Source organism: Frateuria sp., from assembly GCF_035944355.1.
Lineage (GTDB): Bacteria > Pseudomonadota > Gammaproteobacteria > Xanthomonadales > Rhodanobacteraceae > Frateuria_A.
This window is the reverse complement of the sequence record NZ_DASZBH010000008.1, coordinates 164,143-221,813: the sequence shown is the minus strand read 5'-3', so window position 1 is coordinate 221,813 and position 57,671 is coordinate 164,143. Positions and strand designations below refer to the sequence as shown.

Here is a 57,671-nt window from a genome sequence, read left to right as displayed (position 1 = left end):
CACGCGGTGATCTTCCCGCTGGACCGCGACGGCCAGCCGCTGGCGGAGCACCGCTGGCTGTGGCGGGCAGGGGCCATGACGGCCCCTGCCCGCCCGCCGTTGCGCCGCTCAGAAGCCGAGCTGGGCGCGCAGCGCGTAGATGGTGGGATCCAGCGGTAGGTTGCCGCGGTCGCTGAAGGCACGGATGACGTTGGCCTGCAGCCTGAAGTGCGTGCCGAGGTACCAGTTCAGGCCCAGCGTCCAGTCGTGCTCGCGGCCGCCCATCACCGCGCCGTCGTCCAGGTCCAGCGTGGCGTAGCGCAGCGCCAGTTCCAGCGCGCCCCAGCGGCTGCGCGGCGTGACGCCGGTGATGGCGCCGGCCCTGTAGCCGCGTGACTCGCCGGTCAGCAGCCAGGTGCCGAACGCGTAGTAGCCGCGGCTGTGGAAGTCGCTGGCCAGCGGACGGATCGCCTGCATCGCCAGGTACTCGCCTTGCAGCAGCAGCGGGCCGTGGATCCAGGCCGCTTCCAGGCCTTCGCGGTCGAGCCGGTCCACGCCCTTGAGCGTGCCGGTGTCGACCAGGCGCACCGGGGTCAGGTTCACTTCCGGGCGCGCACGGATGCGGCCGGCGCGGTCGTCGCGCAACTCGCGCGATACCGATAGTCCCAGGTGCACCACCTCGCCCTCGGATTGCACCGGGTTGTAGACCACGCGCCCGGCATAGGTCTGCCCGGCCGCGTCGTTATTGAGGTCGTGGCGGGTGAAGAAGCCTGCCTGCACCAGCCACTGCGGCGCGGCCTGGCAGAACCATTCCAGCCCGACGCGGCGGCCTTCGTACACCGCCTGCTCGGGCAGGGTGCGTTCCAGGAACGTGACGTCGCCGGTGGCGATGTTGCCGTCCTCCCAGCCCACCGGCGTCTTGAACTGGCCGGCGCGGAAACGGCCGGCGCGGGTTTCCAGGGCGATATAGTTGTCCACCCAGCTATTGGCCTGGAAATCGTACCCGGCATTGATTGTAAATACGCCTTTCTTGGCGACGTAGAGATTGACTTCCTGGCGCCGCCAGGTCTGCGCATCGTCGAAACGGTCGGCGCCATGGGGCAGCCGGTCGTCGCCGAACTGGTTGGAGTCGTACTGGAACAATCCCTTGATCCCCGCATTGACGCCGCCGCCCAGCGAAACGCTGCTCGGCCAGGCGCCTGCATCGGCCGCCACGCCGGCCTGGGCGAAGCCCCAGGCGAGCATCGCCGCCGCCCATGTCCTTGCACGCATGATCGCTCCCGTGGGGCCAGCCGCCCGCGGTGGTTTTTTTCGTGCAGCCCCAACCGGGCGCGAAAGCGTCCCAGCCACGCATTATCGGCAGCAACGCACGGCAATAAATCTAACCACGTATTATTTAAGGCAAAAAATCAATACATTCCTGGCAATGGGAAAGCAGTTTTTCTGATTATCAAGCCGTCCTCGCCATTTGCGAAATACCTTGTTCGCCGTTCGACAGTCCTAAACGCTATAAGCTTCCCGTGCCCCAACCTCAAGGACCCACGCATGCGCCTATCCCTGCTCGCCCTCGCCCTTGCCAGCCTGACGCTGCCCGCACTGGCCGCCGCCGACACGGCCACGCCCACGCCGAAGGAACTGCTGGCGCAGTCGCAGCCGCGGGAATGGCGCACGCCGGATCCGGCCAACCTGCTCGACATGAAGCTGCCCGGCGGCCACGTGCTGATCGAACTGGCGCCGCAGTTCACCCCACTGCACGCGGCCAACATCCGCACGCTGGTGCACGAGCATTACTTCGACGGCCTGGCGATCGTGCGCGTGCAGGACAACTTCGTCACGCAATGGGACGACCCGGCGGCGGACGACGAGGACAAGGCGCACATCAGGCCGCTGGGCAGCGCGAAGCAAAGCCTGCCGCCGGAGTACACCCGCGCGATCGATCCCAAGCTGGAATGGACGCCGCTGCCTGACGGCGACGTGTACGCGCCGCAGGTGGGTTTCTCCGGGGGATTTCCCGTCGCGCGCGATCCTTCCGCCGGGCGCGAGTGGCTGACGCATTGCTACGGCGCGGTCGGCGTGGCGCGCGACATCGATCCGCACAGCGGCAACGGCAGCGCGCTCTACGCGATCATCGGCCAGGCGCCGCGCGGCCTGGACCGCAACCTCGCCATCGCCGGCCGCGTGATCCAGGGCATGGAACTGCTCTCGGCCATGCCGCGCGGCCCTGCGCCGATGGGCTTCTACACCGACAAGGCGCAGCGCGTGTCGATCGAGTCGGTGCGCCTGGCCGCCGACCTGCCGCCCGCGCAGCGCCCGAAGATCGAAGTGCTGCGCACCGACAGCGCCACTTTCGCCAAGCTCATCGAGGCCAAGCGCAACCGACGCGATGCGTTCTATACGGTGCCGGCGGGCAAGATCGACCTGTGCAGCATCGCGATTCCCTCGCGCGAAGGGAAATAGAGCAGCCCCACCTCAGCACTCGCGCCCGAGTCCTTCCTCCCGAACCCGGAGGAAGGAGGCATGCGCCGGCACGCCCTTTCGCCGCCTGTCTGGGACATGAAGGGGTGGCGGCACCGACCACGCCATCTTCTCGTCGCAGCCGCTAAGCAGGAGGCGGGCGCCAGCTGGCGCCGCCACGCGGCGTGACGATGAGGCATCGCCTGAAACTCCTGCACTGGATCGCCGGCGTGCTGGCGGGCCTGATCGTGCTGCTGGTGATCGCGGTGGCGCTGTTCGACTGGAACCGGCTCAAACCCTTCATCAACGACAAGATGAGCCAGGCGATCGGCCGGCCGTTCGCGATCCGCGGCGACCTCAGCCTCGCGTGGCGGCGCGACCCGGCGTTGGGCGGCTGGCACGCCTGGCTGCCGTGGCCGGAATTCACCGCGCGCGACATCGCGGTCGGCAACCCGTCCTGGGCGAGTCGGCCTCAGTTCGCCACCCTGCAGGCGCTGCGCTTCCGGATCGCGCCGCTGCCGCTGCTCGCGCACCGCATCGACGTGCCCACGCTGCAGCTGGTGCAGCCGGCGCTGGACCTGGAACGCGACAGGCAGGGCCGCGCGAGCTGGACCTTCACCTTGCCGCAGGGCGGCGCGCCGTCGGCGTGGAAGCTGGAGCTGGGCACGATCGGTTTCGACCGCGGCAACGTCACGCTGGACGACGCGCAGACGGCAAGCCGGCTGACGGTGACGGTGACGCCGCTGCAAGGCGCGATCCCCTACGACCAGATCGTGGCGCAGCAGTCGCGGTCCGCGCGCGAGCACGTCGGCCAGGCGATGGGCGCGACCGCGAAGCGATCGCTGGCGCCGACCGACGAGAGCGATTCCGCGGTCGGCCAGCACGGCGCCGCCGACTACGTGTTCGGCTGGCGCGCCGAAGGGCGCTACAAGGGCGCACCGGTGAAGGGCGAAGGCCGCACCGGCGGCGTGCTCGCATTGCGCGGCGGCGGAAGTCCCTTCCCCGTGCAGGCCGACGTGCAATTGGGCGGCAGCCGCGTCGCGCTGGTCGGCACGCTCACCGATCCGCTCGAGCTGGGCGCGCTGGACCTGCGGCTGTGGCTCTCCGGGCCGAGCATGGCGACCTTGTACCCGTACACCGGCGTCACCCTGCCCGACACGCCGCCCTACGCCACCGAGGGCCATCTCCAGGCGACCCTGGACACCAAGCGCGGCAACCATTTCAGCTACCGGCACTTCCGCGGCCGTGTCGGCGACAGCGACATCGGCGGCGACGTGGCCTTCGACACCGGCGGCGCGCGTCCGAAACTGAGCGGCACCCTGCGTTCGAGGCTGCTGCGCTTCGCCGACCTGGGGCCGCTGGTCGGCGCCGATTCCAATGCGCGCAAGCAGCAGCGCGGCGACGCCACGCCGCAGCCGGCGGACAAGCTGCTGCCGGTCGAGCCGTTCCGCACCGACCGCTGGCGCGCGATGGACGCGGACGTCAGCTTCAGCGGCGAGCGCATCGTGCGCGACAAGGCGGTGCCGCTGGACGCGCTGCAGACCCACGTGGTGATGGACGCGGGCAAGCTCACGCTCGACCCGCTGCGCTTCGGCCTCGCTGGCGGCCAGGTGCAGGGCGCGTTGCGGCTCGACGGCGGCAAGGCGCCAATGCAGGGCCGGCTGGATCTTTCCGCGCGGCACCTCAAGCTCAAGCAGCTTTTCCCCGACGTGCAGACCATGCGCAGCAGCCTGGGCGAGATCAACGGCGAGGTGCAGCTCGGCGCGCAGGGCAACTCCGTCGCCGCGCTGCTCGGCAGCGCCGACGGCCAGGTGCGGCTGGTGATGAACGACGGCGCGATCAGCAAGACGCTGCTGGAAACCGCCGGCCTCAACGTGGGCAACATCGTCATCGGCAAGCTGTTCGGCGACCAGACCGTACAGATCAACTGCGCCGCCGCGGACCTGGGCGCCAGGAACGGTCTGTTCGACGTGCGCCTGTTCGTGTTCGACACGCCCGACGCGCTGGTAAACATGGATGGCACCGCGGACATGGGCAGCGAGAAGCTCGATCTGACCGTGAGGCCGCACACCAAGGGCCTGCGCGTCTTCTCGCTGCGCTCGCCGCTCTACGTGCGCGGCACGCTCAAGCACCCGGACGTGGGCGTGCAGAAGGGGCCGCTGCTGGCGCGCGGCGCCGGCGCGGTGGCGCTGGGCGTGGTCGCCGCCCCCGCTGCGGCGCTGCTCGCGCTGGTCGTACCCAGCCAGGACAAGAACCAGGGCGACAACGCCTGCCGCGCCACCTTGCAGGCGCTGGGCGGCAAGAACGCCGGCAGCCATTGAGGCGTACATCCATCAGGTCCGCCTGATCGGCGGAGCGCACCGGCTAGAATGCGCCGATCTCCCGCGCGCACCTTCCCATGCAAGCCACTGCCAAGGCCCGTCTGCAGATCCATTTCTGCGTGTTGTTGTGGGGTTTCACCGCGATCCTGGGCAAGGCGATCACGCTGCCGGCCTCGTCGCTGGTGTGGTGGCGCATGCTGCTGGTGACGGCGGCGCTGCTGGCGATGCCGCGCGTATGGCGCGGGCTGCGCGCGATGCCGAACCGGCTGAAGCTGGCCTACGCCGGCATCGGCGTGCTGGTGTCGCTGCACTGGCTCACCTTCTACGCGGCGATCAAGCTTTCCAATGCCTCGGTGGGCGCCACCTGCATCGCGCTGGGACCGGTGTTCCTGGCCTTCGTGGAGCCATGGATCGCGCGCCGCCGCTTCGATCCGCGCGAGCTGCTGCTCGGCGTGGCGGTGGTGCCGGGGGTGGCGCTGGTGGTCGGCGGCGTGCCGGGCACGATGCGGCTCGGGCTGGTGGTGGGCACCGCCTCGGCGCTGCTGGTGGCGCTGTTCAGCGCCTGCAACAAGCGGCTGGTCGAGCACGGCGATCCGCTCACCGTCACCTGCCTGGAACTGGGCACCGGCACGCTGTTCCTCAGCCTGCTGGTGCCGTGGCTGCCGCATGCCGGATCGGCGTTCGCGCTGCCGGGCACGCATGACGCGATGCTGCTGTTGCTGCTGTCCTTCGGCTGCACGCTGCTGCCGTTCGCGCTGGCGCTGGTCGCCCTGCGCCACCTGAGCGCCTTCGGCACCCAGATGGTGACCAACCTCGAACCGGTCTACGCGATCGTGCTGGCCGTAATCCTTCTGGGCGAACAACGCGAACTGGGCTGGACCTTCTACGGCGGTGTGGCGGTGATCCTGGCCGCCGTGTTCGCCCATCCGTGGCTGGGCCGCCGCGGCGAGCCGGCCCGCGCCGAGCAGTTGGCCGTCAGCGAGGGGCACGGCACCGCCGAGTGAGCCGGTGCCGCCCCCGGACAGCTCAGTGCCCGTAGGAGCTGTCGGTCGTGCTGTTGCTGTTCTTGTGTCCCTTGTGCGTGCGGTGCTTGCTCTGGGTATCGCCCTGGCCGGTGGTGGAGCTGGTGTTGTTCCAACTGCCCGAATTGCTGCCGTTGCCGCTCATGTTGCCGCTGCCGCCCATGCGGCCGCTGGAGTTCATGCTCCCGCTGGAATTCATGCTGCCGTTGGAATTCATGCTGCCGTTGGCGTTGGTGCTGCCGTGCTGCATGCCGTTCTGGTCCTGGCTCTGCGGCTGGCTGCTCTGGGGCTGGCTGCTCTGCGCCGCGCCGGCCGTGCCGGCGCTCTGCGCGAAGGCGCTGCCCGCCAGCGCCAGGGCCACTGCGCCGGCCAGGGTGATGCTTGCCTTGGAAACGTTCATCGCTGATCTCCTGTTCGTGGTGGCACTCCGGCCGGAAACGCGCAGCCGTCGGCCCGGGGCAGGCAACGGGAGAGGCGTCGCATCCTTGCCCCATGCACGCTGCGGTAGCCGCCGTTGCCCGCCCGTGACCGGCACCGCGCCTTGCCGTGAAGCCGGGCACGGCCTGTCAGCGCGCGTACGGCTCGGGACTGGCCGGACTCGACGCGCCTCTATACTCATGCGATGAACTATCGCCATGCCTACCACGCCGGCAACTTCGCCGACGTCCTCAAGCACGTCGTGCTGGCCGCGCTGATCGAGGCGCTCAAGGCCAAGCCCACGCCGTTCGCCGTCGTCGACACGCACGCGGGCAGCGGCTGCTATGCGCTGGAAGGCAAGGAGGCGCAGAAGACCGGCGAGTGGCGCGAAGGCGTGGGTCGGCTGCTGTTTCCCGACGTCGGCCCGCACGCCGAAACAGGTGGCGCGCTGCCGGCGCTGCTGCGGCGCTGGCTGGACGGCCTGCTCGCGTTGCCCGGCAACGAGCACGGTTTGAAGCTCTACCCGGGCTCTCCCATGCAGGCGGCGCTCGCCATGCGCGACACCGACAGCGCGCAACTGTGCGAACTGCACCCGGAGGAAGCCGCGCGATTGCGCGAGCTGTTCGGCCACGACAGGCGCATGCACGTACACCAGCGCGACGGCTACGAGGCGCTCGGCGCGCTGCTGCCGCCGAAGGAAAAGCGCGGCCTGGTGCTGATCGATCCGCCCTACGAGGCGCAGGAGGCGGAATACCGGCTGATCGAGCAGGCGTTGAAGGCCGCGCTCGCGCGCTGGCCGACCGGCGTCTACGCCGTGTGGTATCCGATCAAGCTGCGCAGCCAGGTGCAGCCGTTCCTGCGCTGGCTCGGCCACTGCGGCGCTCGGCGCGTGCTGCGCGCCGAGCTGCTGGTACATCCGGACGATTCGCCCTTGCGCCTCAACGGCTCGGGCATGGCCATCCTCAACGCGCCATGGAAGCTCGATGAGGCCCTGCGCGAGCCCTTGCGCGCGCTGGCCCGGCTGCTCCGGCAGGAACGCCCGGCCGAATGGCGGCTGGACTGGCTCGCCGAAGAAACCGCCGAACCTTCCCCGCCGCCGCTATCGCGTTCACGCGGCCGCCGCTAAGCTCGCTGCGCATCCGCGGCCGCTGCCGCGGCCGCCTTTTCGCCAAGGTCAGGAGCCCGCCATGCGCATCCGCCTCGCTCATATCGTTTTCCGTTCGGCCCTGCCGGCAGCGTTGCTCGCGCTCGCCGCCTGCGCGCCCGCGCCGATCTACAAGGCCTCGCCCGATGCGGTGAGCGCCCAGCCCTTCCAGGTCGCGCAATCGCCCGAGCAGTTCGCCAACCGCCCGGTGATCTGGGGCGGCCGCATCGTCGGCGTCAACAACCTGGCCGACCACAGCGAGGTGGAGATCCTGGCCTATCCGCTGGACAGCTCGCAGCGCCCGCGCGCCAACGACAGCGGAAGCGGCCGCTTCATCGCGGTGATGCCAGGCTACGTCGAATCGCTGGACTATCCGGCCGGCGGCCTGATCACCGTCAGCGGCCAGCTCAACGGCAGCCGTGCGGGCAAGGTGGGCCAGGCCGACTACGTGTTCCCGCTGGTGCAGGTGGGGCAGTCGCATGTGTGGACCGCCGACGAGATGAACAAGGGCAAGAACAACGTGCACTTCGGGGTAGGCGTGGGCGTGGGCATCCGCTGAGGGCGGAGCCTCCGCCGGGTCGCCTCGTCCGACCTTAGACTGACCGGCCGCCCGCAGGAACCCACGCATGTCCGGCCACGCCAATTCGCTCAAGGCGATCTTCCTCGCGCTCGGCGCCAATTTCTCGATCTTCCTCGCCAAGCTGGTGGCCGCGCTCCTGACCGGCTCGGGCGCGATGCTGGCCGAGGCGGTGCATTCGCTGGCCGATTGCGGCAACCAGGGGCTGTTGCTGCTGGGCATGCGCCAGTCCAGGCGGCCGCCGTCGGACGAATACCCGCTGGGCTGGGGCCGCGCGCTGTACTTCTGGTCGTTCCTGGTGGCGATCCTGCTGTTCAGCGTGGGCGGCATGTTTTCGGTCTACGAGGGCGTGCACAAGCTCAGCCATCCCGAACCGCTGAAGTGGCCATGGCTGGCGCTGGGCGTGCTGGTGTTCGGCATCGTCGCCGAGAGCATCTCGATGCGCGGCTGCATGCAGGAGGTCGACAAGGCGCGCGGCGAGCAGAACCTGTGGACGTGGTTCCGCCAGACCCGCTCCAGCGAGCTCTTGGTGATCTTCGGCGAGGACCTGGCCGCGCTGATCGGCCTGTGCCTGGCCGCGCTGGCGGTGGGCGCGACCATGCTCACCGGCAACCCGGTGTTCGACGCGATGGGCACCGTCGCGATCGGCGCGCTGCTGGTGGTGGTGGCGGTGGCGCTGGCGATCGAAGTGAAGGCGCTGCTGATCGGCCAGGGCGTCGAGCCGCGGCGCCGCGCCGAGCTGCAGGCCTTCCTGCACGACCGCCCGGAAGTGGCGCAGGTGCTCAACCTGATCACCTTGCAGATGGGTGCCGACGTGATGGTGTCGGTCAAGGCCAGGATGGAGCCCTGCGCCAGCGACCGCGCGCTGATTGATGCGATCAATGCCGTCGAGCGGGCGATGAAGGCGCAGTTCCCGGACATCCGCTGGAGCTTCTTCGAGCCGGATGTGGCGGATTAGCTCGACTCTCTTAAGGAGTGGCCTTTTGCGTTCGCCTCCTCTCCCCTCCGGGGAGAGGATTGAGGTGAGGGGCCGGGGCTCGCGGGAAACTGCATCAAATCCACGCTTCGATCTACACCCGCCGCAAGAGCCTCCCCTCACCCCAGCCCTCTCCCCGGAGGGGAGAGGGAGCAAAGTGCCGGCTCCGCCTGGATTCGCGCCAGCGTAGAATGAATCGCCCCAGCCGCGACCCGGTCCCATGATCCTCACCCCCCGCCTGATCATCCTGCTGCTGCTCCTGCTGTTCGCGTTCTGCGTGCTGCTGGTGCACCTGCGCGGGCAGGCGCGGCTGCGGTTCGACCGCCAGCTGGTCGACCACTCGGCGATCTTCGCGCCCTACAACCTGATGATGTACGCATTCTCTGCGGTGCCGGCACGTCCGATCCTGGACCGCCGCGGCTTCCCGCAGCTGGACCTATTGCAGGCCAACTGGCAGACCATCCGAGAGGAAGCGCTGCACCTGTTCGACGAGGGCTACATCCGCGCCGCCGAGAAGCACAACGACGCCAGCTTCAACAGCTTCTTCAAGCAGGGCTGGAAGCGCTTCTACCTGAAGTGGTACGGCGAGCCGCTCGCCTCGGCCGAAGCGCTGTGCCCCAGGACGGTGGAGCTGCTCCAGGCCGTCCCCAGCATCAAGGCGGCGATGTTCGCCACGCTGGCGCCGCACAGCAAGCTCAATCCGCACCGCGACCCGTTCGCCGGCTCCCTGCGCTACCACCTGGGCCTGATCACGCCCAACTCGCGCGACTGCCGCATCTTCGTCGACGGCCAGGAGCACGCCTGGGGCGACGGCAAGGACGTGGTGTTCGACGAGACCTACGTGCACTGGGTGGAAAACAACACCGACCAGACCCGCGTGATCCTGTTCGCCGACGTCGAGCGCCCGCTGCGCACGCGCTGGATGAGCGCGCTCAACCGGCGCGTCGGCGCGTTCATGGGCCGCATCACCGCCTCGCCCAACGCCGACAGCGAGAAGGTCGGTTTCGTCAACCGCATGTTCGCGCTCAACCAGCGCGGGCGCGAGCGCAGCAAGGCTTTCAAGCGGCGCCATCCGAAGCTGTTCCGGGGCCTGAAGTACACCGGCATCGTGCTGCTGATCTGGCTGGTGTTCCTGGCGCCCTGGCCGCTGGTGCACTAGGAGCCTGGACGGTAGAAACGTCCGACTTTGCAGCCCGGATGGCTTCTACTGCCCAGGCTCCCAGGTCACGTTCCGCGCCGGTCGCGCGTCCTGGCCGTATCCCACCGGAGAACGTCCATGGATGCCCAGACCACCCTCTTCCAGCAACACCGCCCGCGCCTGTTCGGGCTGGCCTATCGCATGCTCGGTACGCCGGCCGACGCCGAGGACGTGTTGCACGACGCCTGGCTGCGCTGGCACGCGCAGGACACCACCGCGCTGGACGACCCCGAAGCCTGGCTGGTCACCGTGACCACGCGCCTGGCGCTGGACCGCCTGCGCCGCGCCAAGTCCGAGCGCACGCACTACACCGGCCCCTGGCTGCCCGAACCGCTGGTGCCGGACGCGGAACGCCCCGAGGAGGAGCTCGAGCGCGGCGAGACGATCACCCTGTCCTTCCTGCTGCTGCTCGAACGGCTGAGCCCGGACGAACGCGCGGCCTTCCTGCTCAACGAGGTGTTCGACTACAGCCACGCCGAGGCCGCCGCGATCCTCGGCATCGGCGAGGACGCCTGCCGCCAGCGCGTGCACCGCGCGCGGACCCGCCTGCGCGAAGGGCGGCCACGCTTCAGCGTGGATGGGCCGACCCGGCGGCGCATGCTGCAGCGCTTCATCGAGGCGATGAAGCAGCCCGACCTCGAATCGCTGCGCGCACTGTTTGCCGAAGACGCGATCGCCATTTCCGATGGCGGCGGCGTGGTGCGGGCCGTGCTGCGCCCCTTGCAGGGGGCCGACCGGCTGGCCCGCCTCTACACGCAGATCGCCACCCGCTTCTATTCGCGACCCGACGTGCGTTTCACCATCGTCGACCTCAATGGCGAGCCCGTGCTGCTGGCCTGGGTCGACGACACGCTGGCCAGCGCGACCTGGATCGAATGCGAAGGCGACCACATCACCGCCACGCTCGCCTTGCGCCACCCCGGCAAGCTGGCCCGCCTGGCGGCAGTCACGAAAAGCAGGGTTTCGGCGTCCTTGCATTGAACGGCCCACTGCGGGCCGCCTTCCCATCCAAGGAGCCCACCATGTCCCGTTTCGCCATCCAACGCCACTACCGCTCGATGATGCCGCTGGTCCAGCTGGGCAAGCAGGTCCACGACGCCGGCCGCCTGGAGCCGCGCCTGATCGACCTGGTGCTCATGCGCGTCTCGCAGATCAACGGCTGCGCCTACTGTCTGGACATGCACAGCAAGGACGCCCGCGCCGCCGGCGAAACCGAGCAGCGCCTGTACGTGCTGCCGGCCTGGCGCGAGACCACCCTGTTCAGCGAGCGCGAGCGCATCGCCCTGGCCTGGGCCGAGGAGCTGACCGAGCTGAACTCGCAGGTAGCCGTATCGGACGCGCTCTACGAACGGGCGCGGCAGCAGTTCGACGAGGAATCGCTGGTCGACCTGACCCTGCTGGTCGTAACCATCAATAGCTGGAACCGCATCAACATCGCCGCCCGCACCATCGGCGGGAGCTACCAGCCCGGCCAGCACGGCTGAGCCTGCCGGCGAGCGCCGTAGCGTGGACCGGCCCGGCCGGATCGCACGTCCGACGCGTCCGATCCGGCCGGATCGGACGCCTTTCACCAAGCCGCACGGCCATCCTGCCCTCCTCGCCACATGCCCCGGGAGGGCGCCATGCATCACTCCAAGTCCATACGCTGGAAGCGGCCGGTCGCCGTGCTGCTCGCCTCGCTGTCCGTCGCGGCCGCCGCGGTGGTGCTGCTGAACCGCGAGGCCCTGCACATTGCCACCGGCTCGGTCAGCCGCTCGCTGTGCGCGGCCGCGTTCGTTTCCGGGGTCGACCCCGACCGCATCTACGCCGAGGAACAGCGGCCGCTGATGGCCGGCATCGGCTGGGCCGTGCGCTACACGGTGGACCGTCCGCGCCGGGAAGTGCGCAGCAGCGTGCTCGGCCTGTTTCCCGCGCGGGCGGTATACCGCCCGGGGCTGGGCTGCCTGGTCGCCCACGGTGACGGCGCGGTCCCCGAAGCGGCGGGCCTGGCCGCCGCCGACCAGCCGGACGGCTTCGGGCCGGCCCTCGTGGCGCCGGCCGATCCGGCCTTGCGCCATGCGCTCGATCTCGCCTTCGCCGAACCGGACCCGGCCCACCCGCGGCTGACCAAGGCCGTGGCGGTGCTGCACGACGGCCGGCTCATCGCCGAGCGCTACGCCCCCGGCTACGGCCCGCAGACCCCGATCTGGGTCCACTCGGTGACCAAGTCGATGACCCAGGCGCTGATCGGCGTCCTGGTCCGCCAGGGCCGGCTGCGGCTGGACCAGCCGGCGCCGATCGCCGCCTGGCAGGCTCCGGGCGACCCGCGTCGTGCGATCACCGTCGACCAGTTGCTGCGCATGGATTCGGGCCTGCCCTTCGACGAGACCGAGGGACCGGTCAACCCCGCCACCCACATGTGGTTCCGCGAGCCGGACACGGCCGCCTACGCGGCACGCACACCGCTGGACCACGCGCCCGGCACCACCTGGGGCTACAGCAACTTGGGCTACGCGCTGCTCTCGAAGCTGGTGGGCGATGCGACCGGCGGCACGGCCGTGGGCGCCGAGCGCTTCGCCCGCGACCAACTGTTCGCGCCGCTGGGCATACTCCACACCACGATCGAAACCGATGCCGCCGGCACCCTGCTCGGCTCGGGCTTCGGCTACGCCACGGCGCGCGATCTGGCCCGCTTCGGCCAGCTCTACCTGGACGACGGCGTCGCCGGCGGCCGGCGCATCCTGCCCGCTGGCTGGGCGGACTACAGCCGCTCGCGCACGCTCGACACCGGCTACGGCGCGGGCTTCTGGACCAACCTGCGCAACCAGGGCAGCGTGCCGGTATGGGATGCGCCCTGGGGCATGCCGCAGCTGCCCAAGGACATGTTCTACGCGCGCGGCGCCTTCGGCCAGTACGTCATCATCGTGCCGTCCGAGCGCCTCGTGGTGGTGCGGCTGGGGCTCACCGTGCAGGGCGGCGGCACCGGCATCGGCGATGCGGCGGCGGCGATCGTCGCCGCGCTGCACGGTCCTGCGCCGCTGCGCTAAGCCACGGACGCCGCTCCTCCGGCGAGGCGCCGGCGGTAGCCGCTCGGCGTCTCGCCGACCTGGCGCCTGAACGCCGCGTTGAAGGTCGACTTGGAAGTGAAGCCGCAGGCGTAGGCGAGGTCTAGGATCGTGCGTGCCTCGGCCGGGTCGGCCAGCCGCACGCGCACCGCCTCCACGCGCAGGCGATTGACGTAGTCCCAGAAGCTGCCGCCCAGCCGGCGGTTGATCACCGCGGACACCAGGTATTCGGGGTAGCCGCTGCGCTTGGCGACCTGGCCGATGGTCAGCGCCGGCTCCAGGTACAGCGGCGCCTCGCCCTCCATCAGCTGCGCCAGGCGCGCCTCGACGGCGGCGTAGCGCGCGTCGTCGCTGGCCGGCACGTCCGCCGCCTCTTGCGGCGGCCCCAGCGCGAGCGCCGGCTCGGCCGGTACCGGCGGCTGGCCCAGGCCGAACCAGCCCATCACGCAGACCCACGCGGCCACCAGGCCGAACAGCAGGCCGTAATTGAGCACCGGCAGGTAGACCAGCGCCTGCACGATCGCCACGCACCAGATGACGACTTGGAATCCGGCCATGACGTCGATCCAGCGCACCGACATCCGGTCGGCGTCCGACCGCCGTTCGCGCAGCCGCCGCCGGTAGCCACGCACCAGCGCCAGCGCCGCCAGCACGTAGGACAGGCTGTACAGGAACAACGGCACATCGAACCACGCGCCGACCGAGCGCTCGCCGGCGATCCAGCGCGACGACAGCGCCTGCAGCTGCGCGTGGTCCATCACCAGGACGTGCCCATTGAACACCAGCATCACGCCGAAACCGGCCAGGTGCACCAGATCGCGTGCCCGGAACCCGCGCTCCTGGGTCAGCGCGCGCACGTACAGGTAGAACAGGCTGCCGTAGAGGAACGGGAACAGCGCCACGAAGCGGTAGGCACGAAACCATTCGGGCGTGAGCAGGTGCCAGTACAGCGCCTTCACCGCCAGGTCGATGCCGGTCAGCGCCACCCATGCCGAAAGCAGGCGGTTGGCCTCGCGGTTCGCCGGCCGCCGCCACAACGCGGTCGCGAGCAGTGCGGCCTGCACCGCACCGGCGAAGTAGACGAAGGTCCAGGGAGTCAGGGGCATGACCAGCGGATCGGCATCGGGACCGCCGCGGAGCGCGGCCGCACCATGCTAGCGGCCGGGCTGCCGCCCAGAAAGCCGAAGGCCGCGGGCGATGCCGCGGCCTTCGACGGAGCCTCTGGGGTGGGATCGTGGCCTCAGCCCTTCACGCGCTTGGCGATCGCCTCGCCGAAGCTCTGCGTGTTGCCCCTGCCGCCCAGGTCCGGAGTGACGTGGTCATGGTCGTTGGCCATGGTGTCGCGGATGGCGTCGCGCAGTCGCGTGCCCTTCTCGACCATCCCTAGGTGATCGAGCATGTCGGCCGCCGCCAGCAGCAGCGCGCAGGGGTTGGCGATGCCCTTGCCGGCGATGTCCGGCGCCGAACCATGGACCGCTTCGAAAATGGCCGCGTGCTCGCCGATGTTGTCGCCCGGGGCCAGGCCCAGGCCGCCGACCAGGCCGGCGCACAGGTCCGACAAAATGTCGCCGAACAGGTTGGTGGTCACGATGACGTCGAACTGCTCGGGCTTCATCACCAGCTGCATGCAGGTGTTGTCCACGATCATCTCGTTGAACTCGATCTGCGGATATTCCTTGGCGATCTCGCGCGCCACGTTCAGGAACATGCCCGAGGCAGTCTTGATGATGTTCGCCTTGTGCACCGCCGTGACCTTCTTGCGGCCCTTCTTGACCGCCATCTCGAAGGCGTAGCGCACGATGCGCGCGCTGCCCTTGCGGGTCACGCGCACCATCGAGGTGGCGATTTCGCCGTCCTCGGACACGCTCTGGCCTTCGGCGAGGTAGGCGCCCTCGGTGTTCTCGCGCACCGTGATGATGTCGATGTTCTCGTAGCGCGCCTTGGTGCCGGGGAAGCTGGTCGCCGGACGCACGTTGGCGTACAGGTCGAAGTGGCGGCGCAGGGTCACGTTGATCGAGGTGAAGCCGCCGCCGATCGGCGTGGTGAGCGGGCCCTTCAGCGCGACCTTGTGCTCGGCGATCTTGTCCAGCGTCGCCCTGGGCAGCAGGTCGCCGTGCTTCTCCAGCGCCACCATGCCGGCGTCGACGTAGTCGTAGCTGAGGCCGCAGTCCAGCGCGTCGAGCACGCGCAGGGTGGCGGTCATGATTTCCGGGCCGATGCCGTCACCCGGAATCACGGCGATGGTGTTGCTCATGGGAGGCTCCTCGAGGACAGGTCGCGGGCACGCGGCGGGGAATGCGCGCGCCAAAGAGTCCCATTATCGCCGATGCGGGCCCGCGCCGGCAGCACGCGACACCCGCCCGCGCGTTGCAAATCCTCGCACGCAGCGTTGCGTTTCTTCGCAGCGCCGGCGCCCGGCCGCGCCCAGTTGACGGCGCCGGCGCGCGCCGGCGCCGTGGATTCAGGCATGGTCCGCGCAGGCGCTGCCGGCGGCGGCGCCGCCTTCGAGCTGGTCCAGGAAATCGACCGCGCGGCGCAGGTGCGGGATCACGATCGATCCGCCGACCACCAGCCCCACGCTGAAGGTCTCGAAGAATTCCTCGCGGGTGACGCCCGCCTCCTTGCACTGCGCCACGTGGTAGGCGATGCAGTCGTCACAGCGCAGCACCATCGAGGCGACCAGGCCCAGCAGTTCCTTGGTCTTCACGTCGAGCGCGCCGGGCTTGTAGGTCTGCGTGTCCAGCGCGAAGAAGCGACGCACCACCTGGTTGTCCTCGGCCAGGATGCGCTCGTTCATGCGCTGGCGGAACGCGGTGAACTCCGCCACGCGGCCCTTGCCCTCGTCGGCGCCGCTCATGCGGCTTCGCCCAGCAGTTGCTTGAGCTTGCCGCTGCGGTCGGCGGCGACCAGGTCGTCGTAGCCGCCCACGTGCCGGTCGTTGATGAAGATCTGCGGCACGGTGCGGCGCCCGCCGCTGCGCTGGAGCATCAGCTCGCGCTGCGCCGGGTCGGCATCCACGCGCACCTCGCTCCACTCGAGCCCCTTGGACTTGAGCAGGTTCTTGGCGGCCACGCAGTACGGGCACACGGCCGTGGAATAGACCTCGATCTTGGGCATTGCGGATGCTCCGGCAACTGGAAAACTGACCACACCAGATGGGGCGCGCGGCGCCGATTGCAAGCCAACGGACAATGAACCGACGCCGCCGCGGGTGGTCTTTGAGTTGATGTATTGTCGCCCACCTATGGCCATGGCACCACGACGCTTCGCCCCCCGCCTGCTGACCGCGCTGATCACCGCCTGCCTCGCCTTTGGCGCCGGTGCGCAGGAGGACATCCGCCTGCCCGACCTGGGCAGCTCGGCCGACTCGCTGATCTCGCCGCAGGACGCCAGGGACTACGGCGCCGCCATGCTGCGCCAGATGCGCTCGCTGGACATGGTGGTGGACGACCCGCTGCTGGACGACTACCTCAATGACCTGGGCTATCGGCTGGTGGCCGGCAGCGACAAGCCCAAGGACCGTTTCACCTTCGTCATCGTGAAGGACCCGGAGATCAACGCTTTCGCCGCGCCGGGCGGCTACATCGCGGTGAACTCCGGCCTGATCGCGATCACCCGCAGCGAAAGCGAACTGGCCGGCGTGATCGCCCACGAGATCGGCCACATCACGCAGAACCATCTGCAGCGCGCCTTCGAGGATTCAAAAAAGGACGCCCCGCTGATGGCGCTGGTGCTGCTGGGCGCGATCGCCGCGGGCGCCGGCTCGCACAGCGGCGATTCGCCGATGGCGGTGCTGGCGGCCGGCCAGGGCCTGATCGCGCAGAAGTCGATCAACTTCACCCGCAAGGACGAGATCGAGGCCGACCGCGTGGGTATCCAGACGCTGGCCAACGCCGGCTTCGACCCCACCGCCATGGCCAGCTTCTTCGAGCGCATGCAGGACACGCTGCGCGCCGGCGCCGGCGGCACCGACCTGCCCGAACTGCTGCAGACCCATCCGGTGACGCTCTCGCGCATCAGCGACGCCAAGTCGCGCGCCGGCGCCCTCGTCGCCCAGCAGAAGCTGCGCCCGAGCGGCTCTACCCTGGTGCGCAGCCAATGGGAAAAGACCACCGCGCCGATCGCCTACGTGAAGGACCCCACCGCGCTCTCCATCGCCGCGCCCAGGAGCGGCCTGGACACCTACGCGCTGATGCGCGAGCGCACCCGCGTACTGGCCGGCGACGCCCCGAAGCTGGTCCAGTACTACGGCGCCAGCTTCAAGATGCCCGGCTTCGACACGCCGGCCAATCGCTACGGTTACGCGCTGGCGCTCACCCGAGCCGGCTCCGGCACGCAGGCGATCGGGCAGCTCGAGCCGCTGCTGGCCGCGCATCCGGACAGCCTCGCGCTCGGACTGGCGATGGCGGATGCGCAGTTGCAGGCCGGCCAGCGCGCCGACGCGCTCGCCCGCTACGCGCGCCTCAACGCGCGCTCGCCGCGCAACCGCGCGGTAGCACTGGCCTACGCCAAGGCGCTGATCGCCGGCGGGGACACCGCCCAGGCCACCGCCGCCGCATCCCTGTTGCGCCCCCTGCTGGACGACGCCGACGAACCGGACGTCTATATGAGCTATGCCCGCGCCAGCGACAAGGCCGGCGACCACGCCCGCGCCGGCGAGGCCTATGCCGATGCCAGTTACCTGTCCGGCCGTCCGTTCGATGCCATGGAGCAGTTGAAGCGCCTGCTCAAGCGCGAAGACCTCGACTACTACGCCCGGGCCCGCATCCAGGCCCGCATCGCCGAGCTCACCCCGCTGGTGCTGGAGCTGCGCAAGCGCAAGATCCAGACCGTGGACAACCCGGACGGGCGAAGCCAGTAGGGCGGGAACGGGGAACGTGCAGCCGCGGACATCCTGACGCTGGCCGCCTTGGTGTAGGCCACCGCCCCCGACCTGTCGCAGCCGCAAGACTGACGTCCCCCGTTCCCCGTTCCCCAGTCCCCGTTCCCCGCTCCCCCCAGTGTCATCCCCGCGTAACATTGCCCCATTGCAATACGCCCGTCATAGGCCAGGCGCAAACCGCGTGCACAAGCGCATCCTCATCGTCGAAGACGAAGCCTCGATCCGCGACATGGTCGCCTTCGCCCTGCGCAAGGCCGACATGGAGGCGGTCGCGGCGGCCGACGCCCGCGCCGCCCAGATCGCCATCGCCGAGCAGGTGCCCGACCTGATCCTGCTGGACTGGATGCTGCCCGGCACGAGCGGGCTGGACCTGGCCCGGCGGCTGCGCAAGGAAGAGCTGAGCCGTGAAATTCCCATCATCATGCTCACCGCGCGCGGCGAGGAGATGGACCGGGTCAACGGCCTCGAGGCGGGCGTCGACGACTACGTGGTCAAACCCTTCTCCACCCGCGAGCTGATCGCACGGATCAAGGCGGTGCTGCGGCGCAGCCAGGGCGACGACGGCAGCGGCATGGTGGAGTTGGGCGGGCTGCGCATCGACGGGCCGGCGCACCGCGTGTTCGCCGGCGAGGAGCCGGTGCCGATCGGCCCCACCGAATACCGCCTGCTGTACTTCTTCATGACCCATGCCGAGCGCGTGTACACCCGCGCGCAGTTGCTCGATCACGTCTGGGGCGGCAGCGTGTACGTGGAGGAACGCACGGTCGACGTGCACATCCGCCGCCTGCGCAAGACGCTGGAGCCCTGGCAGCTCGATGCGATGGTGCAGACCGTGCGCGGATCGGGCTATCGCTTCTCGGCCAACGTCTGAAGGCCCGACTCGACGTTGTCATCCGGCTGCACCATCCTTCCCGCACCGCTGCCCCGGATCGAACGCATGACCCGCGCCCGCCGCCTCGCCATCACCCTGCGCGACCTGCGCGACGCCGCCGACAGCCTGCCCGACGCCGTGGTCCTGCTGGACGAGGCATGGCGCGTGCGCTGGTTCAACCAGGCCGCCGAAACCCTGCTGGGCCTGCGCCGCGGCCACGACCGCGGGGTGGTGCTGTCCGATCGCCTGCACGGCTCGGAACTGGCCGCCTGGCTGCGTTCGGGCGCGCGCGTGCCGCTGCACGACATACCGGCGCCCGGCCGGCCGGGGGACCACCTGGACGTATCCCTCCAGCCGTTCGGCCGCCGCCAGCGCATGCTGCTGGCACGCGACATCAGCCCGCTCACGCGGCTGGAGCAGATCCGCCGCGACTTCGTCGCCAACGTCTCGCACGAGCTGCGCACGCCGCTCACGGTGATCCACGGCTATCTGGAGCTGCTCGATCCGGAAGACGTGCCGACGCTGGCGCCGGTGCTCGCCGAGATGCGCGCGCAGTCCAAGCGCATGGGCCAGATCGTCGAGGACCTGCTCACGCTCTCGCGCCTGGAGACCCAGGAGCACGTGATCGACGAGCGCGTGCCGATGGCCGCTATGCTCGCCACCATGCGCAAGGAAGCCGAGGCGCTGAGCCAGGGCCGCCACCGCATCGCGCTCGAAACCGAAACCGACTGCGACCTGCTCGGCTCGCCCAGGGACCTGCACAGCGCCCTTTCCAACCTGGTCAGCAACGCCGTGCGCTACACGCCCAGCGGCGGCAGCATCGTCATCCGCTGGCGGCGCATGCCGGAAGGAGCCGTCTACTCGGTCAGCGACACCGGCTACGGCATCCCCGCGGGCCATCTGTCGCGATTGACCGAGCGCTTCTACCGCGTTTCCTCCAGCCGCTCGCGCGAGACCGGCGGCACCGGCCTGGGGCTGTCGATCGTCAAGCACGTGCTCAACCTGCACCAGGCGAGGCTGAGCGTCGAAAGTACCCCCGGCAAGGGGTCCACCTTCGCCTGCCACTTCGGCGCCGAACGGCTGCTGCCGCCCGAATCCGGCGCCACCGACCCGACCCCCGGCTGAAGCCCGCCCTACCCGTCCCGGTCGCAGCGGGTTTACTTGCGCGCCACATCGGCCAGAATGGGATCCATGGCCCGTAAACTGCCGCCTCCCGCCACCACGATCGCCGACCTGGCCGCGCCGGAGTTGTACCTGAGCCGCGAACTGGCCGCGCTGGAGTTCAACTTCCGTGTGCTCGCCATGGCGCGCGACGCGCAGGTCCCGCTGCTGGAGCGGCTGCGCTACCTGAGCATCGTGGCGAACAACCTCGACGAGTTCTTCGAGGTGCGCGTGGCGATGCTCAAGCACCACCACGCGTACGGCTCGGCCGCGCCGGGGCCCGACGGGCTGTCCTCCGGCGAGCTGCTGACCCGCATCCGCGCGCGCGCGCTGGACCTGGTCACCGAGCAGTACGCCACCTGGCAGGAGCAGCTCAAGCCGCAACTGGACGCCGAAGGCATCCGCTTCCTCACCCGCCAGCAATGGACTCCGCTACAGCGGCGGTGGCTGCAGGGTTATTTCGAGCACGAGGTGCTGCCGGTGCTTTCGCCGCTGGGGCTGGACCCGGCGCACCCGTTTCCGCGCATCCTCAACAAGACGCTCAACATCGCGGTCGTGCTGCAGGGCCGCGATGCGTTCGGCCACGAAGGCCACATGGCGCTGGTGCGCGCGCCGCGCTCGCTGCCGCGCATCGTCAAGCTGCCGGCCGAGGTGGGTGGCGGCGGCGACAACTTCGTGTTCCTGGCCGAGCTGCTGCAGGCCTTCGTCGATCTGATGTTCGCCGGCTTCAAGGTGGTCGGCTCCTACCAGTTCCGCGTCACCCGCAACAGCGAGCTGATCGTGGAGGAGGCCGAGGTCGAGAACCTGGCCCATGCGCTCAGCGAGGAACTGCTCGGGCGCGGCTACGCGCGGCCGGTGCGGCTGGAAATCGCCAACGACTGCCCCAAGGCGATCACCGCGATGCTGGTGGCCAATTTCGAGTTGGACGAAACCGACGTCTATCGCTGCGACGGCCCGGTCAACATCATCCGCGCCGGCGGCATCTACGACCAGGTCGACCGGCCCGAGCTCAAGTTTCCGCGTTTCGTGCCCAGCCTGCCCGCGGCGATCGGCCCCGGCGCCAACCTCTTCGAAGTGATCGGCCGGCACGACGTGCTGCTGCACCATCCCTACGAGAGCTTCGCCGCCGTGGTCGACCTGCTGCGCCAGGCCGCCTCGGACCCGGCCGTGCTGGCGATCAAGCAGACGCTCTACCGCGCCGGCGAGGACACCCCGCTGGTCGACCTGCTGGTGGAGGCCGCGCGCAACGGCAAGGACGTCACCGTGGTGATCGAGCTGCGCGCGCGCTTCGACGAGGAAGCCAACATCCGCCTGGCGACAAGGCTGCAGGAGGCCGGCGTGCAGGTGGTCTACGGCGTGGTGGGCTACAAGACCCACGCCAAGATGATGCTGATCGTGCGCCGCGAGGCCGACCTGCTGCGCCGCTACGTGCACCTTTCCAGCGGCAACTACCACCAGGCCAACAGCCGCCTCTACACCGACATCGGCCTGATGACCTCCAACCCCGAGATCGGCGAGGACCTGCACAAGGTCTTCCAGCAGCTCTCGGGCCTGGGCTCGGTGATCAGCCTCAAGCGCCTGCTGCATTCGCCCTTCACGCTGTACAAGAGCGTGGTCGCCAAGATCGAGCGCGAGACGGCGCACGCGCTGGCCGGCAGGCCGGCGCGCATCGTCGCCAAGCTGAACGCGCTCAACGAGGCGCACGTGATCGAGGCGCTCTATCGCGCTTCGCAGGCCGGCGTGGAGATCGACCTGATCGTGCGCGGCGCCTGCACGCTCAGGCCCGGCCTGCCCGGCATCTCCGAGCGCATCCGCGTGCGCTCGATCGTCGGGCGGTTCCTGGAGCACAGCCGCGTGTACTGGTTCGCCAACGACGGCAAGAGCGAGATCTACTGCGCCAGCGCCGACTGGATGGAGCGCAACCTGATGCGACGCATCGAGGTGGCCTTCCCTATCCTCGACCCGGCGCTGGCCCAGCGCGTGTTCGACGAGACCCTGGCCAACGGCCTGGCCGACAACACCCAGGCCTGGCTGCTGGACGCGGACGGCCGCTATACCCGCGCCACGCCCGGCGACCAGCCGCCGCACAGCGCGCAGCAGACGCTGCTCGAGAAGATCTGCGGATGAGGCGCCGGCCGCAGTCTCGCCGCGCCCCCGCCCTGGCGCCCGGGATCGAAATCCGCGCGCTCGGCCGTCGCCTGCGCTGCATGCGGCCGCGGTCGCCGGGCCTGGCAGAATCCCCGCCTTTCCCTGCCGGAATTCCCGCGTGATCACCGAGCCCGTACCCATCAAGGATGGCGAGCTGATCGCGGCCGTGGATCTGGGCTCGAACAGTTTCCACATGGTGGTCGCGCGCATGGAGCACGGCGAGCCGCGCGTGATCGACCGCCTGCGCGACACCGTGCGCCTCGCCGCCGGCCTGCGCTCGGACGGCACCCTCGACGCCGCCCATCGCGCCCGCGCGCTGGCCAGCCTGGCGCGTTTCGGCCAGCGCATCGAAAGCCTGCCGTCGGCCAACGTGCGCGCCGTGGCCACCAATACGGTGCGGCGGCTGTCCTCGCCACACACCTTTCTCGCCAGCGCGGAGGCGGCGCTGGGCCATCCCGTGGAGATCGTCTCCGGCCGCGAGGAGGGTCGGCTCATCTTCCTCGGAGTGGCGCACGATCTGCCCGCGTCGCGCGAACCGCGGCTGGTGATCGACGTGGGCGGCGGCAGCACCGAGTTCATCATCGGCCGCGGGCTGGCGCCGCTGCACACCGAGAGCGTGCAGGCCGGCTGCATCGCCTCGACCCTGCGGTTCTTTCCCGGCGGCCGGCTGACGCCCAAGCGCTGGAACCGCGCACGCAGCGAAGTGGGCGTGCTGCTGCAGCAGTTCGCCGAGGATTTCCGCGAATCGGGCTGGCAGGACGCCTACGGCTCCTCCGGCAGCGCCAAGGCGGTCGACGCGGTGGTCCAGGCGATGGGCCTGACCGACGACGGCGTCACCCTCGATGCGCTGGCCGAGCTGCGCGAGGCGATCCTCGAACAGGGCCAGATGGATCTGCTGCGGCTGCCCGGGCTTACCGAGGAGCGCGCGCCCGTGTTCGCCGGCGCCGTGGTGATCTTCGAGGCGGCTTTCGAAGCGCTGGGCATCGCTCACATGCGCGTATGCGAAAGCTCGATGCGCGAAGGCCTGCTGTGGGATCTGCTCGGCCGCGCCGGTGGCCGCGACCCGCGCACCGACAGCGTCGATGCGCTGGCCACCCGCTACGGCGTCGACCGCGCGCAGGCGCGCCGCGTCGAGTCCACCGCGCTGGCGCTGTTCGACCAGGTGGTGCGTCCCTGGAAGCTCGATGCGGAGGCGCGCGAGTGGCTTTCCTGGGCCGCCCGCGTGCACGAGATCGGCCTGGCCATCGCGCACAGCCAGCACCATCACCACGGCGCCTACATCCTGCGCCATGCCGATCTGGCCGGCTTCTCGCGTCAGGAGCAGCAACTGCTCGCCGCCGTGGTCGAGGCGCACCGGCGCAAGCCGGCCAAGGCGCTGATCTCGGTGCTGCCGCAGCGCTACCGAACCCTGGCCCGCCACATCACGGCGCTGCTGCGCCTGGCCGTGCTGTTCCGCCGCGGCCGCCGCGCCGAATCGCTGCCGCCGCTGAAACTCACCGCCACCAGCCAACGCCTGCGCCTGGCCATTCCCGCACACTGGCTCGACCAGCATCCGCTGACCGAAGCCGACCTGGAGCAGGAACAGGGGCCGATGGCCGAGCTCGGCCTGACGCTGGATATCCAGCGCACCTGAGCGAATCCTCCCCGCCGAAGGGAGGAACCACGGCCTTGCTTCAGCCCGCGCGACGGCACCGCGTATCATGCGGGCAGTCCACACAGGCTCCGCACGCATGCACCGACTCCTGCTGGCCCTCCTGTTTCTCGTGCCAATGGGCCTGTCCGCCCAGACGGCGGCGCCCGCACCGGCCGCCACCCAGGCGCCGCCCGCGCCGGGCCCGAAGGTGCTGCTGCACACCAGCGTAGGCGACATCACGCTGGAGCTGTACCCGGACAAGGCGCCCAAGAGCGTGGCCAACTTCCTGCAGTACGTGCACGAGGGCTTCTACGACGGCACCGTGTTCCATCGCGCCATTCCCGGCTACCTCGTGCAGGGCGGCCTGTACACGCGCGACCTGCAGCCGCGGCGCACGCACCCGGCCATCGCCAGCGAGGCCGACAACGGCCTCTCCAACCTGCGCGGCACCGTGGCGGTGGCGCGCGGCGCCGACCCCAATTCGGGCACCGCGCAGTTCTTCATCAACCTGGTCGACAACCGCCGGCTCGACTACGCCGGCAACCAGAGCGGCCTGACCTGGGGCTATGCGGTGTTCGGCAAGGTAGTGCAGGGCATGGACGTGGTCGACAAGATCGCCGCCCTGCCGACCCGCGGCCAGGGACCGTTCGCCGCCGACGTACCCAACCCGCTGCCGGTGATCGAGAGCGCCAGCGTGGTCGGCGAGGAGGCGCCCGCTCCCGCCGCCAGCGCCAAGGCGCCCGCCAAGGCCGCCAGCGTGGCCAAGCCCGCCAGGCCGGCCGGCAGGAAGGGCGGCTGATGGCCAGCCTGTTCATCGCCGACCTGCACCTGGACGACAGCCGCCCGCACATCACCGACCTGTTCGAGCGTTACCTCGCCGGCGACGAAGTGCGCCAGGCCGATGCGCTGTACATCCTGGGCGACCTGGTCGAGGCTTGGATCGGCGACGACGACGATGCGCCGCTGCCCGCGCGCATCGCCCGCGCCACGCGGGCCGTACGCGAGTCCGGCCTGCCGGTGTACTTCATGCCCGGCAATCGCGACTTCCTGCTCGGCCGGGATTACGCCGGGCGCGCCGGCCTGAGCTTGCTGGACGACGGCGCGGTCCATGACCTGTACGGCCGCCCCACCCTGCTGATGCATGGCGACACGCTGTGCACCGACGACGTCGCCTACCAGGCGGTACGCCGGCAGGTGCGCACGCCCGAATGGAAGGCCAACATCCTGGCCATGCCGCTGGAGGCGCGCCGCGCCTTCGCCGCCAAGGCCCGTGCCGACAGCCGCGCGCACACCGGCAATACCGTGGAATCGATCATGGACGTCAACGCTGATGCGGTGGCGCAGGTCATGCGCGGGGCGGGCGTCACGCGGCTGATCCACGGCCACACGCACCGGCCGGCGATCCACGACTTTTCGCTCGATGGGCATGACGCGCAGCGCATCGTCCTGGGCGACTGGTACGAGCAGGGGTCGGTGTTGCGCGTGGACGCCGACGGCGCCGCGTTGCGCGGCCTCTCGCCCTAGCCCGATTCGCCCACGAGCCGCGCGCGGCTCCCTCCCCCCGGCCCTCTACCCGACTGCGCCTGGGGAGCGGGAGTAAAAGGCCACGCCTGCGGTACGCATGGCGCCTCCGCTACCATTGCCGTTTTCCGCATACCAAGGACCTTTCCATGCAGCTCGATCAGGTCAAGGCCGTCATCACCGGCGGCGCCTCCGGTCTCGGCCACGCGGTGGCGCAGCACCTCGTCGCGCACGGCGCGAAGGTGGCGCTGTTCGACGTCAACGAAGAGAAGGGCCAGGCCGCCGCGCAGGCGCTGGGCCAGGCCGCCCGTTTCTACCGCACCGACGTGACCTCCGAGGACGGCGTCACCGCCAACGTCGCCGCCGCGCGCGAGGCGATGGGCGGGCTCAACGTGGTGATGAATTGCGCCGGCATCCTGGGCTCCGGCCGGGTGCTGGGCAAGGAAGGCCCGATGGCGCTGTCCAATTTCGCCGGCACGGTGATGGTGAACCTGGTCGGCAGCTTCAACGTGGCCAAGGCCGGCGCGGCGCTGATGCAGTCCAACGAGCCGGGCGAGGACGGCGAGCGCGGCGTGATCGTCAACACCGCCTCGGTCGCCGCCTATGAGGGCCAGATCGGCCAGGCCGCGTATTCGGCCTCCAAGGGCGGCGTGGTCGGCATGACGCTGCCGATGGCGCGCGAGCTGGCCCGCTTCGGCATCCGCGTGGCGACCATCGCCCCGGGCATCTTCTGGACGCCGATGGTCGACGGCATGCCCGAGGCCGTGCAGCAGTCGCTGTCCGCCTCGATCCCGTTCCCCTCGCGGCTTGGCCAGCCGGAGGAGTTCGCACGGACGGTCGCGTTCATCCTCGGCAACCGCTACATCAATGGCGAGACGATTCGCCTGGATGGGGCGGTGCGGCTGCAGCCGAAATAAGCGGGGAACGGGGAACAGGGAACGGGGAACGTGTGGTTCGCGGAGCGCCGGAGATGCCTGCCAGTAGAAACGCCCCCCACCAAACCGCAAACCTGACGTTCCCCGTTCCCCGTTCCCCGTTCCCCGTTCCCCGTTCCCCGCTCCGCCTCCTACAACCTCGAGCAACCCTCCACCCCATGAAAGCTTCCGACGTCAAGAAAGGCAACGTGGTCGAGCACGACGGCACCGTCTACCAGGTGCGCGACATCGAGCGCAGCGCGCCCACCGCGCGCGGCGGCAACGTGACCTTCCGCTTCACCATGTATTCGATCCCCGGCGGGCGCAAGTTCGACCTGAGCCTGCGCGCCGACGACGACCTGAAGGAAATGGATCTGGTCCGCCGCGCGGCTAACTTCTCCTACATGGACGGCGAGGCGTTCGTGTTCATGGACGCCGAGGACTACACCCAGTACCTGCTCGGCCCCGAGCTGGTCGGCGACAACGCCGGCTACATCGTGGAGGACACCGAGGGCTACTACGTACAGCTGATCGACGACGCGCCGGTCGGCCTGCAGGTTCCCACCAGCGTGGTGCTCACCGTCGTGGACACCGCGCCGGAGCTCAAGGGCGCCAGCGCCACCAAGCGCACCAAGCCGGCCAGGCTCAACACCGGCGTGGAAATCCAGGTGCCCGAATACATCACCAACGACGAGAAGGTGTGGGTCAACACGCTGACGGGCGAATTCGCCGGGCGCGCCTGACCGACGACAGGCCTTCCTCTCTTCCCGCCCGAGCTTTCCCCCGCGAACGCGGGGAGCAGCCGACGGGCGGATGGCTACGCGCTTGGCCGAGTCCGCCGCATGACCTTTTGCACGACTCGGCCACCGCGCCAGGCGAGCGGACGCTGCAGGCTTCCTAGGCGGCGGTTCAACTAGCCTCAGGCAGAATCCGGGCTTCCCACCCCCTGCGATTCGGCGATGTCCGCCAGCGTCTACTCGCTACGCGCCAACGTGCTGGAGAGCCTTACCCGGACCAAGCGTCCGGACGTTCCCCTGCGGGTGGTGGTGCGCAACACGCTCGCCGTGGTGGCGCCGCTGGGAATCGGCATGGCCTGCGGGCACACCGCGATGGGCCTGGGCGTGGCCGCCGGCGCGCTGGACACGATGTTCTCCGACCAGCCGGGGCCTTACCGCCAGCGCGTCGTGCAATTGCTGCTTGCCTCGCTTGCCGCGGGATTGGCCGCGCTCGCCGGTTTCCTGATCGGCGGGCACCTGCCGGCCATGCTGCTGGCGAGCGCGCTGGTCGGTTTCGGCGGCGGTTTGCTGGTGGTGTTCGGTACCGACCTGGCGCGCGTAGGCATGACCAGCATGATCCTGCTGGTGGTCACCGCCGCCTCGCCCACGTCGCTGGCGCCGGCCGCGGCGGGCGCGGCGCTGATCTTCGCCGGCGGCCTGCTGATGATGCTTTTTTCCGTCGCCGCCTGGCCGTTGCAGCGCTACCGGCCCGAACGACAGGCACTGGCCACGGTCTACCGTGGGCTGGCCTCGCTCGCACGCCAGCGTGCCCAGGACGACGCCGACGAGCCCGCCCTCAGCGGCGCGATGACCACCCTGCAGCAGACCCTGCTGGGCCGCTACCACGCGCACGGCCGAGCCATGGAGGCCTTCGGCGTGCTGCTCGAGCTGGCCGAACGCATCCGCCTGGAGCTCACCGCGCTGGCCGGCGGCATACCCACGAACGCACCGCCGCCGCGCTTGCGTGCCCGCGCCGCGCGGGTGCTCGAGCACATCGCCGACGCGCTGGAAGAGGGCAGCACGCCGCACGCGGCCGAACGCGCCCTGCACGCCCTGCAGGCGGTCGAGCGTCATGCCGTGGACAACGACGCGCAGCATGCGCTGCACGTCCATGCGCTGGCCGGTCAGCTCGCCGCGGCCGTACGCAACGCCAACTGGGCCGGCAGCCGCGGCGAGCAGCGCGCGGAAGCGGCCGATCTACGCCTGCCCGCCGCGCTGCGGCAGAATTCGACGCGGGCGGTGTTGCTGGCCAACTTCTCGCCGCATTCGGTGGCCTTCCGCCACGCCGTGCGCTCGGCCGTCGCGCTGAGCCTGGCCTTGGCGCTTTCGCGCCTGCTCAAGCTCCCGCACGGCTACTGGGTGCCGATGACCGTCGCCATCGTGCTGCGGCCGGACTTCGCCGCCACGTTCAATTTCGGCCTGCTGCGCGTGGTCGGCACCGTGCTCGGCCTGCTGCTGACCACCGCGCTGCTGCGCGTGATCCCCGACCAGCCGTGGGCGCACCTGGCCCTGATGGGCGTGCTGTGCATGGCGTTCCGCTACCTGGCCACCGCGCACTACGGCATTGCGGTGGCGGCGCTGACCGGCACGGTGGTGGTGCTGCTTTCCTTCGAGGGCGTGGATCCGGAAGTGGCCGTGCTCGATCGCGTCATCAACACCGCGCTGGGCAGCGGCCTGGCGCTGCTCGCCTACGTGCTGTGGCCCACCTGGGAACGTGGCCGCGCACGCGCTGCGCTGGCGGACATGATCGACGCCTACGCCGACTACCTGCGCGCGCTCGGGCGCCCGCAGCGGCGCTCGAACTATCGCGAGACCCGCTCCGCCGCGCGCACCGCCCGCACCAATGCGCTGGCGTCGATCGAGCGCATGCGCGCCGAACCGGCGACGCCCACCGCCCTGCTCGATCTGGCCCAGGCGCTGTTTTCCAACGGCAACCGCCTGGCGCGCACGGCCATGGCGATGGAAGCGCTGCTGCAGAACCGCTCGAGCCTGCCGGAACAGACCGAGGTGAGCGCCTTCGTCGATCACGCCGCCACGGCGCTGCACGGCATCGCCGGCGCGCTGCGCGAACAGCGCGCGGCCTCCGGGCTGCCCGACCTGCGCATGCTCCAGCGCAGCCTCGGCACCCTGCTGGCGATGTCCGAGGACGTGGCCGGCGCCGAGCAGGTCGCCCGCCTCACCGACCGCCTGGCCGACAACATCGACACGCTCGCCCACGTGGTCGGCCGCTGTCCGCAGGAGCCCGCTGCGCAATCGCCCGGACGGCACGTGCATCCTTGATGCCTTCTTCCGGCGCAGGTGTGGAGATCGCGCCGCGCGCGATTTTCCGAGTTCCGTATTGCGTAATCACAAGGGCGATTTATCCATCGATTTTCCGGCATGCCTGAGGCGCTGCCGGCGGTAATCGCTGTTGTATTATCCGCTGCGGTTACTCAGGGGATTTGGGCACTCCATGACACGCTACGACCCGACGGCTTTTCTCGAACCGCTGGACGGCGATTCACCGACCGGCAGCGACCTGGAATACGACCCCCAATTCCTGGCCCTGGAACGCGCGGCCGCGCCCCGCGCAGAACGCGCCATCGGCGACAGCGTCAAGGCCGCCGAGGAGCCGGACTGGGACGAGGTCATCTCGCTCGCCACCGGCCTGCTCGAGCGCTCGCGCGACCTGCGCGTGGCAACGCACCTGGCCACGGCGTGGATGCGCACCGGCGGAATGGCCGGCTGGGCCGCCGGGCTGGGATTGGTCCGCGGGCTGCTGGAAAACCACTGGGACGGCGTGCATCCGCAATTGGACGCCGAGGACGACGACGACCCGACCGCACGCGTCAATGCCGTGGCGACCATCGCCAATCCGCTCGGCCTGCTCGGTTATTTCCGCAGCACGCCGTTCGTGCAGTCGCCGCGGTTGGGGCGTTTCTCGCTGCGCGACCTGCGCATTGCCAATGGCAGCCTGAAAGTGGACGCGGGCGAGGAAGTCTCTCCGAGCATGACCGAAATCGAAGCGTGCTGCCTGGATTGTCCGGAAGAGCAGCTCATCGAGACGTTTGCCGCATTGACGCGGATCCTCGATGAAGCCAAGGCGATCGACCAGATATTCAACGACCGCATCGGCACCGCCGGCCCGGAACTCAAACCGCTGCTCAGCGACAGTTACGAGCTGAAGAAATTCGTCGAATCGCAGGTGGCCCGCCGCAATCCCGCGGCCGCCGGCGATGCCGAAGGCGAGGTCGACGGCACCGAACCGTCCGTTGCCGGCGCGCGCGCCGGCGTGCCCGGGCGTATCGAAACTCCGCAGGACGTGCTGCGTCGCCTCGACGAGGTGTGCGACTACTACGCCCGCTGCGAGCCGTCCAGCCCGGTGCCGTTGCTGCTGCGCCGCGCGCAGCGGCTGGTCGGCAAGAACTTCTTCGACCTGCTGAAGGATCTTGCTCCCGGCGGCGTCAGCGAGCTGGAAGTGATCTCTGGCCCGAGCGAGGAGTAGGCCGTTTGCCCTCTTCCCATCGTCGCTCATACGTGGGGAGCGGGCGTGCCGGGAGCGGCGCCGGCGGAAGCATTCGCCCCGCAGAACCGCGCCATACGCGAACCGTCCGCAGGATTCAGCTCAACGGATGCCCTTGCACATCGGCGCGCCCGAACGGACGAACAGCTGGCGCACGGCCGGGTCCCAGCTCAGCGTGAGTCCGCCCGGCAGGCCGACGGTGAGATTGGCGTCGGCGTTCTGCTCGAACGGCCCGGCGGTGGCGTTGGCGCCGTCGGCATAGCCGACCGAGGCGGAGATCCGGTAGGCCACCGGATCGGCGCAGGCGGACGTGTCGACCGCCCGGGCGACGGTCGCGCCGTAGCCATCCAGCGGCGGCAGCGTGCCCTTGCCCAGCGCCACGGTATGCGGTGCGCCGCCACCGCAGCTGCCCTCGAGCGTGTAGCTCACCGTGAACTTCGCCTGCGGCACCAGTCGCAGCGCCACGGCCGCCTCCGGCTGCGCGGAACAGCCGACCAGGAAGGCTTTGTGCTGCGGTCGCAGGTGCAACAGGTAGGCGCCGGGTTCGAGCCCGCCGGTGTTCCAGGCCAGCTCGACGCGGGCCGCCGTGACGCCGGTGATGCGCGGCTGCACGGGCAGTAAGGCGCCGTTGGCGTCGGTGGCGGTCAGCTGCGGGTCGGGGCACTGCGGATCGGACAGCTCGCTGCCGACCAGGGCGAGCGCGACCGGCTTGGCGCTGGCATGCAGCGCGAAGAGTGCCGGTTGATCCTTTGCTTCGATGCGCTCGATCGTCGCCTGCATCGGCTTGGCCTCGGCAGGCGCCTGCGCCAGCCGCTGCACGGACAGCGCCAGGGCCTGTGCCATCGCCGCGCTCTCGCCTTCGCGGCAACCGGCGGCGGCGTCGGCGAAGTCGTCCGCCAGCCGGGCCGCCGCGTGCGCACGCAGCACCAGGCCGCGGTCGCGGTCGCCCAGCGCGTTCAGGGGCAGTGCGAGGCGGTCGGCAAGCGTCGTGCGCAGCGCCTGGCCGAGCGACTGCAACTGCTGCGCGGTGGCGGCGGTGCCTGCCTGGCCGGCCAGGCGCTGGCGTGCGGCATCCAGCTGGTCGGCGGCGCTGGCCGCAGTCAGCCGTGGCGGCAGCTGCGCCAGCGCCGGAGCGGACAGGGCCAGCAAGCATCCGAGCGCGGCGAGCCGGCGGCGCAAGCGCGCCTCACTCATCGCATTCCTCCTGCTTTGGATCGCAGGCCTGCTGGTCCGGCGGCAACAGGATGCCGGAGGGCACGATGCCGAACGAGCGGTAGTTGGCCGAGATCACGCTCGGGTCGATGTAGACGTCGGTGTGGTTGTTGGCGTTCTGCGCGCGGCTGGTGAACAGCGAGGTGGGCACGTTGACGCTGGAGCCGCCGGTCAGCGGAAGCAGCGCGCCGCTGCGGTTGACCGCGTAGAAGTAGGCCGGCGGCAGGCCGACCATCGCCACCGCCTGCGGGCCCGTGCCGGTCACGTAGATCGGCGCGGCCGAGCTGCCGATGCGGCCGGTCGAGGCGAACGTGCCCTGCCCGTCGAACAGCGGCGTGGTGCCGGTCTGCAGCAGGTCGCCGCCGTTCACGCCCAGATAGACCGGCGCGGTGCCCGCGTCCACGGTGTAGCCGCTGCCGCCCACCGAGGCCAGGGTCAGCGTCTGCGCGTTGGTCAGGCTGAAGCCCGCCGGCGAGGAGAAGCCGCCGAGCGTGCCGATAGTGTTCGCCAGCGGGCTGGCGGCCGTACCCAGTTGCGTGCGTCCGCCCGCGCGGCCCGACAGCGTGGCCGCGGTGATGCTGCCGCCCTGCCCTTCGGTGATCGCGCCGGAGGACACCAGTGTCGTGGCCCTGCCGTTGACCTTGCCGTTGATCGCCAGGTCGCCGCGAGTGGTGGTCAGGCTCACGCTGTCGCCGCCGTCGAGCGGGCCGCTGACCGCAAGCGACGGTCCGTTGCTCAACGCGAAGCCCGCCGCCGTGAAGGCGCCCAGCGTATCGATGCGGTTGGCGCCGGTCAGCAAGGCCGATCCCGCGGCGTGGCCGCTCAGCGTATGGGCGTTGACGCCGCCGGCGCCCGTTTCGCTGATCGCGCCGCCGACCGCGAGCGTGGTGCTGTCGCCGTTGAGCGTGCCGGCGATGGCCAGATTGCCGCCGGTGGTCAGCATCGCGCTGCCGGCGCCATCGACCGTGCCGTTGATGGTCAGGGCGCCGCCCGTGGCGATGTTCAGGCCGTTGGCGCTGAAGTCCCCCAGCGTGGCGATCGCATTGGCCTGGCTCAGCGTGGTGCTGCCGGCCGAATGGCCGCTCAGGCTGTCGGCCGTGATCAGGCCGCCGGCGGCCTGGCTGATCGAGCCGCCCGATTGCAGGCTCACCGCGCCGCCGTGGATCGCGTGGGCGAGCGCCAGGTCGCCGGCCGAGGCCAGCGCGATGGAACTGCCGCCAAGGTCGGTGTTCACCGACAGCTGGCCCGCGGTGGTCGCCAGGGAGATCTGGCCGCCGCTGGCGGCCAGCGGACCGTTCACGGCCAGCGCCTGGCCGTTGCTCAGGGTGAAGGCGTGGGCGCTGAAGCCGCCCAACGTGCCGATGCGGTTGTCGCCATCGAGCGCCACATCGCCGCCGGCCTGGCCGCTGAGCGTGCCGGCGGTGATCCGGCCGTGCGTGGTCTGGTCGATCGCGCCGGCGATGTCGAGCGTGGTGCTGCCGCCCGCGAGCGAGCCGGCCACCGTGAGGCCGCCGGCGGTGGTGGTCAGCGTGGTGCTGGCGCCGCCATCGACCGCGCCATCGACCGTCAGCGCCTGGCCGTTGGTGAAGGCCAGGCCCGCCGCGTCGAAGTCGCCCAGGCGGGCGATCGCGTTGGCGCCGGTCAGGTTGGCCGCGCCGGCGACATGGCCGCTGAGCGTGTCGGCGACGATTGCGCCCGCGCCGGTCTCGCCCAGCGTGCCGGCCACGTCGACGCGGGTGGCGCTGCCCTTGACCACGCCATCGAGCACCAGGTTGCCGCTGGTGGCGAGGGCGGTGCTGGCGCCGCCGTCCAGCGTGCCGGTCACGTGCAGGTCCTGCGCGTCGTGCAGGCTGAAGCCGGCGGCCCGGAACTGGCCCAGCGTGTCGATGCGGTTGGCGCCGTCCAGCGCCACGGCGCCGCCGGCCTGTCCGCGCAAGGCGTGGGCGATGAGCACGCCGCTGGCGCCTTCGCCGATGCCGCCGCTGGCGCTCAGCGCCGTCGCGTCGCCGTGCACCGTGCCGTCGATGCGCAGATCGCCGCCGCTCGCGAGCGCCGTGCTGGCGCCGCCGTCGACGACGCCGGCCACGTCCAGCGCCCCGGTGCTGGCCAGGCTCAGGCCCTGCGCCGTGAAGTTGCCCAGGGTTCCGATGGCGTTGGCCTGGTCCAGCGTGGTGCTGCCGGCCGAATGGCCGCTCAGCGTGCCGGCGCTGATCAGGCCCGTGGCGGTCTGGCCGATCGAGCCGGCCGAGGCCAGGCTGACCGTGCCGGCCTGCACGCTCTTGCCGAGCACCAGGTCGGCCGCCGAGTCCAGCGCGATGCCGCCGCCGCTCAGCGCGGAGTTCAAGCTCAGCGCGCCGGCGGTGGTGGTCAGCGCGATGGCGCCCGTGCCTACGCCCAGGCTGCCGTTGACGGCCAGCGCCTGGCCGTTGGTCAGCGCGAAGTTGGCCGCATTGAAGTTGGCCAGCGTGCCGACGTGATTGTTGCCGGTGAGGACGACGTCGCCGCCGGCCTGGCCACCGAGCGTGCCGGTCACGAGGTTGCCCGCGGCGCCCTGGCTGACCGCACCGCTGACCGAGAGCGTGGTGTTCGCCGCGCCGAGGGTGCCGTCGAGAGCGAGGTTGCCGTCCACGCTTAGCGTGGCGTTGCCGGTGGCGCTGACCGGCCCGGCCAGCGCCAGGTCCTGCGCGTTGTGCAGCGACAAGCTGGCGGCGCTGAAGCCGCCCAGCGTGCCGAGGTGGTTGCTCCCGGCCAGGGTCACGCCGCCGGTCGCGTTGCCGGTCAGCGTGGCGGCGGTGATCGCGCCGCCGCTCTGCGCGATGCCGGCGCCCGACAGCAGGCTCACCTGCCCGCCGCCGGCGTCGATGCTGCCGCCGGTCTGGCCGATGCCGCCGTCGCCCTGCAGGGTGATGGCGCTGCCGTGGACGTTGCCGGCCACGCTCAACGCGCCGCTGCTGTGCAGACTCACGTTGCCGGTGCCGCCATCGACCGGCCCGTTCACCGCCAGTGCGCCGCCCGTGGCCAGGCTGAAGCCGTTGGCGTTGAAGCTGCCGAGCTGACCGATCGCGTTCGTCCCGCCCAGTGTGACGCTGCCGCCGGCGCTGCCGGTGAGCGTGCCCACGGTGAGCGAGCCGGCCGTCTGCGTGACGTTGCCGGCGGTGCTGGCCAGCGCCAGCATGCCGGCGGTGGTCACGTCGTGCCCCAGGGTTACGCCGTCGCGGCCGCTCAGCGTGACGTTGGCCCCGCTGAGCGCGGCCCGGGTCGCCAGCGTGCCGCCGTTGGCGGCGAGTTGCAGGTTGCCCGTGCCGGTGTCGATCGCCGTCGCCGGCAGGATCAGCGCGCCGCCGACGCTCAGGCTGACCGCGCTGTCGGGCGCATTGGCGAGCGTGCCGATGCTCAGGTCGTTGGCGTCGTTCACCGTGATGCCGTTGCCGGCCAGATTGACGCCGGCCTGGAAGTCGTTCGCCTGGGTCAGCGCGATCGAGCCGCTGCCGGCATCCAGCGTGGCGGTGCCGGCCACGACCAGGGCGCCGCTCTGGCCGATCGGGCCGTGGCTGGTGGCGGTGAGCGTGCCGCCGACGTTGCCGCTGCCCAGGTTCAGCGCACCGTTGCCGGTGACGGTCAGGTTGCCGGTGGCGAGCGTGCCGAGCGCAAGGTCGCTGCCGCTGCCGATCTGCGTGACGCCGCCGGCCAGGCTCACCGCGCCGCCGAACTGGTTGCCCAGGTTGGTGAGCGTGATGCCGCCGCTGCCCGCGTCGAGGTGGCTGGCGCCGGTGACCGCGAGCGGACCGGCCTGGCTGATGCCGCCGCTGCCGCTGGTCGCCGTCAGGTCGCCGCCGACGCTGCCGGAACCCAGGCCGAGCGCGCCGGTGCTGGTGACGGTCAGCGCGCCGGTGGCCAGCGTGCCCAGGGTCAGCGCGTTCTTGTCGTTGATCGCGACGGCGCCGCCGCTCAGGTCCACGTTGCCGGCGAAATCGTTGTTGGCGTCGGTCAGGGTGATCGCGCCGCCGGCATGCAGGCTGCTGGTGCCGCCCACGGTCAGTCCGCCGGCGTCCTGGCTGATCGCGCCACCGCTGGTGGCCTGCAGCGTGCCGGCCACCGTGCCCTTGCCGAGGTCGAGGGCGCCGCTGCTGGTGGCGGTCAGCGCACCGGTGGCCAGCGTGCCCAGCGCCAGCGCATTGCTGCCGCTGATCTGGGTGGTGGCGCCGGCCAGGCTCACCGCGCCGGTGAAGGCGTTGGTTCCACTGGCCAGAGTGATGTTGCCGCTGCCGGCGGCGACCGTGCTGGTACCGCCGACTGCGAGCTTGCCCGCGGTCTGGGTGATCGCGGCGTTGGTGCTTGCCAGCTTCAACGTGCCACTGGCGGTGACGTCGTGGCCGAGCACCAGCCCGTCGCGTCCGGTCAGCGACACGTTGCCGCCCGCCAAGGCGCCCGAGGTGGACAGGCTGCCGCCGTTGGCGGCCAACGTGAGGTCGTTGCTGCCGGTGTCGATCGCCGCGCCGGGCAGGTTCAGCGCGCCGCCGGCGATCAGGCTGACCGCGCCGCTGCTGCTCAGCGAGGCGACGGTGAGGTCAGTTGCGGTCTGCAGGGCGACGCTGCCGCCCTGCACGGTCACCGCGCCGGCGAACTGGTTGTTCTGGGTCAGCGCGACCGCACCGGCGCCGGCGGTGAGCTGGCTGGTGCCGGTCACCGCGAGCGCGCCGGTCTGGCCGATCGCGCCGCCGTTGCTGGCCGCGGTCAATGCGCCGCCGATGCTGCCGCTGCCCAGGCCCAGCGCTCCGTGACTGGTCACGTCGAGGCTGCCGGTCGCCAGCGTGCCCAGGCTCAATGCGCCGGCATCGACGATTCGGGTGCTGCCGCCGCTGAGGTTCACGCTGCCGCCGAAATGGTTGGCGCCGTTGGCGAGCGTGATCGCGCCGGTGCCGGCGTTGATCGTCGCGGTGCGGCCGACGCCGAAGCTGCCGTTGCCGGCGATCGCGGCGCCCGTGCTGGACAGGCCCAGGTCGCGGCTGGCCTGCACCGCCACGCCGGCATCGACGGTCAGGCCATCGCGGCCGGCCAGGGTGATGTCGCGGCCGGACACGTTGCCGGATACGCCGAGGCTGCCGGCGGTGGCGGCCAGACGGATATCGTTGCCGCCGGCATTGATGCCGTTGCTGACCGTAAGCGCACCCGCGGTGGTCGACAGGTCGACGTTGCCGCTGGCGCCCAGCGGCCCGGCCACCGTCAACGCCTGCGCATTGGCGAGCGTGAAGTTGGCGGCACTGAAGCTGCCCAACGTGGTGATCAGGTTGGCGCCGCCGAGCGTGACGTCGCCCACGGCGCTGCCGCTGAGCGTGCCGGCGCTGACGACGCCGGCCGCGCCTTCGACTATCGTGCCGGCCGATGCCAGCGAGGTGGCCGCACCGGCGGCGCCGACCGCGCCGTCGATGGTCAGCCCACCCGCGGTGGTCTTCAGCGACGTGCCGCCCGCACCGCCATTCACCGTCGCGCCGGCGCCCACGGTCAGCGCCTGCGCGTCGATCAGCTGGAAGCCGGTCGCGCCGAAATTGCCGAGCGTGGCGACGAGATTGTTGCCGCCCAGCGTCGTCGCGCCCAGCGAGCTGCCGGCCAGCGTATTGGCTTGCACCACGCCGCTGGCGCCTTCGCCGATCGCGCCCGCCGACGTGAGCGTGGTCGTGCCGCCCGCGTTGCCCACCGTGCCGTTGATGACCAGGTCGCCAGCGCTGGTGGTCAGCGCCGTGCTGCTGCCACCGTCGACCGTGCCGTTCACCGTCAGTGACTGGCCGTTGGCCAGGTTGAAGCCGCCCGAGGAAAAGCTGCCCAGGCTGGTGATCGCATTGGCATTGGTCAGCGTGGTGCTGCCCTTCGAGCTGCCGCTCAGCGAGGCGGCGGACAGGACGCCGGCGGACTGGCTGATGGCGCCGTTGGCGCTGGCCAACGCCAGGTTGCCGCTGGCCGACACGTTGTGGGCCAGGTTGAGGCCGCCGTAGCCGCTCAGCGAAACGCTGGCGCCGGAAATGTCGCCCGCCGTCGCCAGCGTGCCGCCATTGGCCGCCAGCGTGACGGCCCCGGAACTGGTGATGGCCGCCGCCGGCAGCGTGAGGTTGCCGCCGGCGACCAGGCTCACCGCGCCGCCGTTGTTGGTGAGGCCCGCGACCGCCAGATCGTTGCTGTCGCTCAACGACACGCCCGCGCCCGTGGCCGTCACGGCGCCGACGAAGTCGTTGCCGTTGTTGGCGAGCGACAGCGCGCCGGTGCCGGCGTCGAGGGTCGCCGCGCCTGCGCCGCCCTGCACGATGGTCGTGCCGGTGGCCTGCTGCAGGCCGGTGCCGCCGGTCAACGAGAGCGTGCCGGAGCCGACGTGGACGTTGCCCAGCGTGAGCAGGCCGGTTCCCGTGACCGCGACGTTGTGCGCCCCGGTGTTGGCCAGGCTGACCGCGCCGCCGAAGGCGTTGGCGCCGGTGAGGCCGATCGCGTTGCCGCCCGCGTCGAAATTCGAAGTGCCGCCTACGCTGAAGGCGCCGCCCTGGCCGATGTCGCCGGCGGTGGTGGTCACCGACAGGTTGCCGCTCACGCCCACGCCGGCCGCGCTGAAGGTGCCGGTGCTGGTGGTCAGGCTGGCCAGCTGTGTGGTTGCGCCCACCGCGCCGCCGAAGACCACGCCGCCGGAGGTCTGCGCGACCAGGTTTTTCGCGCCATCGACGGTGGAGACGAACTGCAGGGTGCCGCCACCGGTACTGTTGAGCGTGGTGTCCGAACCCAGCGTCACCGCGTTGCTGTAGGTCTGCGCGCCGCTGGTGGTGACGTTGCCGCCGAGCGTGATCGTGCCGCCGCCCGCGCCGGCCGCGAGGCTTGCGGTGTCGACCGTGCCCAGGGCGAGCGCGCCGTTGTTGGTGATCTGCGCGGCGCCGCCGGTCAGGCTGACCGTGCCGCCGAAGGCATTGGATGCGTTGGTCAGCGTGATCGCCTGGCTGCCCGCGTTGAAGGTCGCGGTGCCGCCCACCTGGAACGCACCGCCCTGCGCGATGGCGCCCGCGGTGGTGGTCACCGCGAGGTTGCCGGCGACGTCGAGCGCACTGGCGCCGAAGGACTGGCTGCTGCTGCTGAGGCTGGCCAGGGCGCCGTTCGCGCCGGCACCCACCGCGCCGCCGAAAGTGACGCCGCCGCTGGCCGCGCTCAGCGAGAGCGCGCGCCGGGTGCTGCCGGCGTTGTCCACCGCGCCGGCGAGATCCACCGAGCCGCCGGTGCTGGTCAGGGTGACGTCGCTGCCCAGCAGTACCGGGCCGTTGTAGGTCTGGCTGCCGCCGGTGCTGATGTCGCCTTGCAGGGTGAGCGGTCCGCTGCCGGTCTGGGTCAGTGCGCCGCTGCCGGTGACCGCACCGCCCAGGGTGAGGCCGGCATCGGTCTGCAAGGTGCCGCCGGCCGCGCCCAGCGCCAGCGTGCGGTTCAAGTTCAGCGCGGCAGTGTTTTCCAGCGTGCCGCCGTCGAGGGTGAGGCCGCCGCCGGTCGCGCCCAGGTTGGCGTTGCTCGAGACCGCCAGCGTGCCGCCCTTGAGCTGGGTGCCGCCGCCATAGGTGTTGGTGTTGCTCAAGGTGAGCTTGCCGCTGCCGGTCTTGACCAGGCTGCCGGTGCCGCCGATGACGCCCGACAGGGTCAGGTCGGCGCCGGTCTGCAGCGTTCCGTTGCCGCCCTGCAACGTGACGCTGCGCGCGCTGCTGAAGGCCGCGCCGGTGGCCAGGGCGCCACCGTTGAAGGTCAGCCCGCCGCTGGCATTGCCCAGGTTGGCGTCGCTGGAAACGGTGAGCGTGCCGCCGTTGAGGGTGGTGCCGCCGCTGTAGGTATTGGTGCCGCTGAAGGTTTCGTTGCCGCCGGCCAGCGTGACGCCGCCGGTGCCACTGATGACGCCGCCGAAGGTGTCGGCTGCGTTGTTCAACGTCAGCGTGTGTCCGCCCAGCGCTACCGTGCCGGTACCGGCCAGGCTGCCGATGGACAGCCCGCTGGAGAGCCCGGAGATGTCCAGCGCACCGGCGTCGTTCACGCTGCCGGCCAGGGCCATGCTGCCGGTGCCGGCCAGGGTCAGCGTGCCGGCGGCATTGATGTTGACGTGGCCCCCCGCCACCGCGGTCGAGCCGCCGTTGGTGGTCGCCGGATTGAGCGCCAGGCCGGCGCTGCCGCTGGCCGACATCGCCGCGTTGATCTCGACGTTGTTGGCGGCGGTCAGGGTGAGCGTGTTCGCGCTCCAGCTCACCGCGTCGTTGACGAACACGCTGCCCGAGCCGGTCGGCGTGGAACCGCTGCTGGACAGGATGGTGACGTTGCCGGTGCCCAGGTTGGTCGAGAGCGCGGCGCCGGTGATGTTGCCGCCGCTGGCGGCGATCGTGTACTCGCGCGGATCGATCAGCCACTGGCCGCCCAGGCCGTGAGCCGCGCGGGTGTCGACGCGCGTGCTGTCGGCGACGTTGACGGTTTCGGCGGACGTCTCGACCGCGCCGCCGTTCCCGCCCTGCGCGCCGCCGCGCGCGCTGAAGCGGCCCGCGACGTCGGCGGCGCGGTCGCCCCACACCGCGATGGAGCCGCCGTTGCCGCTCTGCGTGGCGTCGGCCGCAAGCACGGCGCCGGCGCCGACGCTGCTGCTGTCCGCATGCAGCAGGCCTTCGCCGCCGCGTTGGCCGCCGCCGATGCGGATGCTGCCGCCGCCCTGGGTGCCCGACGCATCCACGCTGCCGCTGACCGTCACGTTGCGGTCCGACAGCAGCTGCGCGCTGCCGCCGTGCGTGCCCGTTACGCCGATGCTGCCGCTGCTGGCCGTATCGCCGCCGCGGGCGACCAGCCGCACCACGCCGCCGTCGTGGCTGATGCCGCCGGCGTCGATCACGCCGGAGTTGTTGACCAGGCCGGTGAACAGGTCGCGCGCCGCGCTGGCCTCGAGCACCACCGTGCCGCCCTCGGACCGGAGCGTGCCGGCGTTGCCCACCGCGGCCTTGGCATCCAGCCGCTGCTCGAGCTCGCCGGTGATCTGCACGTTGATCAGGCCGTTGCCGTCGAAGTCCAGCACGGCGTGATCGGCGCCGTCGAGGTTGATCCGGCCGTAGTTGGCCAGGATCACGCCGTCGTTCTGCACGCTGCCGCCGATCAGGCTGACCGAGCCGCCGCTGGCCGCGGCGAGGGTGCCGTGGTTGACCACGCCGGCGCCGCCGCCGACCGCGTTGAGGTTGAAGTGGTTGGCGAGGAAATCGGTGGGCGTCAGGTCCAGCGTGCTGGCCACCAGGCCGCCCACGTTCACCTGCGCGGTGGTGCCGAAGATGATGCCGTGGGTGTTGATCAGGAACACCTGGCCGTTGGAGCTGATCTGGCCGAAGATCTGGCTGGGGTTCTGGTCCAGGATGCGGTTGAGCGCGACGGCCGAGGCGCCGGGCTGGTTGAAGCGCACCGAGGCGTCCTGGCCCAGGTTGAAGCTCTGCCAGTTGAGCACCAGCTTGTCGCTGGCCTGGTTGATCACCACGCTGGCGCCCGCCTGCACGATGTTGCCGCTGCCGCCGACGATGCTGCCGCCGGTGGGCGTGGCGGTCGCCCCGACGCTGCCGGCCACCGCCGGCGCGCTGGCAAGCGCGCCGCACAGCAGCAGCGACAGGCTGAGCGGCAGCGCCTTGCGGCGCAGGCTGGCCAGGGAATCCTTGCGGGAAGTCGCGCGAGTGGTGTCCATGAATGTGGCCCGTCAGAAGGTGAAGCCGAAGCGCGAATAGATGTGGTAGCCGCGCTTGTCCGAAGCGTCGCGGCTGCCGGTGGGCACCGAGGCGTCCAGGCGGAACTCGAAACGGTGGAAGCGCGGCAGGCGGAAGATCAGCCCCGCGCCGACGCCTTCGAGCGTCTCCACCGGATTGACGCCGCCGCGGTGGCGCGAGGCATAGCCGCGGCCGAAGTCGTAGAACACTTCCGCTTCCAGCAGCTCGCGCCACGGCCGGTCGTAGAACGGCGAGACGCGCTCGCCCAGCAAGGGCGCGTCGATGTGGTACTCCAGCGAGGTGTACCAGCCGCGGTCGGTGAGCGCGTCGGCGATCGGGTAGGCGCGCACGCTGTCCGGGCCGCCGATCACGAACTGCTCCAGCGGCGGCAGCGCGTCGCGCGTGTATTGCCCGCCGAGCTTGAAATACAGGCGCTGCGAGCGGGTCAGGAACTGCAGTCGCGTGTAGGACAGGCGCAGCAGCGAGAAGCTGCTGTCGTGGTCGGGGCTGATCAGGTCGGGCTTGAGCGAGTCGTCGTGTATCGACTTGCGCAGGCTGCCTTGCACCACGTCCAGGCCGCGCAGGCGCTGGTCGGTGCGCTGGAGGCCGAAGCCCAGTTCGGCGACGTCGAAGCGCTCGTCCGAAAGCTTCACGCCCAATGCGCCCAGCTGCGACTTCTCGCGGATGTAGCGCAGCGAGGTCTGCATGGAAAGGTCGTCGGTGTTGACGAACTTCCAGTCCGCGCCGGCATAGGCCGAGGAGGTCGGCCCCTTGACCTTGAGGTCGGCGAAGGCGCCGCTGTTGATCTGCAGTTCGCTGCGGGTGGCGCCGATCACGCCGGTCAGGCCCGGCACCGCCACGGTGGGGATGCGGTAGCCCAGCGCGTAGTAGACGTTGCTGTGCGGATCGAGCGCGTAGTCGACGTTGGCGCTGAGCTGGTCGCCGATGCCCAGCGGGCTGTTCCACGCCGCGCCGGCCTGCGCGCGGTAGCGGCCGGTCAGCTCGGTGCCGTAGTTGTTGCCGCCCAGGGTGAACACGAACGGGTGCTTGGCCTCGTGCGCCATCATCACCAGGTCGGTCTGGCCGGTCTTGGCGCCGGGCTGGAAGGTGGAGGACACCGTCACGCCCGGCAGGTCGCGCGCGTACAGCAGCGCCGAATCGATGTCCTGCTTGCGCAGCGGCGCGCCCTTGAGCCGTTCGGCCGGCGCGGCGATCGCGCCCGCGCGGTAGTGCGAGGCGCCCTTGACGATGACCTTGCCGATGGTGCCCTCGAGCACGTCCAGCTGCACGGTGCCGTCGGCGCCGACCGTCTGCGCCGGCACGTAGGCGGTCGCCACGATGAAGCCGGCCTTGCGGTAGCGGTCGGTGATGCGGTCGGCCACCTGCTGCAGCTGGCTGAAATTGGCCTGCACCGGCTTGCCGGTGCCGCCGGAGAGCGTGGCGAACTGCTCGTCGGCCATCGCCTGGATCGAGGCCGGCGTGATGCCGTCCTGCGGATGGTCGCCCACGCCCTGCACGCGGAAGCCACGCACGGACAGGGTCTGCTCCTGCGCCGCGGCTGCCTCGCGGTCGCGCAACGGCGGCACCTTGGGGATGGTCACGGGCGCGGCGGCGGGCGTGGCCAGCGCCTGCGCCACCGTGGCCGCGGGCGCCGAACCGGCGCCCAGGTGCACCGCCAGCACCTGTCCGGGCAGGTAGGCGTGGGCCTGCGGATAGCCGGCCGCCTGCAGCGCCGCGGTGATCTGCGCGGCGGCCGCCTGCAATTGCGCCGCATCCAGCGCCGGCACGCCCGCATCGGCCAGCGCCCGCTGGTATTGCGCCTGGACCAGCGCCTGCACCTGGGCCGCCTGCGGCCCGTCGGTAGGCACGCCGCTGACCAGGATGTCCTGCGCCGGCGCGCCGGCCGGTACCGGCGGCGCGGCCTGGGCCCGCGCTTCTCCGCCCGCAAAGGCCAGGGCCACCGCTGCTGCAAGGCAAGCAATCCGCACGACATTCCCCTCTTGGTCGACCCGCTCCGTGCGCCGTGCCGGTTGCCGGCTGCGCCTCTGTGCGGGCGGCGGGCGTTCGCCCAGCCGCCTGCGGGCCGGTGCGAAAACCGCGCGGCCTCACCCTGTAGTGCGAAGTACGTCAACGAAATCGCCCAGAATCGGGCTGTTTCGTTCACGTTTTGCTCATTCGGCGTTCACGTTTCAGCCTGCGAAAAACAACACCCCCAGCAGCAGCGCGCACACCAGCGCGCCGGCGGCGAACACGATCAGCAGCGTGCGGCTCGCCCCCCCGCCACGGCCGAGCAGGGCCGGCAGTACGTCGTCGCCCGCATCCGCCGCCTGCGCCGGGCCGGCCGGCGCCCGCACCGCCTTGCGCGCAGTGATGCCATGGCTGTCGCGCATGGCCGAGAGCACGTTGCGGCGGCGCGCCCGGTACTCGGCGCGGGCGATGCGGCCGCCGTAATGCGCCTCGTCGAGCAGGCCCAGGTCGCGGTTGACCATGCGCTCGCGCTCGTTCATGGCAGTTCCCTCACCAGGCGCATGCCGACGTCCTTTTGTGCGCTGCCGTTGTCGGCACGCCGGCTGTCGACGGTGCAGTCGGACCAGTAGCTGGTGTAGCTGCCGCCGCGCACCGCCGTGGCGCCGCCGTCGGTCACCCATTCCCACACGTTGCCGGTCAGGTTGACCAGGCCCCACGGGTTGGGGCTGCGCCCGCGCGCGGCGATCGGCGCGCCGCTGCCGTCGTCCGCGCCTGCCGTCGGCGGGATGCAGTTGCTGTCCGGCGCCTGCTTCCAGCTGCCGCCGGCGCGCGCGGCGGCCAGCCATTCGGCATCGGTCGGCAGGCGGTAGACGTGGCCGCTGGAGGCGCTCAGCCAGGCCGCGTAGGCCTTGGCCTGGGCCAGGGTGATGTTGCTCACCGGCAGGCTGCCGGCGGAGCGGTCGTCCGGCGCGATCGCGGCGCATTTGCCGGTGGCGGCGCAGTAGCGGTTGTACTCGTTGATGGTGATTTCCGAGCGCGTCATGGCCAACGTCCTGCCGCCGGCGCGCACCACCACCAGCGCGGGTCCGCGCTGGCCGCCGATGGTGTCGAAACAGGCACGGCCCGCGCCGACCAGGTCGGGCGCGGCGCACGGATCACTGCCTGGCGCGGCGGCGGCCGTGGCGGCAGCCGGCTGCACGGCGGCGGCCTCGCCCGCACCGGTGGCGGCCTTCGCCGGCTTGCCGCTCGCCGGCTTGCCGGGCGTGGTGTTGGCGACCACCGGTGGCGCGAGCCCCGGCGACGCGGGGACCACCTTGTCCGGCTGCGCGGCGGCCTCCGGCTGGAGCGCGTCCAGCAACGCGGCCAGCGAGCCCTCGGGCAATTGCCCGCGCAACTTCATGTCGGCCTCCAGCGTGGCCAGCGCATCCGCGTCGGCGCGGCGCACCTGCGCCAGCTGCTGGTGCATGCGCTCCAGCTCGGCTGGCGCGACGGCGTGGCCGCGCGCCTTGACCAGCTCCGCCGCCAGGCCGTAGCGCGCGTTCGCGCGGGCTAGGTCCGGCCGCGCGCCTAGCGCGCCGATGGCGCGCGCGAGCACGTCGGCGGCGGACTGGTAGCGGCTCTTGCGGAACGCTTCGCGCGCCTGGCCCAGGTAGGCGTCGGCCAGCAGTTGCGGCCCTTCGCTGGCGAGGAACGGGTCCTGCGGCGCCAAGGCGCGGATGCGCGCCAGCGATTCCTGCGCCTTGGCGGTGTCGCCCGCCGCGGCGGCGCGCTTGACCGACTCGATGCGAGCGGCGACCTCCGCCGCGGCGCTCTCCTGCGCCAGGCGATCCTGCTGCTGCTTGTCCAGCGCGGCCAACTGCCCGCGCGCCGCCTTCAGCGGAGCCGACTGCGGCGCCAGGGTCAGGCCGAAGTCGACCAGCGCCAGGTCCTGCGGCAGGTGCAGCGGGTCGGTCTGGCGCGCCGCCGCCGTGGCGATGGCGCCGGCGAGCTGGTCGAGCAGCGCGCGGGTCGGCGCCGAGCCGTCGCCCTTGAGCGGCGCGACGGCCATGGCGACCTGGCGCTGCCAGTCCGCGCTCGCCTCCGGCCGGGCGATCAGCGCGGCCAGCGCGGCGCGCGCCTCCGGCAGGCTGGCCGCGGCATGGGCCGTGGGCGCCGCGGCCGCCACGGCGCCGGCGCCCATCGCCTCCAGTTCGGCCCGGCGCCGTTGCAGCCGCACGGAATCGGGGAACAGCTCGAGCGCCTGCTTCAGGTGCGCGGCCGCTTCGTCGGTGCGGTGCGCAGCCAGCGCGTCGCCGATGGCGATGTCGTACTTGAGCTCCAGCTCGGCGTTCTTGAGCAGGCTGCTGGAGGGGTCGATGGCGCGGATCTTCTGCAGCGTCTCGACCGCATTGCCGGGCTGGTCGGCGAAGATCGCGCCGGCCTCGATGCGCTGCGAGAGCTGGGTGTCCAGGCTGTTGAGCAGCTCGTTCTTCTGCTGCTCCATGGCGCTGCGGCGGATATCCAGCTGCGGCGAATAGAGCTTGAGCTGGTCGCGCAGCGCGAACAGCCGCTGCGCATGGGCATAGTCGTAGCGGCCCTGCGCGGGGTTCCAGTACGCGTCCAGGCGGGTCAGCAGGAAGCGCTGGATGAGGTCGCCCTGGTCGAGCACGATGCGCTTGCGCTCGTCGTCGCCCAGGCCGTCCAGCGCGGCCATCGCCTGGGTTTCGTCGGCGTAGCGCCGCGCGTCGGCCGGATCGAAGCGCGCGATCACCTGGGCCACCTTGCGCTGGTGCAGGTAGCGCGCCCCGCCCCAGCCGCCGGCCACCAGCACCACCAGCGCGCCGGCGCCCCACACCAGGTACGGGCCGATGCGCTCGCGCAGGCCGACCTCGCGCAGGCCGTCGACGAATTCGCTGGCGCTGCGCAGGCGGTCCTCGCTGCGGAAGGCCACCGCATCGCACAAGGTCTTGTACTGGCGCCGGGTCAGCCCAGGCACCGGCGGCGGCTTGCGGCCCTCGCGCATGGCCACTTCCGCGCTCACCTTGTCGAACGGATGCTTGCCGGTGAGCAGCTCGAAGGCCACGCAGCCCAGCGCATACAGATCGTCGCTGGGGGTGGGCTCGCCGCCCTGGATCATCTCCAGGCTGGCGTAGGCGGGAGTGAGCGCGCCGAGCGTGCCGGCATCGAACACGGTCTGCTCGCCGACCGCCTCGCCCATGTGCTTGCCGGCGCGCGCGATGCCGAAGTCGAACACCTTCGGGACGCCCTCGCGCGTGACCATCACATTGCCGGGCTTGAAGTCCGAGTGCACCACGCCGGCGGCGTGCGCGCGCTTGAGCGCCCAGGCCATGCCCTCCAGCAGAGGACGCGCCTTGGCCAGCGGCATGCCGTTGTAGGCACGTTCGCGGATCAGCGTCTTCAGGTCGGAACCGTCGACGTATTCCATCGTCATGAAGACGATGGTGCGGTCCTTGTCGAAGTCGTAGACGCGCACGATGTTGTCGTGCGCCAGCGACTGCGAGCGGCGCGATTCGCGCTGCAGCGCGATCAGCGAGTCGGGATGGCGGCGGAACTCGTCGTTGAGCACCTTGACCGCGACATAGGGGTCGCGGTCGCGCGCCTCGACCTTGCGCTCGTCGCGCGCCAGGAACACCACGCCCATGCCGCCGCGGCCGATCTCGCGCTCCAGGTGGAAGCGGCCCTTGAGCAACATGCCGACGGCGGCGTGGTCGCCGCCCTCGGCGCTGGCGATGCGCTCCCAGCTGGCGTTGTTGAAGCTGCTGCTGGAACTGGCGCCGTGGGTGCCGGTGGACTGCTCCGGCTCGCCGCCGTACGAGGCCGGCTTGACCACGGTGGCCTCGTCGAAGGCGGCCGCCGGCGCCGGCCGCGAGGCAGGCATCACCACGGTGGCGTCGGCCGCGTCCTCGGCCGCCGCCGCGCTTCCGGCATGGATCGGCACGACCCGGGTGGCGTCGGCCACGACTGCCCCCGGCCCGGCCTCGTCGTCGATGGCCGCGGCCGGCACCTCGTCGCCCACGCCGGCGGTCTGCGCGGCGACCAGGCGGGCCAGCAGCACGCGCCCGATCTCCGCCTCGAGCGCGCCCTCGTCATGCAGGCGGCGCACCAGCGCGATCTCGTCGTGGTGGCGGTCTTCCGGCACCGAGCCGCGCCGGGCCAGCGTGTCGAGCAGCACGGGCAGTGGCAGGTGGCCGTTGCGGAAGGCGGCGATAAGTTCGGCAAGCGTGTTCATGGAAGCTCTTCGTCAGTCCAGCAGCCGCGTGGGATCGCGGCCGGATCGCGCCGGGGTCAGCCGACCACCAGCATGGGTACTTCGTTGCTGCGCACCTGCTGGCCGTCCATGTACAGCGCCGAACGCATGGTGTAGCGGCCCTCCTGGATGCCCTTGGGCAGGTTGAAGTCGAAGTTGGTCTCGTACTCGCCGGTGCCGTCGATGGCGGTGGCGTCCTTGGTGACCGTGGTGAGCTGCTTGCCCTCGGGCGAGAACAGGGTCAGCTGCTCCTTGAGCTGGGGCGCCGCGGCGCGGGTGCCGCGGATCAGCGTGACGCGCGACTGCATCGCCGCCTTGCTGCCCGACTTGACCGTCTCGCCCGGCAGCAGCTCGCTACGGTAGGCGCCGATGGTGTTGTCCGCCGGCAGCGCGCCGCGGTCGCGCCTGTACTGCGCCTCCACGACCTGCGCATCCCTGACCTGGCGGCTGCGGTAGTTGTAGGCCATGCAGGCGAACACGCCGATGCCGGCGCCGATCGCGGCCCCCGCCAGGTGGCCCTTGCCCTTGCCGAACATCGACCCGGCCAGCGCGCCGATGGCGCCGCCCAAGGCCGGATTGCATTCGCTCTGCGCCTGCGCGCCGGCGTCGGCGTCGGAAGCGCCGCCGTTGGCCGTGCCTAGGCCGCCCATCTGCGCGCAGCCGCTCACCAGCGCAAGCACGCAGGCGGCCCCCAGGAGACTTGCGCCACGAATTCCACGGATACGCATGATTTCCCCCTCCCTCAGTTGATCGAGATGCTGCTCATCGCCTGCTGTTGCGCCTGTTGGGCCCGCTGCAGGAGCCGTTTGGCGGCCGCGTCGCCGGGATTGACCTGCAACGCCGCGCGGGCGTTGGCGATCGCCGCCGAGTAGTTCTGCTGGCTGAAGTTGCGCTCGCCCTCGCGCAGCAGCCCGGCGGCCACGGCCTGCATGCGGTCCGCCGGGTTGACGGAAGACGGTCCCGCTGCCGGCGGCCTGCTCGCGGGCGAGCGGTCGGCTGCCACCGCAACCTGCACCGGCTCCGGCGATGGAGCAGGCGCGTTGCTGCCGGCCGTGGCGGGGCTCGGCGAGGCGGGGACCGGCGGCGCGGCGGCGACCCTGGGCTGCTCCAGGTCGTGCTTTTCCTTGTCGACCGCGATGCGCTTCATGTCCAGCCGCGGCAGGTACAGGTGCAGTTGCGCGGGCAGCGCCAGCACCCGCTCGGCGGCGGCGTAGTCGCGGCGGCCCTGGGCGGGATTCCAGTAGGCGTCGACCCGATCGAGCAGGAAGGCCTGCACCCGCTCGCCCTCGTCGAGCATCAGCTGCTTGCGCTCGCCTTCGCCCAACCCGGCCAGCGCGGCGGCGGCTCCGGCCTCGTCGGCATAGCGCCGGGGGTCGTCCAGCCGGAAACGGGCGGCCACCTCGGCCACGTGCCGCGCGCGCAGTTGGCCGAACGCGAACCAGCCGGCAGCCGCCAGCACGGCGACGGCGACCAGCGCATAGGCCAGCGGGCGGCCCATGCGCTCGCCCAGGCCGACCTCGCGCAGGCCTTCGACCAGCAGGTCCGCGCTCTTGAGGCGCTTGTCGGCGGTGAACGCCACCGCGTCGCAAAGAGCGCGGTACTGCCGCCCGGTCAGCCCGGGCACGGCCGGCGGGCGCCGGCGCTCGCGCAGCGCGGTCTCCGCGCTGGCGCGGTCGAACGGGTGCTTGCCGGTCAGCAGCTCGAACGCCACGCAGCCCAGCGCGTAGATGTCGTCGGCGGGCTGCGGCGGCTTGCCCTCGATCATCTCCAGGCTGGCATAGGCGGGGGTCAGCGCGCCCAGCTTGCCGGCATCGAACACGGTCTGGTCCTCGGCCGCTTCGCCGGGCTGCTTGCCGGCGCGGGCGATGCCGAAGTCGAACACCTTCGCCACGCCCTCGCGCGTGACCATCACGTTGCCGGGCTTGAAATCCGAGTGCACCACGCCGGCGTCGTGCGCACGCTTGAGCGCGCGCGCCATGCCTTCGATCAGCGGCCGGGCCTGGGCCAGCGGCAGGCCGTTGCAGGCGCGCTCGCGGATCAGCGTCTTCAGGTCCGAGCCGTCGACGTACTCCATCGTCATGAAGACGACCGTGCCGTCCTTGTCGAAGTCGTAGACGCGCACGATGTTGTCGTGCGCCAGCGACTGCGAGCGGCGCGACTCGCGCTGCAGGGCGATCAGCGAATCGGGATGGCGGCGGAACTCGTCGTTGAGCACCTTCACCGCGACGTGCGGGTCGCGGTCGCGCGCCTCGACCTTCCGCTCGTCGCGCGCCAGGAACACCACGCCCATGCCGCCACGGCCGATCTCGCGCTCGAGCACGAAGCGGCCCTTCAGCACGCTGCCGACGGCGGCGTGGTCGCCGCCCGCGGCATCGGCCACGCGCTGCCAGCCGGACACGTCCACGCCGTCGGTGCCGCTGGCGGTGTGCGAGGTGGCCGTGCCGGTGCGCGTGCTCCCCTCCGGGGGCGCGGAGGCCGGCTTGACCACCGTCGCCTGATCCAGGGCTGCCGGCGTAGGGGCCGGCGGGGCCACGCGTGTGGCGTCGGCGGCGACCGCGGATCCGGGCCGCTCCACCCTCACCACCGTGGCCTGCTCGCCGACCGGGCCGGCAGCAGCCGCCGCGGCCTGCAGCGCCTGCAGCCGGTCGATGACCTGCTGCGCCACGCCGGCGTCGAGCCGGCCTGCCTCGCGCATCTGCGCGAGCCAGTGCAGCTCGGCGGCATGCTGCTCCGCCGGCACGGCGCCACGCTGCGCCAGGGCATCGCCCAGCAGCGCGGGCTCGTCCGCCTTGCAGGCGTGCAGCAGCGCGGCGAGGGCGGTCGCGTCCACGGCTGATCAGCCCTGCAGCCGCACGATCACGGCCGAGACGTTGTCGCGCGCGGCCCGGCCCATCGCGGTGGTGAACAGGCTCTGCAGCACGTCGCCGGGCACCTGCAGGCGGGCGCACTGCGCGTCGATTTCCTCGTCGGTCATTTCCTTGTTGATGCCGTCGGAACACAGCACGAACTGCATGCCGGGCCGGTTGCCGGCCACCACCCAGTCGACGAACAACCGTTCCTCGGCGCCGATCGCGCGGGTCAGCACGCCGCCGCCCGGTTGCGGGCGCGCGCCACCGCCGCCGGCGAACTGGGTGACCTCGTCCTTGACCCCATGCACGTGGTCGCGGGTGATCTGCCGCAGATGGCCGTCCTCGAAGCAGTAGGCGCGGCTGTCGCCGACCCAGCCGCACAGCATGAAGTCGGGGTCGTAGACCAGCAGCACCACGGTCGAGCCGATCAGGTCGACGCCGCGCACCGCGGCAACCTGGCGCAATTCGGTGTTGACCTGCGCGAGCGTGTCCTCGATCGACTCGATGAAGTCGAATACGTCGCCCGTGCGCGGCAGGGAGCCGAGCCTTTCGACAATGAGACCGCTGGCATAGTCGCCCGCCGAATGGCCGCCCAGCCCGTCGGCGACCACCCACAAGCCCACGTCCTCGCGCACCAGGATGGCGTCCTCGTTGTGCTTGCGGACCTTGCCGGTGTGGGTGTGCCCGGCGGACAGGTAATGCGCGGTCATGGCTGCACCTCGATCACGGCCAGCGGCCAGGGCCGCGAATGGGTGGGACCCAGCGCCTGGGCCAGGCTGGCCTGGGCGTCCTGGGCCGAGGCGGCGGCCAGCGCCTGCGCCAGCGTGGCCTGCGAGAGCTGCGCGTGCGCCGCGCCGGCCAGCAGCACCAGGCGGTCGCCGGGCATCAGCTCGCAGGCGACCTGCTCGCAGTGGGGCGCGCCGTCGGCGCCCAGACCCGGCGTCGCGGAGGCGGCCGCCCCGCCGAACAGCAGGTCGTCCAGTTCGCCGCAGCCGGCCGGCTGGGTCGGCGCGCCGGCGAACAGCGGCCGCAGCCGTCCGCCGCGCCAGTGCCAGGCGCCCGCCGTGCCGATGCGCAGCAGGCCGGCCTGGGTGCCGGCGACGCGCACGGCCGCCACCGCGCCGTCCTCGGCGACCCGGCCATGGCGCAGCAGCGGATGCAAGGCCATCAGGCGGGCGCGCAGCGCGTGCGTGCCGGGCGCGGCCTCGTCCGCCACGCCCAGTTCCGCGCCCACGCCCGCGGCGGCCGCCGCCGCGCGGCGACGCGGGTCGGCCAGGCCCACGTCGGCCGCCACCAGGGTGAGCGCGCAGGCCGGGTGGCTGACCACCGCGGCACCCGGCGCGGTCCGCACCAACAGTTCGGTCTGCAGCACGGGCGACACCGGCGGCGCGGACGCTTGCGCCTGGCGCACGATGCCCGGCACGGTCACGTCGTCGTCCGGCGCGCGCCTGGGAACCGGCACGGGAGACGGCTCGGCCACAGGCGTGGCCACGGGCGCGCCGGCCGCGGCGGGCGTCTGCCACGCGCCGGCGCGGCTGGCGTCGAGAAAGCCGGCATAGGCCTCCGCCGCCGGCAGGCCGCGGGTGGCCAGGATGCCGGGCGGCACTCGGCCGGCGCCCTCGCTCCACCAAAGGCACCAGGGCCCCTGCCCCGCCAGCCGCCGCCACAGCGCGACCAGCGCGGCGCTGTCGACGGCGCGCGCCGGCAACGGCAGGCGCCAGTGGTTCGCGCGGCTGAAATCGATGCCTTCGGCGGGATCGCAAGGCACGAAGGGAACGCTAGCCGGGCCGGGGAGCGCCGCCACCAGCGCGTCGAACCCCTCGGCATCCATCGGCGCGCCGCGCTGGCCCCGCTCGTGCACGCGCGCGAGCGCATCGAACCAGCCGGCGCTATCGTGCAGCAGCGGCTCGATCTGCGTCGGCGCGACCGGCGCGGCGATCACCATCGGGAAGCTGCGCCCGACCCGGTCGGCGGCCGGTCCGAACACGCCGGCCCAGGCGCCTTCGCCACAGGCCTGCGGCGACAGCGCGAAGCACCACGCCGGACTGGCTCGATAGGCTTCGGCCCAGCCTTCGCCCAGCGCCTCGCGGCTGGCGTGGACCGCCTGTTCGAAGTGCCTGTCCCAACGTTCCACGAAGGCGGCCGGCAGCCGACGCTGCACGAAATCGCCCGCCCCCGGCAGCTTGCCGAAGAATCCGACGCTGGCCGTCCCGGCTCCCCCCGTCGGGCCGGCCATCGTCAGCCCCCGCACCGGAAGCGTTGCACCTGCGTGTTGAGGAACGGGTTCTTCAGGTTGCTCGCCTGCACCACCAACTGCACCGCCTGGCCACCGAAGTCGAAGTGCGCCAGGTAGCGCAGGTCCGACTGGCGCGAGAGCTTGGCCGCCTGCAGCGCGTGGAAGAACGCCCAGTCGCCCTGGTAGTCGTAGCTGCTCAGCAGGTTGCCGCCGCTGTCCCAGGCCGAGACCTTGACCTGGCCGGGCGTGGGCCCGGGCCACTTCATCGCCATGCTGGCGTTGCCGCCGGGCTTGTAGTCGAAGGTCTGCCCGTCGATGGCGATGGCGAAGCGGCCGATGCCCGGCGCCAGCTGCGGCGCCAGCAGGGTGAAGCCGACCTCCGGCGTCGGGCTGCCGTTGCGGAAGTACATCTGCTTGATGGCGTCGGCCAGCTGCATCTGCGCCAGCATCGCGGCCGAACCGCTCACTGCGCCCGGCCCGCTCTTCCACTGCCAGGTGCGCCCGCTGGTATCGACCAGCTTGGCCAGCGTCTGTTTGAAAAAGCTGTCGTAACGCCCGCCGTAGCCGAACAGCTCCGCGAAGTTCTGCACCGGAATGTCGTTGCGGCTGTCCGGCGCGAACGGGTAGCGGCCCTGGGTGAAGGCCGCGCAATCCTGCGCCGCCGCCTGCTGGAACTGTTCGCCCAGTGCGCCCTTGGTTCCACTCGCCACCAGGGCCTGGCTTTTGCCGGTCAATGAGGCGACCCAGCCGGACACCGGCGGCGGCAGCTGCGCGGCCGCCTGCTGCGCCATCAGCAGCTGCGGGTTGGACTGGCCGGCCGCATCGCTGAAGTCGGTCATGGTGAGCAGGGTCTTGCTGAGCTGGTCGAGCACCGTCAGCGTCTGGTCGATCGGCGCCGTGCCGGGCGCGCCCGCGCTCAGCTTGTCGAGCGTCTCGAAGTGCGCGCTGATGGCGCTGCCGGGCGGCGCCTCCTCGGCGGCGCCGCCGGCGCTGCCGCCGACCTTGGCCAGCGCGCGGCCGAGCGCGTTCTGCGTGGCCTTCTTAGCGGCCGCGTCCTTGGCCGCGTCCAGCGCCTTGTCGCCGGCATCGGGCGTGGGCGCGCGCAGCATGTCGCTGGTGTTGGCGCCGACCACCTTGAGCAGCGACTTCAGCGGCGAACTCGGGCCGGAGAGTTTCGCGGCGATCGTGCTGGCGTCCTGGATGCTGGCGATCGGCTGCAGCTGCAGGTCGGCCAACAGGCCATCCCAGGCCTTGATGTAGTCCGTCTCGTACAGCGCCAGCACCTGGCGCGAGAGGCGCGCCTGCGCGATGGCGTCGATCGGCTCGGACCCGAACACCCAGTCGCCCGCGGCGAACTGCTTGACCGCCTCGCCCACGCCCTTGTCCGCCTCGATCGCGAACACCGGTTGCGTGTAGAGCGCCGGCAGCGGCTCGGACAGCAGCTTGCCGCTCTGCCGGCGGAACACGTTGCCGAGCAGGCCCAGCTCCTTGTCCAACTGCAGCGGCTTGCCGGCGTTCTCGGCCGAGAGCTTCATGCTGCCGTAGACCAGCGTGGACAGGTCGGCCGTGCGCAGCGTGGTGCGCGCCTGTTCCACCAGCGCCGGGTCCAGGGCCAGCGCACGCAGCTGGCCGGGTTCGTCCAGCAGCGCCTGGAAGTGTTTCGCCAGCGCCTGCTGCAGCACCGGTTCGTCCGGGAACACCTTGCGCCATTCCAGGTTGGCCAGGGCGGCCAGTTCGGCGGCGTCCAGATGCTTGGGCTGGCCCAGCATCAGATAGCCCTTGAGGTAGTAGTAAAGCGCCTGCGGGTCGGCCGCGCTGGCCGACAGGCCGGCGCGGAACTGCGCGCCGACGCCGGGCAGCAGCAGCGCGTTCAATTCGCGCAGGTAGGCCGCGTGCAGGCCCGCCTCCACCGCCTTGCCCTGGTAAAGGCCAAGCCGCATCGAAAGCGGGACGCCGCCCTGCGGCGCGGCCGCCTGGCTGACCGCGGACAAGGCCTCGAGCCGGTCGAGCACCTTGGCGAAGTACTGCTTGGGGGTCGCCGTGGCCTCCAGGTCGACGCCGGCCGGATAGCCCTTCAATGCGTCCTGCACCTGTCCCAGGTAGGCGCGGTTGCGCGCATAGCTGGTGGCGAAGCCGAAGCACAGCAGCACGGTCAGCAGCGCCATGCCCGCGTAGGCGGCCAGCTGCACGGCGACCTTGCACCGCTCGATCGCCGGATTGGTGCCGGCCAGGCCCGATTCGCGGAACAACACCTCCTTGAGCAGGCGCTCGACGAAGAAGGTGCGCCGCTGCGCGCCGGGCGGGTTCACCCGCGCGGCATCCAGGCCGAAGGTGCGCGCCACCGCGCCCATCATGCGGTCGATCGGCGTGCCTTCCTGCGTGCCGGAGGTGAGGTAGACGCCACGCAGCAGCGGCGGCATGCCGTAGGCGTGGGCGGCGAACACGCCCTCGACGAACTGCCGCGCGGTCTCGCCCAGCGCGGCCAGCTGCTGCGGGAAGGACAGCACCGACGCGCGGCGGCCGCGGTCGCGCTCGGCGTGCAGGCGGTCGAGCGTGCGCGTGTTGAGCCGGTCCAGCAGCAGGCGGTACTCGTCGGCGAAGGCCTTGGCGGCGCTGCCGTCCATGGTCTTGCCCAAGGGGAAGGACACGCCCCAGACCTGGCTGCGCAGCTCGGGGTTCAGGTCGTCGAAGAACTCGCCGAAGCCGGCCACCAGGTCGCACTTGGTCAGCACCAGGTACACCGGCACGCCGATCTTCAGGTGTTCGGACAGCTCGTCCAGGCGCCGGCGGATGGCGCGTGCATGGTCCTGCCGCGCGGCCTCGTCCAGCACCATCAGGTCGGACAGGCTCATCGCCACGATCACGCCGTTGATCGGGCGGCGCCTGCGGTAGCGGCGCAGCAGCTTGAGGAACTCGCCCCAGGCGGTCGAGTCGGCCGCACGGTCGGAGTCCTGCGTGGTGTAGCGGCCGGCGGTGTCCAGGAAGACCGCCTCGTCGGTGAACCACCAGTCGCAGTTGCGGGTGCCGCCGATGCCGCGCAGCGCTTCCTTGCCGAAGCGCTCGGACAGCGGGAAGTTGAGCCCCGAGTTCTGCAGCAGCGTGCTCTTGCCCGAGCCCGGCGGCCCGATCACCACGTACCACGGCAACGCGTAGAGGTTGCCGCGGCGATGCTTGCGCAGCATGTCGACCGCTTCGGCGAAGCGGCCCTGCAGCTGCGTACGCTCGCCCGCACTGCGGTTGTCGCCGCGTGCATCGTCGCCTTGCGCGGGCGCGGTGCCCTGCCCGGCCAGTTCGCCGGACATCCTGTTGGCCTTGCCGCGCGCGCGCAGCGCCTGCACCTGCAGCCAGGCGCCCCAGGCCAGCACGATCACCATGATCAGCAGCAGCCGCGCGACCGGGCTGGCCAGCGGCTGCGAATCCCCGATGCCGAGATAGGGGCCGCCCAGCCACACCAGCACCGACAGCAAGGCGATGCCGACCAGCGTGACGAACCAGGCGGATTTGAACAGGCTCAGCAACTTCGCCACGGCGTCAGGCCTCCGGGATGAACTTGATTTCCACGCGGCGGTTGCGCGTGCGGTTTTCCGGCAGGTCCGACGGCAGCGCGATCGGCTGCGAGGCGCCGGCGCCGGTCGACTCCATCCGGCCCGGGTTGTCCAGGCCCTGCGTGAGCACCTGCTGCACCGACTGCGCGCGAGCCGCCGACAGCGCGAAGTTGTCCTTGAACTTGAGCGAATGGATCGGCTGGTCGTCGGTGTGGCCGACCACGATCACGCGGCCGGCCACCTGGTTGAGCGCGGCGGTGATCTTGTGCAGCAGCGGCAGCTGGCGCTCGTTCACCTCGACGCCGCCGGAGGCGAACATGGCGTTGCCGGACAGGCGCAGCAGCGCCTGCCCATCGGGCCGTTCGTCGATGCTCAGCAGCCCGGCCGACTCCTCCGGCGCGAGCAGCTGCTTGAGGCTCTTGCGCGCCGGCGGCGGGCGGTGCGAGGTGTCCGGCGGCGCCGCGCCCTCCAGCCCGATCTTCGCCAGCTGGGCGTTGACCGGCGCGGCGGCATCGTTGAGCCGCGTGTAGAAGAACAGGAACGCCGCCAGCAGCACGCAGGCGGCCGCGCTGGCGATCACCCACAGCGGCACGTAGCGCACCAGCGGGTTGCGCCGGTCCTCCACGCCGCGCCAGTGCGGCGCGAGCTCCTGCGCGGCCGGCGCGCGCTGCTCCTTGATGCGCCGGTACAGGTCTTCCTGGATGTCGGCCAGCTTGGCGCGGCCGCCCGCCTCGATCTGGTAACGGCCGCCGAAGCCCAGCGCCAGGCAGATGTACATCAGCTCGATCAGGTCGATGTGTCGGGAGAAATCCCCGCACAGCCGCTCGAGGATCTGGAAGAACTTGGCGCCGCCGTAGGACTCGCTGTGGAACGCCACCAGCAGGGTCTGCTGCGCCCAGCCGCTGTGCTCGCCCCAGGGCGCGTTGAGCACCGACTCGTCGAGCATCGCGCACAGCACGTAGCGCGCCGCCAGCACGGTCTGCTGCGGCAGGTTGGCCGCCTGCGCCCGGCTCTCGAAGCGGCGCACCTGGGTGGTGGCCTGGTCGCGCAGGCGCGCGGCGTCGGCGGCGCCGGCGCTGTGGCGCACCTGCACCGCCAGCAACAGCAGCGGGCTGGCCGCCTGCACCAATGGATTCATGCCGCCGCCGAGGAAGCCGCTGATGTCCTCGGCGCTGGCCGGCGCCGCGTGTGCGGCAGCCGCGGGGGGCGCGTACGCCGCCGGTGCGGGTGCCGGCGCAGCGGCTGCCGGTGCCGGCGCGCCGCGCGGACGCACCACGGTGGCATCGCGCATGTCCTCGTCGAAGGGACCGTTGGTCGGGCTCATGGCGTCAGCTCCGGATCGCCCACAATTGC

At 71.3% G+C, this 57,671-nt stretch carries 39 protein-coding genes and 1 pseudogene (2 of these 40 only partly in view); 22 read left to right on the top strand and 18 right to left on the bottom strand.

What is annotated here, in order from left to right; all coding sequences use genetic code 11:
• Positions 1-18: pseudogene (locus VGU03_RS05790) on the top strand (sulfate/molybdate ABC transporter ATP-binding protein); its annotated part reaches 1,029 nt to the left of the window's first position; the annotation flags it as partial.
• Between the two features lie 90 nt (positions 19-108).
• On the opposite strand, the gene VGU03_RS05780 reads toward VGU03_RS05790, so the two are convergent.
• On the bottom strand, positions 109-1,251 hold the full coding sequence (locus tag VGU03_RS05780) for an OprO/OprP family phosphate-selective porin (RefSeq protein ID WP_327479296.1): 1,143 nt from the start codon (positions 1,249-1,251) through the stop codon (positions 109-111).
• 273 nt (positions 1,252-1,524) lie between these two features.
• On the opposite strand from VGU03_RS05780, the gene VGU03_RS05775 reads away from it, so the two are divergent.
• The 3 genes from VGU03_RS05775 (at position 1,525) to VGU03_RS05765 (ending at position 5,758) form a co-directional block, all read left to right on the top strand.
• The gene (locus VGU03_RS05775) at positions 1,525-2,436 is read left to right on the top strand and encodes a peptidylprolyl isomerase (protein WP_327479294.1); all 912 of its coding nucleotides are present in this window, start codon (positions 1,525-1,527) and stop codon (positions 2,434-2,436) included.
• Between the two features lie 188 nt (positions 2,437-2,624).
• Positions 2,625-4,754 (top strand): AsmA family protein, encoded by a 2,130-nt coding sequence (locus tag VGU03_RS05770; RefSeq protein WP_327479292.1) that lies wholly within the window; start codon positions 2,625-2,627, stop codon positions 4,752-4,754.
• 77 nt (positions 4,755-4,831) lie between these two features.
• On the top strand, positions 4,832-5,758 hold the full coding sequence (locus tag VGU03_RS05765) for a DMT family transporter (RefSeq protein WP_327479290.1): 927 nt from the start codon (positions 4,832-4,834) through the stop codon (positions 5,756-5,758).
• A gap of 22 nt (positions 5,759-5,780) precedes the next feature.
• On the opposite strand, the gene VGU03_RS05760 is transcribed toward VGU03_RS05765, so the two are convergent.
• Positions 5,781-6,176: a hypothetical protein gene (locus VGU03_RS05760; protein ID WP_327479288.1), complete on the bottom strand. Its 396-nt coding sequence runs from the start codon at positions 6,174-6,176 to the stop codon at positions 5,781-5,783.
• A 222-nt stretch (positions 6,177-6,398) separates the two neighbouring features.
• Between VGU03_RS05760 and VGU03_RS05755 the strand changes: the two genes are divergently transcribed.
• The 7 genes from VGU03_RS05755 (at position 6,399) to VGU03_RS05725 (ending at position 13,114) form a co-directional block, all read left to right on the top strand.
• The gene (locus VGU03_RS05755; RefSeq protein ID WP_327479287.1) at positions 6,399-7,319 is read left to right on the top strand and encodes a 23S rRNA (adenine(2030)-N(6))-methyltransferase RlmJ; all 921 of its coding nucleotides are present in this window, start codon (positions 6,399-6,401) and stop codon (positions 7,317-7,319) included.
• 61 nt (positions 7,320-7,380) lie between these two features.
• Complete coding sequence (locus tag VGU03_RS05750; protein ID WP_327479285.1) at positions 7,381-7,896, top strand: Slp family lipoprotein; 516 nt, start codon at positions 7,381-7,383, stop codon at positions 7,894-7,896.
• A 67-nt stretch (positions 7,897-7,963) separates the two neighbouring features.
• Positions 7,964-8,872 carry a cation diffusion facilitator family transporter gene (locus VGU03_RS05745; RefSeq protein WP_327479283.1) on the top strand — a complete coding sequence of 303 codons (909 nt, stop codon included), beginning with the start codon at positions 7,964-7,966 and terminating at the stop codon, positions 8,870-8,872.
• Positions 8,873-9,110: 238 nt separating this feature from the next.
• The gene (locus VGU03_RS05740; RefSeq protein WP_414655936.1) at positions 9,111-10,049 is read left to right on the top strand and encodes an aspartyl/asparaginyl beta-hydroxylase domain-containing protein; all 939 of its coding nucleotides are present in this window, start codon (positions 9,111-9,113) and stop codon (positions 10,047-10,049) included.
• A 117-nt stretch (positions 10,050-10,166) separates the two neighbouring features.
• Positions 10,167-11,069: an RNA polymerase sigma factor SigJ gene (sigJ, locus tag VGU03_RS05735; RefSeq protein ID WP_327479281.1), complete on the top strand. Its 903-nt coding sequence runs from the start codon at positions 10,167-10,169 to the stop codon at positions 11,067-11,069.
• 41 nt (positions 11,070-11,110) lie between these two features.
• Positions 11,111-11,572, top strand: coding sequence for a carboxymuconolactone decarboxylase family protein (locus tag VGU03_RS05730; protein ID WP_327479279.1), 462 nt, complete (start codon positions 11,111-11,113; stop codon positions 11,570-11,572).
• A gap of 138 nt (positions 11,573-11,710) precedes the next feature.
• Positions 11,711-13,114 (top strand): serine hydrolase domain-containing protein, encoded by a 1,404-nt coding sequence (locus VGU03_RS05725; RefSeq protein ID WP_327479277.1) that lies wholly within the window; start codon positions 11,711-11,713, stop codon positions 13,112-13,114.
• Here VGU03_RS05725 and VGU03_RS05720 read toward each other — a convergent pair.
• The 4 genes from VGU03_RS05720 to grxC all read right to left on the bottom strand — a co-directional run bounded on the left by VGU03_RS05720 (position 13,111) and on the right by grxC (position 16,249).
• The gene (locus tag VGU03_RS05720) at positions 13,111-14,238 is read right to left on the bottom strand and encodes an AraC family transcriptional regulator (protein WP_327479275.1); all 1,128 of its coding nucleotides are present in this window, start codon (positions 14,236-14,238) and stop codon (positions 13,111-13,113) included. The genes VGU03_RS05725 and VGU03_RS05720 overlap by 4 nt on opposite strands.
• Before the next feature lie 134 nt (positions 14,239-14,372).
• The gene (locus tag VGU03_RS05715; RefSeq protein ID WP_327479273.1) at positions 14,373-15,386 is read right to left on the bottom strand and encodes an isocitrate dehydrogenase; all 1,014 of its coding nucleotides are present in this window, start codon (positions 15,384-15,386) and stop codon (positions 14,373-14,375) included.
• 207 nt (positions 15,387-15,593) lie between these two features.
• On the bottom strand, positions 15,594-15,989 hold the full coding sequence (locus tag VGU03_RS05710; protein WP_327479271.1) for a carboxymuconolactone decarboxylase family protein: 396 nt from the start codon (positions 15,987-15,989) through the stop codon (positions 15,594-15,596).
• Positions 15,986-16,249, bottom strand: coding sequence for a glutaredoxin 3 (gene grxC, locus VGU03_RS05705; RefSeq protein ID WP_327479269.1), 264 nt, complete (start codon positions 16,247-16,249; stop codon positions 15,986-15,988). The genes VGU03_RS05710 and grxC overlap by 4 nt, the downstream gene beginning before the upstream one ends.
• Before the next feature lie 127 nt (positions 16,250-16,376).
• Between grxC and VGU03_RS05700 the strand changes: the two genes are divergently transcribed.
• From VGU03_RS05700 to tssA, 11 genes are all read left to right on the top strand, one after another.
• Positions 16,377-17,993, top strand: a complete 1,617-nt coding sequence (locus VGU03_RS05700; RefSeq protein ID WP_414655935.1) for a M48 family metalloprotease — start codon at positions 16,377-16,379, stop codon at positions 17,991-17,993.
• A gap of 202 nt (positions 17,994-18,195) precedes the next feature.
• Positions 18,196-18,885: a phosphate regulon transcriptional regulator PhoB gene (gene phoB / locus VGU03_RS05695; protein ID WP_327476961.1), complete on the top strand. Its 690-nt coding sequence runs from the start codon at positions 18,196-18,198 to the stop codon at positions 18,883-18,885.
• 66 nt (positions 18,886-18,951) lie between these two features.
• Positions 18,952-20,010: a phosphate regulon sensor histidine kinase PhoR gene (gene phoR, locus VGU03_RS05690; protein ID WP_327479266.1), complete on the top strand. Its 1,059-nt coding sequence runs from the start codon at positions 18,952-18,954 to the stop codon at positions 20,008-20,010.
• A 66-nt stretch (positions 20,011-20,076) separates the two neighbouring features.
• Positions 20,077-22,173, top strand: a complete 2,097-nt coding sequence (ppk1, locus tag VGU03_RS05685; protein ID WP_414655934.1) for a polyphosphate kinase 1 — start codon at positions 20,077-20,079, stop codon at positions 22,171-22,173.
• 139 nt (positions 22,174-22,312) lie between these two features.
• Complete coding sequence (locus VGU03_RS05680) at positions 22,313-23,827, top strand: Ppx/GppA phosphatase family protein (protein WP_327479262.1); 1,515 nt, start codon at positions 22,313-22,315, stop codon at positions 23,825-23,827.
• Positions 23,828-23,924: 97 nt separating this feature from the next.
• Positions 23,925-24,626: a peptidylprolyl isomerase gene (locus VGU03_RS05675; protein ID WP_327479261.1), complete on the top strand. Its 702-nt coding sequence runs from the start codon at positions 23,925-23,927 to the stop codon at positions 24,624-24,626.
• The gene (gene lpxH, locus VGU03_RS05670) at positions 24,626-25,351 is read left to right on the top strand and encodes a UDP-2,3-diacylglucosamine diphosphatase (RefSeq protein ID WP_327479260.1); all 726 of its coding nucleotides are present in this window, start codon (positions 24,626-24,628) and stop codon (positions 25,349-25,351) included. Before VGU03_RS05675 ends, lpxH begins: the two co-directional genes overlap by 1 nt.
• Positions 25,352-25,497: 146 nt before the next feature.
• The gene (locus tag VGU03_RS05665; protein WP_327479258.1) at positions 25,498-26,265 is read left to right on the top strand and encodes an SDR family NAD(P)-dependent oxidoreductase; all 768 of its coding nucleotides are present in this window, start codon (positions 25,498-25,500) and stop codon (positions 26,263-26,265) included.
• Positions 26,266-26,441: 176 nt separating this feature from the next.
• Positions 26,442-27,005, top strand: a complete 564-nt coding sequence (gene yeiP / locus VGU03_RS05660) for an elongation factor P-like protein YeiP (RefSeq protein WP_327479256.1) — start codon at positions 26,442-26,444, stop codon at positions 27,003-27,005.
• Positions 27,006-27,221: 216 nt separating this feature from the next.
• The gene (locus VGU03_RS05655; protein WP_327479254.1) at positions 27,222-29,318 is read left to right on the top strand and encodes an FUSC family protein; all 2,097 of its coding nucleotides are present in this window, start codon (positions 27,222-27,224) and stop codon (positions 29,316-29,318) included.
• Positions 29,319-29,490: 172 nt separating this feature from the next.
• A complete protein-coding gene (gene tssA, locus VGU03_RS05650) occupies positions 29,491-30,522 on the top strand; it encodes a type VI secretion system protein TssA (protein ID WP_327479252.1) in 1,032 nt (343 codons plus the stop codon).
• Between the two features lie 120 nt (positions 30,523-30,642).
• On the opposite strand, the gene VGU03_RS05645 is transcribed toward tssA, so the two are convergent.
• The 12 genes from VGU03_RS05645 to tssK form a co-directional block, all read right to left on the bottom strand.
• Positions 30,643-31,734 carry a hypothetical protein gene (locus VGU03_RS05645; RefSeq protein ID WP_327479249.1) on the bottom strand — a complete coding sequence of 364 codons (1,092 nt, stop codon included), beginning with the start codon at positions 31,732-31,734 and terminating at the stop codon, positions 30,643-30,645.
• Entirely contained in the window at positions 31,727-41,455 is a 9,729-nt protein-coding gene (locus tag VGU03_RS05640) for a filamentous hemagglutinin N-terminal domain-containing protein (protein WP_327479247.1), read from the bottom strand. Before VGU03_RS05640 ends, VGU03_RS05645 begins: the two co-directional genes overlap by 8 nt.
• A gap of 12 nt (positions 41,456-41,467) precedes the next feature.
• Complete coding sequence (locus VGU03_RS05635; protein WP_414655942.1) at positions 41,468-43,156, bottom strand: ShlB/FhaC/HecB family hemolysin secretion/activation protein; 1,689 nt, start codon at positions 43,154-43,156, stop codon at positions 41,468-41,470.
• Positions 43,157-43,663: 507 nt separating this feature from the next.
• Positions 43,664-43,981, bottom strand: coding sequence for a hypothetical protein (locus tag VGU03_RS05630; RefSeq protein WP_327479243.1), 318 nt, complete (start codon positions 43,979-43,981; stop codon positions 43,664-43,666).
• Positions 43,978-47,670 carry a bifunctional serine/threonine-protein kinase/formylglycine-generating enzyme family protein gene (locus VGU03_RS05625; protein ID WP_327479241.1) on the bottom strand — a complete coding sequence of 1,231 codons (3,693 nt, stop codon included), beginning with the start codon at positions 47,668-47,670 and terminating at the stop codon, positions 43,978-43,980. Before VGU03_RS05625 ends, VGU03_RS05630 begins: the two co-directional genes overlap by 4 nt.
• Before the next feature lie 56 nt (positions 47,671-47,726).
• Positions 47,727-48,416, bottom strand: coding sequence for a hypothetical protein (locus tag VGU03_RS05620; RefSeq protein WP_327479239.1), 690 nt, complete (start codon positions 48,414-48,416; stop codon positions 47,727-47,729).
• A 14-nt stretch (positions 48,417-48,430) separates the two neighbouring features.
• On the bottom strand, positions 48,431-50,518 hold the full coding sequence (locus tag VGU03_RS05615; protein WP_327479237.1) for a serine/threonine-protein kinase: 2,088 nt from the start codon (positions 50,516-50,518) through the stop codon (positions 48,431-48,433).
• 6 nt (positions 50,519-50,524) lie between these two features.
• The gene (locus VGU03_RS05610; RefSeq protein ID WP_327479236.1) at positions 50,525-51,247 is read right to left on the bottom strand and encodes a PP2C family serine/threonine-protein phosphatase; all 723 of its coding nucleotides are present in this window, start codon (positions 51,245-51,247) and stop codon (positions 50,525-50,527) included.
• Positions 51,244-52,773, bottom strand: a complete 1,530-nt coding sequence (gene tagF / locus VGU03_RS05605) for a type VI secretion system-associated protein TagF (RefSeq protein WP_327479234.1) — start codon at positions 52,771-52,773, stop codon at positions 51,244-51,246. The genes VGU03_RS05610 and tagF overlap by 4 nt, the downstream gene beginning before the upstream one ends.
• 2 nt (positions 52,774-52,775) lie before the next feature.
• On the bottom strand, positions 52,776-56,300 hold the full coding sequence (gene tssM / locus VGU03_RS05600; RefSeq protein ID WP_327479232.1) for a type VI secretion system membrane subunit TssM: 3,525 nt from the start codon (positions 56,298-56,300) through the stop codon (positions 52,776-52,778).
• A gap of 4 nt (positions 56,301-56,304) precedes the next feature.
• Positions 56,305-57,642, bottom strand: coding sequence for a type IVB secretion system protein IcmH/DotU (gene icmH / locus VGU03_RS05595; protein ID WP_327479230.1), 1,338 nt, complete (start codon positions 57,640-57,642; stop codon positions 56,305-56,307).
• A 4-nt stretch (positions 57,643-57,646) separates the two neighbouring features.
• Positions 57,647-57,671, bottom strand: partial view of a type VI secretion system baseplate subunit TssK gene (tssK, locus tag VGU03_RS05590; RefSeq protein ID WP_327479228.1) — the final stretch only. It continues 1,313 nt past the right edge of the window; the window shows 25 of its 1,338 coding nt (coding positions 1,314-1,338); the start codon falls outside the window, past its right edge; it ends in the stop codon at positions 57,647-57,649.

Excerpts from the sequence above, each read along its gene's own strand:
- VGU03_RS05780 (WP_327479296.1), bottom strand. The coding sequence starts at position 1,251 with ATGCGTGCAAGGACATGGGCGGCGGCGATGCTCGCCTGGGGCTTCGCC.
- VGU03_RS05625 (WP_327479241.1), bottom strand. The coding sequence starts at position 47,670 with ATGAACACGCTTGCCGAACTTATCGCCGCCTTCCGCAACGGCCACCTG.
- tssA (WP_327479252.1), top strand. The coding sequence starts at position 29,491 with ATGACACGCTACGACCCGACGGCTTTTCTCGAACCGCTGGACGGCGAT.
- yeiP (WP_327479256.1), top strand. The coding sequence starts at position 26,442 with ATGAAAGCTTCCGACGTCAAGAAAGGCAACGTGGTCGAGCACGACGGC.
- lpxH (WP_327479260.1), top strand. The coding sequence starts at position 24,626 with ATGGCCAGCCTGTTCATCGCCGACCTGCACCTGGACGACAGCCGCCCG.
- VGU03_RS05770 (WP_327479292.1), top strand. The coding sequence starts at position 2,625 with ATGAGGCATCGCCTGAAACTCCTGCACTGGATCGCCGGCGTGCTGGCG.
- tagF (WP_327479234.1), bottom strand. The coding sequence starts at position 52,773 with ATGGCCGGCCCGACGGGGGGAGCCGGGACGGCCAGCGTCGGATTCTTC.
- VGU03_RS05775 (WP_327479294.1), top strand. The coding sequence starts at position 1,525 with ATGCGCCTATCCCTGCTCGCCCTCGCCCTTGCCAGCCTGACGCTGCCC.
- VGU03_RS05610 (WP_327479236.1), bottom strand. The coding sequence starts at position 51,247 with ATGACCGCGCATTACCTGTCCGCCGGGCACACCCACACCGGCAAGGTC.
- icmH (WP_327479230.1), bottom strand. The coding sequence starts at position 57,642 with ATGAGCCCGACCAACGGTCCCTTCGACGAGGACATGCGCGATGCCACC.
- VGU03_RS05640 (WP_327479247.1), bottom strand. The coding sequence starts at position 41,455 with ATGGACACCACTCGCGCGACTTCCCGCAAGGATTCCCTGGCCAGCCTG.
- VGU03_RS05730 (WP_327479279.1), top strand. The coding sequence starts at position 11,111 with ATGTCCCGTTTCGCCATCCAACGCCACTACCGCTCGATGATGCCGCTG.
- VGU03_RS05750 (WP_327479285.1), top strand. The coding sequence starts at position 7,381 with ATGCGCATCCGCCTCGCTCATATCGTTTTCCGTTCGGCCCTGCCGGCA.
- VGU03_RS05700 (WP_414655935.1), top strand. The coding sequence starts at position 16,377 with ATGGCCATGGCACCACGACGCTTCGCCCCCCGCCTGCTGACCGCGCTG.
- VGU03_RS05755 (WP_327479287.1), top strand. The coding sequence starts at position 6,399 with ATGAACTATCGCCATGCCTACCACGCCGGCAACTTCGCCGACGTCCTC.
- VGU03_RS05710 (WP_327479271.1), bottom strand. The coding sequence starts at position 15,989 with ATGAGCGGCGCCGACGAGGGCAAGGGCCGCGTGGCGGAGTTCACCGCG.
- grxC (WP_327479269.1), bottom strand. The coding sequence starts at position 16,249 with ATGCCCAAGATCGAGGTCTATTCCACGGCCGTGTGCCCGTACTGCGTG.
- VGU03_RS05765 (WP_327479290.1), top strand. The coding sequence starts at position 4,832 with ATGCAAGCCACTGCCAAGGCCCGTCTGCAGATCCATTTCTGCGTGTTG.
- VGU03_RS05665 (WP_327479258.1), top strand. The coding sequence starts at position 25,498 with ATGCAGCTCGATCAGGTCAAGGCCGTCATCACCGGCGGCGCCTCCGGT.
- VGU03_RS05645 (WP_327479249.1), bottom strand. The coding sequence starts at position 31,734 with ATGAGTGAGGCGCGCTTGCGCCGCCGGCTCGCCGCGCTCGGATGCTTG.
- VGU03_RS05740 (WP_414655936.1), top strand. The coding sequence starts at position 9,111 with ATGATCCTCACCCCCCGCCTGATCATCCTGCTGCTGCTCCTGCTGTTC.
- VGU03_RS05725 (WP_327479277.1), top strand. The coding sequence starts at position 11,711 with ATGCATCACTCCAAGTCCATACGCTGGAAGCGGCCGGTCGCCGTGCTG.
- sigJ (WP_327479281.1), top strand. The coding sequence starts at position 10,167 with ATGGATGCCCAGACCACCCTCTTCCAGCAACACCGCCCGCGCCTGTTC.
- VGU03_RS05745 (WP_327479283.1), top strand. The coding sequence starts at position 7,964 with ATGTCCGGCCACGCCAATTCGCTCAAGGCGATCTTCCTCGCGCTCGGC.
- VGU03_RS05655 (WP_327479254.1), top strand. The coding sequence starts at position 27,222 with ATGTCCGCCAGCGTCTACTCGCTACGCGCCAACGTGCTGGAGAGCCTT.
- VGU03_RS05675 (WP_327479261.1), top strand. The coding sequence starts at position 23,925 with ATGCACCGACTCCTGCTGGCCCTCCTGTTTCTCGTGCCAATGGGCCTG.
- ppk1 (WP_414655934.1), top strand. The coding sequence starts at position 20,077 with ATGGCCCGTAAACTGCCGCCTCCCGCCACCACGATCGCCGACCTGGCC.
- VGU03_RS05720 (WP_327479275.1), bottom strand. The coding sequence starts at position 14,238 with ATGCCCCTGACTCCCTGGACCTTCGTCTACTTCGCCGGTGCGGTGCAG.
- VGU03_RS05760 (WP_327479288.1), bottom strand. The coding sequence starts at position 6,176 with ATGAACGTTTCCAAGGCAAGCATCACCCTGGCCGGCGCAGTGGCCCTG.
- VGU03_RS05630 (WP_327479243.1), bottom strand. The coding sequence starts at position 43,981 with ATGAACGAGCGCGAGCGCATGGTCAACCGCGACCTGGGCCTGCTCGAC.
- phoR (WP_327479266.1), top strand. The coding sequence starts at position 18,952 with ATGACCCGCGCCCGCCGCCTCGCCATCACCCTGCGCGACCTGCGCGAC.
- VGU03_RS05715 (WP_327479273.1), bottom strand. The coding sequence starts at position 15,386 with ATGAGCAACACCATCGCCGTGATTCCGGGTGACGGCATCGGCCCGGAA.
- VGU03_RS05620 (WP_327479239.1), bottom strand. The coding sequence starts at position 48,416 with ATGCGTATCCGTGGAATTCGTGGCGCAAGTCTCCTGGGGGCCGCCTGC.